This is a genomic window from Methylotenera sp., assembly GCF_029945535.1.
Classification (GTDB): Bacteria; Pseudomonadota; Gammaproteobacteria; order Burkholderiales; family Methylophilaceae; genus Methylotenera.
In genome coordinates this window covers 232207-289877 of the sequence record NZ_JAQSCU010000013.1, presented here as the reverse complement: position 1 = coordinate 289877, position 57671 = coordinate 232207, and the positions used below count along the sequence as shown (strand labels likewise).

The window sequence follows — 57671 nt, the reverse complement described above, 5'->3', positions numbered from 1 at the left end:
TGCTGAGGCTAGATTAAGCGCATTAGGCTTTGGTGCTACTCAACCTATCACTGAAAACAATACAGAGCTAGGACGCGCTAAAAATCGTCGTGTATCGATTATGATTCTTTACGATACCCCCAATCAAAAAGATGCCGCATTAGAAATCACCCCTAAAACCATCGCAAAATAAGACTATTCTGTTATCAATAATCTACCTATTTGCCTAGTCATTGAGATTTAAGCAGTACCTCAAATTGCTCGATAGGTACTGGTCTTCCAAAGAAATAACCTTGGTAGTGCGTACATCCATTGTTAAGCAGTAAGCCTTGTTGCTCTTCAGTTTCTACACCCTCAGCAATAACGTTCAAATTAAGCGTGTGCGCCATCGCAACAATTGTCCTTACAATCGCCTGATCACTACTATCCACGGCAATATCACGCACAAATGACTGGTCAATTTTCAGTTGATACAAAGGTAGGCGTTTAAGGTATTGCAGTGAAGAGTAGCCAGTACCAAAGTCATCTAAAGAGAAGCGAATACCGACCTCTTTCAACCGGTTCATGGTGGTCACAGTATCTTCAATATTGTCTAGCAACATGCTCTCTGTAAGCTCTAATTTGAGCAGCATGGGGTTAACATCGTAACGCTTAACAGCTTCTTGTACCTGATTAACGAAATCAGCTTGTCGGAACTGCTTAGCACTTACGTTTATGGACAAAGTAAGCGCGCGCGTCATCGCGTCTTTTTCCCACATTTTAAGCTGATGACATGAAGTTTCTAGCACCCACTGCCCTATGGGTAGAATCAAACCAGTCTCTTCAGCGAGCGGAATAAAATGGAATGGTGAAACCAAGCCATGCTCAGGATGCAGCCAGCGAATAAGTGCTTCCGCCCCCATCGGGCGCCCAGCAACATCTACCTGAATTTGGTAATACAAATGTAGCTGTTGCTTATCGATAGCTTTACGTAACTCGCGCTCTAGGTCTACCCGAGTATTAATCACTTCTTGCATTTTTGGATCAAAAAACCGTATGGTATTACGGCCTGCTTTTTTCGCCTGATACATGGCAATATCTGCATGTTTCAGCAACTCTTCTTGTGACTGATTATGATTACTGAATAATGCCACGCCTATACTCGGTGTGCAGTGATACTCATGTTGACCAAGTTGATAGGCTTGATTCAACGAGGCAAGAATTTTTTCACCGATAGCCTCAACCTGAGTCGCAGCTTCTGGAGCGTCTTCACTTAAGCCTTCCAGTAAAACCACATATTCATCACCGCCCAAACGAGCGACAGTATCGCCCTCTCGCACGCAACTGACCAAGCGCTCCGCAACCTGTTGTAGCAACAAGTCACCAACATCATGACCTAAAGAGTCATTCAATGTCTTGAAGTGGTCTAAGTCTAAGAACAATACCGCGCCATCTCTACCTGTACGTGCATTGAATACCAAAGCTTGGTTTAATCTATCCACCATCAAGCGTCTATTAGGCAAGCCTGTCAAAGAGTCATAGAAAGCCAGATGTTTAATTTCTTCGGCAGCGGCTTTATTCATGGTGATGTCAGTTAAAGTGGCCACATGGTTGGTCACAATACCGTAGGCATTCTTAACTACGGTAACCGTTAAATGTTGTGGAAAAACCTCACCATTTTTGCGGCGGTTATAAACCTCACCCGCCCAATGACCTGTCGCATGCACACATTCCCACATGGCATCATAAAAACCTTCACTGTGTTGGCTAGAACTTAACAAACGTGGCGTATGCCCAACCGCCTCTTCAGTGGTATAGCCGGTAATATCACAAAACGCCTGATTGACTTTCAAGATGATATTTTTTGCATCAGTCACCATCATGCCTTCTTGCGACTCAAAAGCAATTGAGGCGATGCGCAAATCATCTTCAGCATGCTTACGTTCAATGGCAATACTCGCTAGATTAGCTGACTGCTCAATCAAAGTAATATCTCGTGGGGTTGGGGTGTTAGGTTTACGATGATAGATTGCAAATGTACCTAGTATTTTTCCACTGGGAGCCGAAATAGGCTGCGACCAACAAGCTTCCAAGCCAGAATTAAACGCTAATTCTCGATAGCCCTCCCAATAAGGATGCGTTTCTATATCCTCAACTATAACAAGCTCCCCAGTGAAAGCTGACGTACCACAAGACCCAGCACCCAAGCCAATTTCAACACCATCGATTACAGAGTTATAAAATGTAGGTAAACTTGGCGCCGCAGCATTACCCAAACGCTTACCTTCTGCATCAAGCAGCAATATGCTACACAGCATTTCAGGGTTAAACTGCTCTACGCCAAGTACTATTGCCTCCAGAATATTTTGCAGTGTTAAATCGGCAATTAATAGCTCTAGTATATGGCTACGAAATTGTTCAAACATTTCAGCGTGTTTACGTTCATTTATATCACGTGCAAAACCAACAGTGCCAACTACATCACCATCAATCGTGACTGGTGACTTATAGATTTCATACCATTTTTTCTGACCATTTATTTCAACAATCTCTTCTGAAGCTTTTGGCACACCGTTTCTTAATACCGCAATATCATCTGAGCGATATTTTTTTGCTAGCTCCTTGGGCCATACATCAAGATCAGTTAAGCCCGGTAATAAATCTTCTGAGTCATAACCACTTGCTTGAGTAAAGGCTTGGTTAACCGCAAGGTAACGATGCTTTTTGTCTTTTAACCACACCATGAATGGGAAGTTGTCTAACAATGAGCGCTGGTAACTTTCGCGTAGTTGCATCACTTGTTCAGCTTGTTTTAGCTGAGTCACATCTTCAAGCGTTACGCGTAATATAGGCTGATCATCGTCATTATCCATGCGTAAGCAGTGAAGATTTGCGTTGAATATAGATCCATCTGCACTAGCAAGCTTAAGCGACAAGGTTAACTCTTCGCCGCCCTGCTGCTGTTTAATCATTGTGAACTGGCGACGCCAAAAACCTTTGTCGTCCTCTACGACAAACTCCTCAAATCGATGCTGATTAATATCTTTACGCTGTAAGCCTAACATCGCGGTCACCTTCCAGTTAACCTCGGTAATCATGCCGTGCTTGGTAATAGATAAATACCCAATAGGCGCAAATTCATACAAATCGACATAGCGCTCGTGAGATTCCAATAGCTCAAATTGCATCCGTTTTAGCTTTTCTTCAGCAAGTTTACGTTCTGTGATGTCAATTTGCGTTCCAATCATACGTAGAGGCCGACCGTCTTCACTACGACTGACCACTATGCCTCGACTCAACATCCATTTGTACTCGCCATCTTTACAGCGAATGCGATACTCCACCATATAAACTTCTGTTTCACCTTCAATATAAGCATTACCAGCCGCTAAAACGCGTGGCTTATCTTCAGGATGAATAAGTGCTCGCCACTCGTCACGGGTTGGCATAATTTCGCTTGGCTCATAGCCCAGCATTTCTGCCCAGCGTTTAGAGTAAGTCGCTTCATCAGTCTGAATATTCACATCCCAAACGCCATCGCCTGAACCCTCAATGGCAAATTTTGAACGATATTCGCTTTCAATTAAAGCTTCTTCAGTTTTCTTACGCTCAGTAATATCAAGCACCGTGCCCACATAATAGCTAACGAGGCCATGCACGTCCTTTACTGCAGTTAACGTGAGCTGACCAAGGTAGATGTCGCCATTTTTACGCTTATTCCAAGCCTCACCACTCCATGTGCCAACCTCATTAATTGTCTTCCACATGTCTTTATAAAAATTCGTATCATGTTTAGTTGATTTAAGTATGTCGATAGACTGGCCAATTATCTCTTCGGCAGAGTATCCGGCAATTTTAGTAAACTCAGCATTCACTCTCACAATCTTACGTTTAGCATCAGCGATAATGATACTCTGCTGAGATTCAAACGCAGTTGCGGCGATACTTAGTTCAATTTCAGCTTGCTTCCGCTTACTCACATCGGTACTTGTACCAATCATGCGTAATGGCTTACCGTGCTCATCTCGACTAACGACCATGCCACGACCAAGAATCCATTTATAGCTACCATCTTTGCACTTGAGTCGACACTCAACTCTATAAATGGAAGTTTTTCCATCCAGATATAAACGCATTTCTTCTTCCACGCGCGCTTTATCATCAGGATGAAATCGATTTTCCCAAGCTTCACCAGTTGGAAGCGAATCTAATGACGAATAACCAAGTATTTCTTTCCAGCGTGCACTGTGTTCTATCGTATTGGACTGAATATCCCAGTCCCAAACACCATCGCCAGAACCTTCAATCGCAAATTTCCAAAGATCATCTTTCGCTTTCAAGTCAACTTCCAGCTGTTTACGAAAGCTAAAGTCACTTGCAGTGCCGATCATGCGCAAGGCTTTGCCATCATGACCCCTACTTAGCACAATGCCACGGTCGTGTATCCACTTATAACTGCCATCTTTACATAACATTCTGTATTCGCACTCATAAGTAGGCGTGTTGCCGTCTAAGCAGCTTTGCAGCTTTGCAAGTGTGGACATTTTGTCGTCTGGGTGTATGCGCAACTCCCACTCATCAAGTCTATGACTAAGTTCATTTTCAGAATAACCAATCATGTCAAACCATGCTTTAGAGTAATTAATGGTCTGCGCGACTTCATCGGTATCCCACAAGCAATCGCCAAATCCTTCAATGGCAAATTTCCAGCGCGCATCACGCTCCATCAAGTCTTGTTGAATTCGCTTACGTTCGGTAATGTCAACGACGCTAATAAAGAAGCCATCAACCTGATTATTTTCATCCAAGTTAGGTGTGAAGTGCACTAGACCATACATTTCACCATAACCTAAAATATCAGCTCTAATTTCAAAGTTAACCGCTTCACCAGCTATTGCACGTCTGGCATAGGGTTCTTCCTGTGCAAATAAGTCTTCGCCGAGAATTTCTTGCATGGTATGCCCAACAATCTCTTCCATAGGCTTAGCAAAAATGACCGTATATTGGTGGCTTACAAAAATATAACGTAGGTTGTTGTCTACTCTAGAAGCCGTAACAGGGATATTGTTCATCACGAGACTCAGTTCACGCTCGTTGCTTTCAATGCGCTTAGCCATCGTATCGAACTCTTGCGAGGTTTTAGCGAGCTCGTCATTTCCCAGCAAATTTGCGCGGGCTTTCATATCACCCAAACCATACCTGCGCACAGCATCGGCTAAAGTTTGCAGGCGCTTAATAATGTTGCGCTGAACAGCCAAGTCAATCAAGAAGCCAATCAGCAAGCCAATAGCAAGCACTATGCCTACTAATGAGTAAAATAACTGACGCATAGGCGCCAAAATCTCATTCACAGGCACTAAGCGCACATAGCGCCAATCTAGGTAAGGCATAGGGGCATCTATAGCCAAATACTCACGACCATTAAATCTCACATGCTTATCATAAACATGTGTACTCAAACTTAATGCTTTATGTCCTAAGAGTTCAGCCAACTCAGGCTCTTGAGTTAAGTCTAATTTAAACGTATCTGGATGAGCCTCGAGCTGCTTTTGCCAAGGCCCTGCATCGATATAATTACCTTCTGCATCCATCAAAAAGAGCTGCTCACCGGCGTAGCGCTGACTTTTTTGCATTAAAGAAGGAAGTGCTTTAGTAATGCTAATATCGCGCCCTATTGTGCCTATCCAACGTCCATTAACGTCTAGCGGTAAAACCGCACTGATGATCCAACTGCTAGATACTGGGTCAAGCAGTGGCGGCGTCCAACGCACTTCACGCTTAGGGTTTGTGGCAGGATCGCCTAAAGTAAACCAAGCAGTTGAAGTGTAATCCGTATCAGCTTTCATTAACGCTGCAAATTCTGGATACAAATGATCGTAAATGACTTCCGTTTTATCTTTTGTTAGTAGCCATATATTGCCGTAAGCATTGGTAATTGAGGTGCCGTAAATATCTAACAAATGCTTACTTCGCAAATGCAGACTTTTTTGCTCCGCATCTAAAACTGCATCTGATGGTAAAAACATCCCTGCTTCAGTGCGTCCATCAAAACCTTCATGTCGATTGCGCCATGCCTGATCTGGGTAACGTTGTACTAATCGGTCAAAAGCTGCGGCTTCGCCCACTTTAGGCGGCTCAGCTAAGGTTTTTTCGAGCGTACTAGATAATGCTTTTAGGCTGAACTCGTAACCGAGTAGAGTTTGAGTGTTATTAGTAACAATAGTCTGAGTTTCATTGGTAAGCGTAGCCGCCTCAGTTGCAAGCAGACTTTGCTTTAAGTAAAGATAAATGCCTGCGGCGGCGGGGATGATGACTAGCAGAACACTAGCCACTACTATGAGCATTAACTTGCGACCTACATTCATAGCGAACAGTCGCGACTCAGAGAAAAAGGTGAGATAAACCTTGGTAAATAGTGCTGATATGAACAGCGTAATGGTCTATTTAAAATGACATGCTTAAAACTGAAGGGGCAAAAAAGATTGTTTAGAGGTGTTGTTGCTAGCAATATATATATGTGCCAAATCATCGTAACCAAGGCATGCAGCATACATACAAGAGGTAATAAGAATTTACTAATCACCATTTAATGGTACCAAAGCCATCAGGTACGCTCCTTTACACTTATTATTATTTTTGAATGAAAAGTAATCACGTTACTTTTTTAATGAAAGTAAGCAGAATTTACTAAGTCGAATTGCAAGTTACAGTGACTACTTTAAGTCCATTAAAGTGCCATAATTATAACAAGAAAAAATCATTAAGCAATTAAAGATGAGCGAGAGCCAGACTGTGATTTTGCTTGGCCATTTTTGCCGTAAACGCCACTATTATCTAAGCTACCTTGTAAGTGATTGAGCAGTTGTTGATTGCGATTGAAATGTTTATTGATGAGAACGCCATTGAGCCGATTCATTTCTTTGGCTTGGCTGATTGATTTCTGAAAACGTTCCCATGACTCGGTTAACGCAGGTTTGGTTTGGCTTTTAAGCCAAGCTGTCATACCAGATTCATTCGGTGCAAAACCACCTGCAGCAAGTGCAGCATAACGACTATTAGCTGTGAGACTAATGTTTTGCAATAACACAGACTTTTCTTCCATTACTGCTTCTATAGCGTCAATATCAGACAACACCAAGCTTGATTGCTCTCGCGTTAATACTTCTAGCAGACTGTTCACTAATTTCGCGTCTTGCTCGAAAGTAATCATCAGATTAGAAGCTGGCTTGTTCATGTTGTCCTCGTTATATTTAGTACATTATTTTGTCGCTATTTCTGCGTAGATAAGAAATCTTTCACAGAGCTAATCAAACCATCAGCGACTTTTTCTGAATCCACTTTAAATTGACCGTTCGCAATCGCCGATTTAATCGCTTCAACTTTTTCAGCATCGAATACACTACTAGCCGAGACTTTTTCTTCAAGTGATTTCAATTGTGCTGACAATGGCGATAGTGTGACACTTTCAGCAGATTTAGCATCAACTTGTGAAGCCTGTGCATTTTTATTATTAGCTGAGCCTAGTTTTCCAGCGACTGGTTTATCAATACCGAGGCCAGCTGTATTCTTGATAGAGTCATTAATTTTCATGGCTATTTATCCTTTTCGCTTAAATTACCTTGCGCTACTTTTAACTACAACTAACGCATTCATATTGCTTATATCGGCATAGTTTAAGCGAACTTTAATACTTTGTAAGCTTTTTATTCATTCTCTATAAATTAACGTTTTTAAATTATGAAGTTAGCTTTAAACTTCACGTCAAAATCCAACCTCTACTTGACCACCATTCCTTGCAATACCTGTCACTATTTGACCACTCGCGACCTTCACTTGCACAACCTGCCCTTCGTTAGCCTTTGCCATCGATAGACCTTCGGCTGAAACACTAAACCCATTACCCTTAGACGTCACCATCACGGTTTGCCCTATCTGTACTACAGGCGCAATTTTAAGTAACTCTTGTCTAAGTACCGCACCTGCATTCGTAGAGATATTCACGGTACGACCAATCGCTTGCGATTGCTCAGTAAATACACCTGCAGGCAACTGTGTTAAATCGCCAGTTTCAAACATCATATCTTGCTCAGTTACCGTTTGGCCTTGCGCCAATGGTGATGCAGCCACCAAATATTGCGCCATGACATTAACTGTTGCTTGCACATATATAGTCCAAACATTTGGAGCATTGCAACGCACGCCTACACTTGTTTTACCCCATGCCCTACTGCCTGTTGGCATAAAAACTTGCATATCAGGGCATTGCGCTAGCTTTAAGTTAGGGTCTATTGAACCAGCACGTACGCTCACCTTGCCAGGGTAGCCAATGGTCTGTGTTTCTAGAAATTCTGTAATTTTTGTTTTTATTAATGCCAAATTCTGCTTTGTCATTGGTGGCGCAACGGCAGTAACAGGCGTTGCAGACTCGGCAAAGCTACTTGCGGAGCTAATAAAACCACCGATTAAACTAAAGACTACTAAACCGGTAAGTACATTAAATTGATGGCGCTTGAACATATCGAATCCCATGGCAATGGTAAAAACTCAATATGTATTCTACGACGTTAGCCGCATAGCAAAATTAAGAAAAGGGCAAGTTTTACCCTTTTACTTTAACAATCAAAGTCACTCTTTTAATTCTAGACTTGCACGTAATACAAATTGTTTGCAAAAAGTGGTTTGCAACTAAGTTATCGGCAATCAATGACTTTTCTTTAAGAATGTTTAAAAAAAGTTTATGCCGTTATAAAAGGAATTCATCATGCTGAATAGATTAGACGAAGCTTTAAGTTTTCATCAAAACGCATTAAGAGTGCGCGGCCAGCGCCAAGAGCTGATTGCAGCGAATATTGCTAATGCTGACACCCCAAACTTTAAAGCGCGCGACATCGACTTTAAGGCCGCTATGCAAAGTGCGGTTGCTGGCATTAATAAAGATGCTTTTCAAACAGCAAAAACTTCGCCACTACATCTAGATGGCTCTCGTGCAAGCAACAGTAACACTAGCGCTGCGCCGGGCGAACCTTTATTTCGCCCAATTATTCAAGGCAGCGTAGATGGCAACACGGTTGATATGGACGTAGAACGCAACCAATTTGCCGACAATGGTATTCGTTATGAAGCAAGCTTAACGCTCATCAACGCTCAGTTAAAGCAAATGCTTGCAGCGTTGCAAAGTTCTTAATTTTTATTGGGATAGGATAAAAAATGTCTCTATTTAACGTATTCAATATTTCGGGTTCAGCCATGAGTGCGCAAGCACAGCGCTTAAACACGGTTGCCAGTAATCTTGCCAATGCCGATAGCGCCACTAGCGCCAACGGAACGCCATATAAGGCCAAACAAGTGGTATTTAGTGCAACGCCTACTGGCTCTCCAGACGCAAGTGGCGTGAAGGTGCTAAAGGTGATTGAAGATAACTCACCCGCCAAAGTGGTATACGACCCTAAGCATCCGCTGGCGAACGATAAAGGTTACGTCACCATGCCAAACGTCAATGTGACAGAAGAAATGGTGAATATGATTTCTGCCTCACGTGCGTACCAAAACAACGTCGAAACCATGAATGCCGCTAAAACCATGCTACTTAAAACACTGACGATCGGACAACAATAAAGAGCACAAGAATAGACCGACCTAATCAATAAAGTACAGCAAGTTAAATCATTTAAATTTTACATACAAAGGTAAATATTATGGCCTCCGTACAAAGTACTACCAACACTCCTTCCCAAGCATTACTAGATAGCGTAAATGGTACTAGTAGCTCCGCTAAAAGTAGCGTAGATACAGCTCAAGATAGATTTATGACTTTACTCATCACACAGATGAAGAATCAAGACCCATTAAACCCAATGGATAACGCACAAGTGACTAGCCAAATGGCGCAACTCTCTACTGTGACAGGCATCAACAAGCTAAATAGCACGGTGGAATCGCTGATGAGCAGCATGCAGTCTGGGCAATCTTATCAGGCCGCCAACATGATAGGCCATAACGTTTTGGTACCTGGTACGTCGGTGACCACTAGTGGCACTGGCGGCTACTTTGGCATAGATATACCAACAGGTGCAGATAAGCTTAGCGTGCTAATTAAAGACTCTGCAGGTTCAACTATCAGAACATTGAATCTAGGTGCGCAAGATGCTGGCACCTTGCCATTTAAATGGGATGGCTTTGCAGATGACGGTTCAGTAGCAAAAACTGGCAGTTATAAATTCGAAGTTACCGCCACCACTGCAGGCCAGAGCGTTACAGCTGATGCACTGAATTATGCCGAAGTGATGAGTGTTTCTACTGGCACAAGCGGTGTTAAATTGAATTTAAGCAATTTAGCTAGCGTAAGTACTACCGACGTAAAAGAAATTTTCTAATTTACACACCATATTGATAGCAACTATTAAATACACATAACAGGAGAACACCATGAGTTTTCAGCAAGGTTTAAGCGGCTTAAATGCAGCATCAAAACAGTTAGAAGTGATTGGCAATAACGTAGCCAATGCTAACACGGTAGGTTTTAAACAATCACGCGCAGAATTTGCGGATGTATTTGCCAACTCACTCACTGGCGGTGGCGGCACACAAATTGGTATTGGTACCAATCTATCTACCGTTGCGCAACAATTCACACAGGGAAACGTGACTAGCACTAACAACTCCTTAGACATTGCTATCAATGGCGGTGGGTTTTTCCGCATGACCAATAACGGCGCTGTGACTTATTCACGGAATGGCCAATTTAAAATGGATAAAGATGGCTTTATTGTAGATTCTGCAAGTAAGCATCTGACTGGCTATGCGGCGGATACCAATGGCGCTATACAAAAAGGCGCAACTGTAGACCTGAAAATTAACACCTCAGACTTACAGCCTAAAGCATCTGCGAAAATAGTTGGATTAGTGAATTTAGATTCGCGCAAAGCAACACCTGCTGTTACACCATTCGTCCCTACAGACCCAACTACTTATACCGATTCTACCGCTGTAACAGTATTTGATAGCTTAGGTAACTCTCATACCTTGCAAACCTACTTTGTTAAAGACCCTGCACCCAATGTTTGGAAAGTCTATACAACGGCAGATGGCATTTCCACCACCGTCTTACCTGCAGCAACGGCAACATTAACATTCCCAGCTACTGGCACTGGTCTTGGCCCTACCAGTTCACCTCCGAGCCCAACCCCAGTAACATTTGCACCATTAAAACCGCCAGTTCCACCTGCAACAACGCCAACCATTGCAACGGGTGCAGCGGCAATGGCACTTACTATAGATTACTCGGCTAGTACGCAGTTTGGTTCGGACTACAGCATTAATAGCCTAACGCAAGACGGCTACACTTCAGGACGCCTTGCAGGATTTAATACTGGCGCGGATGGCATCATCGTTGGACGCTACAGCAACGGTCAATCAAGAGCGCTTGGACAAGTCGTACTATCAAGCTTTGCTAATCCTAATGGCTTGCAGTCGCTCGGTGGCAATGCATGGAGTGAGAGTTCAACCTCTGGTACACCACTGACTGGCGTTCCTAATACAGGCACATTAGGTGTACTGCAATCCTCAGCCGTTGAAGACTCCAATACCGACCTAACGGCTGAATTAGTCAACATGATTACCGCACAGCGTTACTATCAAGCCAATGCGCAAACCATTAAAACGCAAGATCAGGTTTTACAAACTTTAGTTAACTTACGTTAGTAAATAAGTCTTAATAAATAAGCTATTTAAAGAATTAGGAGAGCCGCTATGGATCGCATGATTTACACCGCAATGACAGGCGCAAAACACATACTTGAACAACAGGCAACAACTGCCCATAACTTAGCCAATGTCACATCTACTGGCTTTAAGGCACAAGTTGATTCGTTCAGGGCCGTACCTGTGATCAGCGAAGGTTTAGCAACCCGTGCATTTGTAGTGGATTCTACCGTAGGCGCAGACTTTAACCCTGGCGCTATTCAATCGACTAGCCGTGATTTAGATGTGGCGATTCAAGGTAAGGGTTGGTTATCCATTCAGCGAGCTGATGGCTCTGAAGGCTATACGCGTAATGGCTCCCTCAAAGTCAGTGAAAATGGTGTGTTACAAACCGCTACTGGTTTAACGGTATTAGGCGATGGCGGCCCTATCAGTATTCCGCCTGATGTTGCAATTTCTATCGGCAAAGACGGAACGGTATCAACCGTTGCGAATGGTTCTAAACCAGGTGCGTCCAATGTATTAGGCCGCTTAAAACTAGTCAACCCACCTGAAGCAGACTTAGTACGCGCTGAAGATGGCTTGTTTGTAACCAGCAATGGTAACCCCGCAGAGGTCGATGCAAACGTGCATGTTGTTGGCGGTGCGCTGGAAAGCAGTAACGTTAATGTGATAGATGCGATGGTTTCTATGATTAGTTTAGCCAGACAGTTTGAAACTCAAATGAAGCTCATGCAAAGCGCTGAGAATAACGCTAATAAAGCCTCTCAACTCCTAAGTTTGGGTTGAGTCTAGTTGGGTTAAGATTGTTTCATAGCATTCTGATATATCAATCAGCATTGATTAGTTAATTACAAACATCTGCTGATTTTTGAGAGGAAATAAAATGATACGCTCACTATGGATTTCAAAAACTGGCCTAGATGCCCAACAAACACAAATGGACGTGATTGCCAATAACTTGGCAAACGTCAGCACTAATGGTTTTAAGCGCTCCCGTGCCGTGTTTGAAGACCTGCTCTATCAAAACATTCGCCAGCCTGGTGCACAAACCTCTCAACAAACACAATTGCCCTCAGGTTTACAACTAGGTACAGGGGTAAGGCCTGTGGCGACAGAGCGAATTTTCAGCCAAGGTAATTTACAACAAACTAGCAACGACAAAGATGTGGCTATTCAAGGCGCAGGCTTCTTTCAAGTGTTGATGCCAGATGGCACTACGGCTTACACCCGCGATGGTTCTTTTCAGGTAGATAGCCAAGGTCAATTAGTAACGTCTAGCGGCTTTCCTGTTCAACCAGCGATTACTGTTCCAGCCACGGCACAAAGCTTTACCGTAGGTCGCGATGGTACGGTTTCAGTCACGACTGCGGGTTCAACTGCCACCACACAAATTGGCACTTTGCAGCTGGCAACATTTATTAATCCAGCTGGTTTGCAAGGCAAAGGTGAAAACCTTTTTGTAGAAACAACGGCTTCCGGCAACCCTACAGCTAACACGCCTGGTGCTAATGGTGCGGGCCTATTGACACAAGGCTACGTTGAAACTTCTAACGTCAATGTGGTGGAAGAGTTAGTCAATATGATTCAAACCCAACGTGCGTACGAAATTAACAGCAAAGCCATTACCACATCCGATCAAATGTTACAAAAATTGACGCAGATGTAATGTTGACTCAATAAAAATTAAATGAAAATTAATTGAATCCAACTTAAGCAAAAAAAGAGTTAAATATGTTAAATACTCATTCTCGTAAAGTGTGTAATCTAGCCTTAAAAGGCATTGCGTTAGCATCATGCTTACTAGTAAACGCTTGCGCTTTTACTCCAGAAACCGTTGTAAAACAACCCATGACAGCAAAGCCAGCCGCTGTAGCTCCGGTTAAATCCAACAATGGTGCTATTTTTAATGTAGCGGCTTATCACCCTTTATTTGAAGACCGTCGCCCACGCTATGTGGGGGATACTGTCACGATTAACATTACAGAAAATACCAACACCACCAAAAATTCTGAAAGCAATGGTAGTAAAGACGGTAAAGCAGCTAATTCAATTACCAGTTTATTTGGCCATAATGTACCTGCAGCTAGCTTTGCAGGCAGCTCATCTAACTCAGTCAAAGAAAAAGATGATGCTAAATCCAGCAATGTATTCAATGGCTCGATTACCGTGACGGTGATTGATGTATTGCCAAACGGCAACTTATCAGTGAGCGGTGAAAAACAGATCTCATTCGATAGAGGCACTGAGTTCGTACGTTTCTCAGGTGTGGTAAGCCCAGACAGCATCACTGTTGGCAACTTTGTACCATCTAGTAAAGTAGCGGATGCACGTATTGAATATAGAACCAATACCAAAGTGGATGCCGCAAGTATTGCCGCTCTAGTGGCACGCTTTTTCTTAAGCATGGGTGCGCTTTAGTGAACATCATGACATATCAACACACAAAAAATAACTCTCATGTATGGCGCTACATCTGCTGCGTACTATTTTTCGTCAGCTTGATGTTTATTCAGTCTGCGCATGCCGAAAGATTAAAAGACTTAGCGACAATTCAAGGTGTGAGAAACAACCAGTTAATCGGCTACGGTCTTGTTGTGGGCTTGGATGGCACAGGTGACCAAACGCCCTACACTGTGCAAAGTATGATTAGTATGATGCAGCAAATGGGTGTGAATTTGCCTCCTGGCACTAGCGTACAAATGAAGAACGTGGCCTCTGTGATTATTACAGGTAGCTTGCCCGCCTTCGCTCAACCAGGTCAAACTTTAGACGTGACCGTTTCATCAATGGGTAGTGCAAAAAGTTTACGTGGCGGCACGCTTTTGATGACACCACTCAAAGGTGCTGACGGCCAGATTTACGCCATGGCGCAAGGTAACTTAGTGGTCGGCGGCGTAGGCGCTTCAGCTAATGGTAGCCAAACACAAATCAATCACCTCAGCGTCGGTAGAATTTCTGATGGTGCAACAGTAGAACGCTCAATTCCAAATACAATCAACCTAACGGATAACGTTAACTTAGAGCTTAAAGAATCAGACTTTTCAACTGCATCTTTAGTCGTAGATGCTATTAACAAACGTTTTGGTCAAAACACTGCGCTTGCACAAGATGGGCGTGTTATTCGCGTGCAAGCACCTGCGAACTCTAGCCGTGTAAGCTTTCTTGCCGATTTAGAAAAAATCAATGTTGCACCCGCCCCTACTACCGCAAGAATTATCATGAATGCTCGAACTGGTTCTGTGGTGATGAACCAAGCTGTCACATTGGAAAACTGCGCAGTATCGCACGGTAATTTATCTGTAGTCATCAACACAGACCCTGTTATTAGCCAACCTGGCGCACTATCAAGCGGACAAACCGTATCAACCGCACGCTCACAAATTGAAATCAACAAAGAACCGGGCAAGGTTTTAAAACTGAATAGCGGCGCTAATCTATCAGATGTAGTAAAAGCACTTAATGCGATTGGTGCAACACCACAAGACCTACTTGCCATTTTGCAAGCCATGAAAGCCGCTGGCTCATTGCACGCGGATTTAGAAGTGATTTAACATGACTTTCGTAGAGAATTTATCATGATTAGCGGTGCAGATTTATCTGGAGGAGTAGCCTTTGATGCCAATGGTCTAAATGGCTTAAAGAATGCTGCAAAAGAAAATTCACCAGAAGCCATTAAGGGCGTTGCTAAGCAGTTTGAGGCAATTTTCATGAACATGATGTTGAAAAGCATGCGTGAAGCCTCACCGCAAGATAATCCTTTTGATAACGAGCAAAGCCGTACATTCACTTCGATGCTGGATCAGCAACTAAGTAGCAACCTAGCCTCAAAAGGGTTAGGTCTTTCGGATGTACTTGTTAGGCAACTTAGTCAAGGTAGCAACCCCATCAATAACACCATGGAACAAGCAGTAACTGATACACCATCAGCGTCCGCCTCTGACGCAAAGTCTAATGCTATTATCAGTAACCCTTTATCACCAAGCAGTAACAAACCCACCAATAATCTACCAGACTCTAAAGCACTGATTGATTATAAAAGCTCGCCTACAGATACATCATTGATCAATAACAAGGTTGATGCTAAGTCATTAAGTGATGGCGCAGCTGAGTTCAAGAATCGTATGTCCAAACATGCAGAAGAAGCCAGTCGCACTACTGGCGTGCCTGCCCATCTGATGTTGGGTCAAGCCGCGCTTGAAAGTGGTTGGGGCAAACGCGAATTAAAAGGCGCAGATGGCACACCAAGTAATAACCTATTCGGCATTAAAGCTTCGGGCAATTGGGATGGCAAAGTGGTAGAAGCCACCACTACAGAATATATCCACGGCGTAAAACAAAAACGTATCGAAAAATTCCGCGCTTACGATAGCTACGCCGATTCCTTCAAAGACTTTGCCAATATGATGAATAACAATCCACGCTACAACAAAGTGATGGCAAATTTAGATAGCGTGAATGGTTATGCGCAAGCCATGCAGAATGCTGGATACGCGACTGACCCCAATTACGCAAGCAAACTGGCGAACGTGATACAGAAAGTGATCCCTTAACAATTACCACGTACTAACCGCAATATCACAATACGTAAGGTAAGCATTAAGGCCAAAATTAATTAAATCAAAATTAATTAAATTAAGATGAGTGGTCTAAAGTTTTCTATTTTCTGACCGTCATCATAGTTGTACACAGTTTTTCTAAAGAGTAAATATCATGGCTGACATACTAAGTATAGGAAAAAGCGCACTAGCAGCAGCTCAGGTTGGCCTCAGCACGACTGGTCACAATATCGCCAATGCATCTACACCTGGGTACTCAAGACAAGTCGTTGTACAAGCTGCAGCACAAGCTCAAAGCTCTGGAAGCGGCTATATTGGACAAGGTACAGAGGTCGCTAGTATCACTCGCGCCTTTAATGAAATACTAGCTAAACAAGTGATTAATAGCCAAGCTAGTAGCGCTAGTAGCGAAACTTATGCGGCTCAGCTTAGTAACATTAACAATATGCTGTCTGACGCTTCTGCAGGCTTAAATCCAGCCATTTCTAGCTTCTTTAGTAGTGTGACGGATCTATCGGCTAACCCTAGCGATATTCCGACCCGTCAATCAATGTTATCTTCTGCACAATCGCTGATAAACCGCCTACAAAGCACTAACAGTCGCCTGAATGAAGTTAGAAGTGACATCAATACCGCCCTCTCAGGGAGCGTTAATTTAGTCAACACCTATGCAAAACAAATTGCGTCACTCAACAATTCGATTGAAACCGCGATCAGCAGTAATGGTAATACCCCCAATGATTTGATGGATCAACGTGATCAATTGGTTACTGAATTAAGCAAACAAATTAAAACCACCGTAGTGCCGCAAGGACAAGGTAGTTACAACATATACGTAGGTAACGGCTTACCATTGGTCATTGGTAAAAGCGTGATGTCGCTGACCACCTCAAGCTCACCAACAGACCCGACAAGATTGGAAGTTGCATATCAATCATCTGGAAAATCCACCGTTTTAGGCACGAATAGCTTACCTGGCGGTGCGATTGGCGGCTTATTACAATTTAGAGCAGAATCACTAGACCCCATACAAAATCAAATAGGTCAAATTGCGCTTGTTCTGGGCGACACATTTAATACACAGCACCAACAAGGTGTAGATTTAAATGGCAATGCAGGTGGTAATTTATTTAACATTGCAACGCCAACGGTCAGTGCTAGTGGAAGCAATTCTGGCACCGCCATTGTGACTAGTCAGATTGTGGATGCTCGTGCCGTCACCACCAGCGACTATCGCTTACAATTTGACGGTACAAACTATAAGATTTCTCGTCTTTCGGATAATGTGGTCTTGTATAACGACCCTGCCGCACCTACGTCTGCAAGCTTACCGACGCCCCCAGCCACATCATTAGATGGTCTGAGCTTTAATGTGTCAGCAGGCATGGCTGCTAATGATGAATATGTCATCCGCCCTACAAGAGATGTAGCCACAACCATTAGCTTAGCTATTACTGACGCCAAAAAATTGGCTATTGGTAGCGCCACGCTAAGTTCGGTCGCGAATACAACCAATACTGGCACTGCAAGCATCAGTGTACCCCCAGCGGGTAGCACATTAACGGGTACTTTAGGTCTCACCTACTCAAGTGGCGTGCCTGGAACGCTATCCATGGCCCCATCAACACAACCCGTGACGGTGACGGTATCAGGTGTCCCTACAGTTTATCCAGCGGGCTCACCAATCACCTATACCAGTGGTGCAACCATTTCCGTTGGAGGACTAAGCTTCGCTATCACCGGCACACCTGCAAATGGTGATAAATTCACATTATCTGCAAGCGGCCCCAGCGATAATCGTAACGGCCTATTATTGGCAGGCTTGCAAAAACAGGGAACCATCAATAACAGCTCCACCACATATTCGAGCGCATTTGCTGAACTCGTGAATGGTGTGGGTAACAAAACGCGTGAGTTGAAAATCACCTCTGCTGCTGAGACTAAAGTATTAGAGCAAGCAAACACAGCAATGCAGTCAGAATCTGGCGTGAATTTAGATGAAGAAGCCACTAACCTGCTACGTTATCAGCAAGCTTATCAGGCAGCCGGAAAAATGATGCAAATCGCTTCTCAACTCTTCAGCACCCTATTACAACTGGGAGCATAAGCTTAGCTTAAGGAAAAATCATGCGTATAAGTACAAATAGCATCTACCAATCAGGCATTACTAGAATCGGCAACATACAGTCTGAACAAGCCAAATTACAAGAACAGATTTCTACTGGTCGTCGTATATCATCACCTTCAGATGATCCTGTTGCAGCTGCACGCGCGCTAGAGATTTCATCTGCTCAAAGTGCTAATACTAAATTTGCCGATACTCGCCAAACAGCGCAGCTTAAACTAAACACTTTAGAATCTAACCTAACCAGCGTGACTAATTTACTCGTTTCCACCCAATCCACCTTAGTTGGTGCAGGAAATGCCACGCTATCGGATACAGAAAGAGGTTTTATTGCCTCTGAATTAAAAGGCTCTCTTGACGCGCTGATTGGACTTGCCAATACACAAGATGCCTCTGGCAACTACCTGTATGCTGGTTTTAAATCTAGTACCACGCCGTTTGTTGCTAATGCCGCTGGGGCTACCTATGCGGGGGATAGTAATCAGCAACTATTACAGGTAGATTCACAACGCCAAATGGCAGTCAACGCGACTGGCGATAATGTGTTTCAAGGTAATGGTAACGATGTATTTGCTGCGTTAAGCAAGCTAGTCACGCTGCTTAATACACCCATTACTAATGCTGCCACACAAGCTGCCTATAACACTGGAATATCAACAGCAATTACTAGCTTAAAAGGCTCAGTCGATAACGTGTTAAATGTACGTGCTGACATAGGTGCAAAACTCAATGAAATTGACAATCTAGACACCGCAGGCTCTGACCGCGCATTGCAATACAGTAAATCGCTTTCAGACTTGCAAGATACCGACTATGCCAGCGCGCTTTCAGACTTCGCAAAACAGCAAACGATTATGGAAGCCGCTCAAAAGTCATTTGTGGAACTCAGTAGTTTATCGCTGTTTAAGTTAATCTAAACAAGCTAAGCACATCAAGTCTTAGAGTCTTTAGCTTACCCAGCTAGATTGACTAAGTCCTAACGTTTTACCCAAGTGTATCTCCATCTAAGCTAACATTTACAGCAGCTTGCCTTTACACAAACTGGCCGATTTCGCCTGCTTTAATCTAATCTCCTGTCACTAAAAGTTCATCTGAATACTCCTATTTAGGGGATATTTCATTCAATTATTTTGGTCTACTATTGATTTCGTAATATTTTTCAAATAAATATTCCACCACATTCAATATCTCATTTTATTAAATAGCTTAATTTCTCAAGGAGAGAATTAAATGACCAAGAAAATCGCAGGTTTAACATTTGCACTACTAGCAAGCGTATTTGCTGCAAATGCCAACGCTGGCTGCCAAGATGTTACATATAGTGCTCTACAAAAAGCTGCAAACACCGCACTTGCCTCTGCAAGTACAGGTGGCTTATCTTTAAATATGTGGGCTACATTTGTAGATGAAACCGGTAAAGTTTGTGCTGTAGTCAATACGGGGGCTAAAGGCTCTTTAGCAGGCAACTCTCAATGGCTCGGTAGCCGAGTAATTTCTGCGCAAAAAGCCAATACTGGCAATGCTTTCAGTTTAGATGGTCTAGCTATTTCTAGCGGTGCTTTATATGCGGCGGTTCAACCAGGCGGCAGTCTATATGGTTTACAAGAAAGTAACCCAGTAGATGCAGAAGGCGCATACAAAGGCTCACCAACTAACTTTGGTAAAACTAACGATCCATTAGTAGGTAAAAGGATTGGTGGCATTAACGTATTCGGTGGCGGTCTTCCACTTTACAAAAATGGTGTAAAAATTGGCGGCATTGGTGTCTCTGGTGACACCTCATGCACAGACCACGCATTTGTTTGGAAAATGCGTAATTTACTAGGGCTAGAGCCGTTAGCTTCTGTGACTCAAGTTGAGAAGTTAAAATTAACAGCTACTTTTGCCGCGCTTGGTGACCATCCAGCTTGTATTGGTGGAGCAATTGGCGATCAATCAGGCTTCGTAGCTTCAGCACCTTAGTTAAGATGGAAGCCAATAAGACTCCCTAGCCTTATGGGAGTTTTATTGGTGAAAAACTAACAATAAAAACAATTAAAACAAGCTAGTATAATCAATATTAGTTTGCTGTTAAAAGGCTCTCTTATGCGAAATGATCGCCAGTGGATTAAAGTTAACAAAGGCTTCACGCTACTTGAGCTTTTAGTCGTCATGGTGATTATTGGCTTATTAGTCAGCTATGTCGGGCCTCGCTATTTTGGGCAACTAAGTAAATCTGAAGTAAAAACAGCTAAAGCTCAAATTAACTCATTAAGAAAAGCGCTAGATGTCTACCGCCTAGATACTGGAAGCTATCCAGATCAACAAGCAGGCTTAGAGGCATTAATGACTGCACCACAAGGTAACAGCAAATGGCAAGGGCCATATTTGCAAAAAGCCATTCCAAATGATCCGTGGGATCATCCTTACATTTATCGTATTCCAGGTGAAAAATCTGAGTTTGACTTATTCTCCTATGGGGCAGACGGTCGAGCTGGTGGCACTAATGAAAATGCAGACATTAGCGATTAATAGGCTATCATCATGCAATATCAACTACGCGTTCTTCGTGAAGGTCAAGCCCCCTACCAATTTGAGCTTGATGCGAATTCTATTGAAGACGCTAGAGTCAAGGCAGAACAACAAGGTTTAATTGTTTTACAAGTTAAGACCTCAGTATCGTTAATTATTCAGCAAACACTCAACCAGAAAAAAAGCCAGTTTCCGCTGATGCTGTTTTGCCAAGAATTTAGAGTTTTGTTCGAAGCTGGCTTATCTGTCATGGATGTGCTGCAAACGCTCATCGATAAAGAAAATAACTCAGCAATTAAGCTTACATTGCAGCAGCTACTCATATCTGTGCAAGAAGGTAAAACCTTATCGCAAGCCATGTCGCTTAATGCTAACGCATTCCCCACCTTGTTTATTGCCACAATCAGCGCTGCTGAAACCACAGGCGACTTACCTGAAGCTTTGCTGCGTTATAGCCAGTATTTAGAAAATGTCGATTTACTCAAAAAACGTATTGTCAGCGCATCGGTTTACCCAGCCATCGTCACGAGTTTCGGCTTAATGGTATTGGCATTTCTAGTGGTTTTTGTCATACCGAAGTTTAGTAAGATTTACGCAACGCAAGTGACAAACATTTCCACTAGCACCAAATTTCTGCTGAAGATTGGCGATCTCTCACAGCACTACGGTTATATTATTTTAGGACTATTAGTCGCAATGATTGCCGCACTGATCATCATGATTTCTCGCCCGGAAATACGCGCCAAACTTTACGATGCCTTATGGAAGATTCCATTTTTTGGTAACAAGGTTCGGGTATATCACTTAGCACGATTTTATCGCACATTTTCTATGCTGCTCAAAAGCGGCATTCCCGTGATGAATGGCTTAGCCATGGTAGAAAGTTTGCTTGGCGCCGGCTTAAAAAACAATCTACAAAAAGCCAAAAAACTCATTACCGAAGGTCAACAGTTTTCCCAAGCGCTATCTGAGTCTGAACTCACCACGCCAGTCGCCATGCGCTTATTCAACGTAGGCGAAAAAACAGGCACTTTAGATAAAATGATGGAGCGCGCAGCAAGCTTTCATGAAGAAGAAATGATTCGCTGGGTAGACCGATTTACTAAGATATTTGAACCCACATTAATGGCACTTATTGGTATCTTAATTGGTGGCATTGTGTTGATGATGTATATGCCAATCTTTGAACTGGCGAGTGGTATCGAATGATTCAAAACAAACACAATTTAAACGAAATACTGCTGCAAGCTGCTCAAACTGCAAAAATTAGCGGGCAGCGAGCTATTGAAGTGCTGCAAGAAAATTGCCAACTATCAGCAGAAGCATTCACGCAACAATTAGCTAATACGCTTGCTTACCCCTACCTCACACTTACGCAAATGCTAGCACTACAACCAGCGTTTGACCGTATTTCATTCTCAGAATCTTTACAGAACGAATGCGTACTACTGCATGATGTTTCCTTGCATGGAAATAATGCTAACATTTTTGTCTTTGCTGACATTTACAACCAGCGCCTGCAAACTTGGGCTGCAGAACGAATTGGCGGTGCGTTTACGACGTACTTAGCACACCATGCAGATATTGCGGCTTATCTTGCTAAACAAGAAGAAGATACACGCACGGTACAAACGGCAATTGGCCATGTTACACTTACAAAAAATGAGGCGGATGCCACCGAGGAGTTGTCACTCAATATGATTGAGGGTGACGCCAGCCCCGTCATCAAATTAGTGCGCTCCACTCTTTACGATGCGCTCAAAGCAGAAGCCAGTGATATTCATTTAGAAACCGCGCCAACCGGCTTAGTGATTAAATATCGCCTTGATGGCGTGTTAAGCCAAGTAGGTGCAATCAGCGACCCTAAACTAGCAGAGCAAGTGATTTCACGCATTAAAGTAATATCTGAGCTAGATATTACCGAGCAACGCGTACCGCAAGATGGACGCTTCCGCTCTGTGTACCGTGGTCGTGATGTAGATTTCAGGGTGTCAGTCATGCCCAGCATTCATGGTGAAGATGTTGTTATTCGTGTGTTGGACAAGCAAACATTGGCTGATAAAGCCAGTGGACTAAGTCTTGACGTACTAGGCTTTGATGCCGCCAGCATGCAAACCATGCGCGAACAATTCACCCTACCCTATGGCATGGTATTGGTCACAGGCCCGACTGGCAGCGGAAAAACCACCACGCTGTACGCCGCCATTAGTGAAATAAACCATGGCGATGACAAAATCGTTACCATTGAAGACCCTGTTGAATACCAACTTGCAGGCGTTTTGCAGATTCCCGTCAACGAGAAAAAAGGCCTCACCTTTGCACGAGGCTTGCGCTCTATTTTGCGACACGACCCTGACCGTATTATGGTGGGCGAGATTCGCGATGCTGAGACCGCACAAATCGCCGTGCAATCTGCACTTACCGGGCATTTGGTATTTACCACCGTACATGCCAATAATGCTTTTGACGTCATTGGTCGCTTTTTAAATATGGGCGTTGATCCATATAGTTTTGTTTCAGCACTCAATATTGTCGTCGCACAAAGATTGTTACGCTCAGTTTGTCACCACTGTGCAGAACCAGTCAGCCCAGAAACTATCACTCTGCCGGCAAAAATGCAGAGTTTAACTATTCCAGCCCATGCAACCTTTAAACGTGGCAAAGGTTGTGGTGCATGCCGTGGCACAGGCTACAAAGGCCGTCGTGCTGTTGCCGAGATTTTACTGTTAGATGATGAGCTAAGAGAACTGATTGCTAACCGCGCATCCATCAGACAAATTAAAGAACTGGCTGTTAAGAAAGGGACGCGCTTTTTACACCATGCCGCCTTAGAAATGGCTTACCGAGGCGAGACCACATTAGAGGAGGTGCTACGTGTTGCTCCCATGGTCTAAACTAAGCACGTTAGCGATTAGCCATCAGGGCATTGCTTTTAAACAAGCTGATGGGCAATCTAAGCTACTCACAGACAATAAGTTAGCATGGACAAATGTTGCACAACTAGCTGAAATACTCAACGCGCATCAATCATTACTTAAGCACCAGCATGTGCGGATGCTACTTTCAAATACATTGATTCGTTACTTAGTATTACCCTGGCAAAACGAAGTGTTTACCAAACAAGATTGGCAGTCGATTGCGCAGCATGAGTTTCGCAAACAATATGGTGCAGCGGCTGACGCATGGAAAGTATCCGTGAATTTTGGTAACTATGGGCAAACAATGATCGCCGCCGCTATGGATGAAAGTCTTTTTGTACAGCTTGAAGCTAGCGCAAAGGCACTAAACTTCACAGTAACTTCTATTCAGCCACTGCTGATGACATTACTCAATAACGCAGCAGAACCTCAACGTGATTGGATATTAGTTGCAGAACCAGAACGCATTCTGTTATGCCGCACACATAACGAGGAGTGGCAGCAAGCTGTGATAGATTCGCCACCCTCAGGGCTTGAATATCAGCATGCAGAACAGTTAATCAATCGCAACTTATTGCAAATGGCAACCAACGAGCAGCCAAGCAAAGTGAACAGCTATGTTTCTGCAGCACTGCACAAAGTTTGGGAGAAAACTAGCAGCAAGCTACAAAAGATAGTGCTCAGAAGCAACTCAACTCAAGCCCACCCCTTATGGATGGCTGGTCTGCCTTGTCATAACAAGTCGCTAAAAATAAACTTGGATTTTGCTGAAAACACACAACTAAACAACACTTTGTGGACTTGGGGGATACTCGCCATCACTTTGCTGGCAATGACTTTGTTGTATACACAATACCAAGACACCAACAAAAAAATAAGCGATCAAATCAACTTAGCAGAAAACCGAGCACAGTCCAAAAGCAACGCTAAACCTAACTTAGCAGCGGCTCCAGCCATGCAAGATAAGTTAAGGCTAGCGCAACAAACACAACAGCAACTTGATTTACCGTGGATGCAAATGTTAAAAGCACTTGAAACTGTAAAACTTGCGAATCCTAACATTGCCATTTTGGGCATCAGTCCAAACAAAAGCCGCGCAGAAATCAAGCTTACAGGTCAAACTGCAGAGTTTTCTGACCTCACCAATTTCTTAGATGCGTTACGCAACAATAGCAACTTCACCGACGCAGTATTAGTCAGCCAACATTTGGAAGATGACCAAGCCAAACTGCTGTATGTGTTTGAGCTTAATCTAGGCTGGCGTATATGAACAACGCAACCATCATCATGCAAGCAAAATGGCGATTATTCAGGTCGTTAGAATCATTGAGCTTATTGGGTAAAGTCAGCCTGTTTTTCATACTCATGACTTTATTGGCTTATTTTTTCACCTACCTACCACTCACTCATAAACTGGCCAGCTTGCAGCAAGATTCAACTGAACAGTTGCATCCTAACCAACCTATAACCTCATCAGATGCAGAGGTTAACCGTTACATTGGCGCTTTCCCTAGCATCACCACACGCGCAAGCAAACTGAATGAGTTGGTTGCAATTGCAAAACAACAGCAATTACTGCTGAATGAAGTCACGTATAAAACAGAGAGCAATATTCAGCAGCCATTAAGCCGTTACCAAGTCGAACTTAGCGTGCTGGCATCGTATGCTGAAATTCATCTTTTTTTAAATACGGTACTCAAGAACATGCCTTTTGTCGCGATTGACTCACTCAATCTAAGTCGAACAAGCGCACTAGATGAAGCCGTGGAAGCGCGTATTCAATTAACGTTATTTTTTAAGCGAACATAAGTCATGTTAACGAAACGGAATCTTATTTTGATGACTGCCCTGCTTGCAACGCTTTGGCTTACATTGCAAAGCCGCAAACATGAGGAATCTATAGAAATATCACAGCCCACACGTGTTTTAAACACGTTGCAATTGAACGGCCAAAAATTGGCAAGCAACGATACTCCGCTCATATTAAAAACCAGAGACTTACCTGACAGCAATGAAAATCTATTTTCCATACCACCAGTAAAGGCACCGCCTCAAGCAAGAAATACTGTATTTATTGCGCCTAAACCAGTCGCTCCAGCACTGCCATTTAAGTATTTAGGGCGCATGCTTGTTGGCGCTGGTAGCGGCGTCATGTTGAATGTTCAGGGGGAAGTGACGCCTATCCAACAAGGCGATGTATTGCTAGGACAATACAAAGTGCAAGCCGTACACGAAAATGCAGGTGCGCTAGAAATTCAGTTTTTATATTTACCTTTAAATCAAACACAAACCTTAAGCGCACAAACAGGAAGTTAGGGAAGTCCATATGGAAAATCTAGCCATGAAAAATACAAAATTAAAAAAAATAGGCTTGTATTTACTGGTCTTGCAGTTCACTGCATGCCAAACACCTATACCTAAACTAGAACCAGATGCACACGTAGATAGCCGCTTACAAAGCCCTACTCACGCGGCGCAAGTGCCAGAGAAGTTAGCAAATATTGCTGAGCGTGAACAAAGAATCAATGCCTTACTGGCTGATGAAAATGAAGCTTGGCAACGTGACGATTACGATGCATTAACTAGAATTTATGAGACCTTAGCGCAATATGACCCTGGTAATTTACGCGCAACACAAGGCTTCACCATGATAGAAATCGCTAAAAAACATGATGCCATCATTGCTGAGGCTGCAAGTTTAATGAATCAAAATGAAGCTAATGATGAACTAGCAATGGCTAAGCTGCGACTTGTACTTTTAGAAAGTCCGCAGCACAAAAAAGCTTTACCTCTTTACAACAACTTACTTGCCAAGCAAGCTGAAATCACCAAAGCTAAAACAAGCAAAAAATTAAGTTTTAATCAGCCCATCACTATGGAATTTAGAGATGTAAATCTTAAAATGATTTTTGAATCACTATCTAAGACCACTAAAATCAATTTCATACTCGATAAAGATGTACCAAGCGACCAAAATGCCACCATATTTTTGAAAGCCGTGCCTTTTGGCGAAGCGCTAGATTTGTTGCTAGAAACCAATCAACTAGAGAAAAAAGTATTAAGTGAGAACTCCACCATTATTTACGTGAATGACATATTGCACCAGCGCGATTACAAAGATTTAAGTGTGCGAAGCTTTACGTTAGATTATGCCGATGCCAAACAAATGAGTACCATATTGCGAACCATGCTCAATATGCGCAGCATGGAAATTGACTCTAGACTAAATACCTTACTGATTAAAGATTCCCCTGAGATTTTAGCCCTTGCCGAGAAAATTATTTACGCACAAGACAAACCTGACCCTGAAGTCATGCTTGAGCTGCAAGTCATGGAAATTAAACGCAGTTATTTGCAAAACCTTGGTGTAGTTCCACCTACTGGCGTAAGCGTGCCAATACCCGACAGCAAGATTCTTACAGTAAGGGATTTACGCAACGTGACTGGAAACTCTTTGGTAGTGAATGGCTTGCCAGGCCTAGTGTTTAACGCAACTAACGGTGATGCTAACTTACTGGCTAATCCACGCATTCGCGTTAAAAACAAAGAAACTGCGAGAATTCACATTGGTGAAAAGGTGCCAGTATTTACGGCTAATGTGGCCTCTACGGGCGTTTCCTCACAAACCGTACAATATATTGATGCAGGTTTAAAACTAGAGGTTGAGCCAACGATTAGCGCTACGAATGATATTACGATCAAAGTAAATTTAAACGTAAGCTCTATTGGCGATAAAGTCACGGCTACTTCAAGCAGTAGCGAAAGTGTCGCCTTTCGTATTGGCACGCGTTTAGCCTCAACTGTATTACGTTTGCATGATGGTGAAACTCAAGTGCTAGCAGGTTTAATTGATGACCAAGACCGCAAAAACATGAGCGGGCTACCTGGCTTATCCAAAATTCCCTTGCTAGGTAAATTATTCTCAAATCAAACTGACGACAAAATTAAAACAGAAATCGTATTATCAATCACACCGCATATCATCCGCCAACGCACGCCACAACTAGCACACGAAGCCGACATTTGGACTGGCTCAGAAGGTCAAGTCGGCCGTCATTCTCCATCGCCAGCTTTTGTTGATGGTGTAGCGCCATTTATGGTGCCAAAACCACCAGCAGCCGCAGCGCCTGCAAGCCGTGATGATACGCCTAAGAATATCAACCTGCCTTTACCATCTGGGTTCTCGCTTGGCGGCGGATTAAACGCAGATCAAAAATCTGCACCCATCACTAAGCCCGCGGAATAAGTTAGAAATGAACAGCGTGACTAAAAAAACAAGTACAGTTAAAAAGGAATACGGTTTCTCTTACGTAGAACTGGTATTTGTCATTGCGATACTTGCTTTGCTTGCAGCTGTAGCAACACCCTATCTTGAAAAAAACATTCAGCGAAAGAAAGAGCTAGAGCTAAAGCAGAGTTTGCGTGAAATACGCATTGCAATCGATGAATATAAGGCCGCCTCTGACCAAGGTAAAATCAAAAAATCTATAGGGGACAGCGGCTACCCACATCATTTAGAAAATTTAGTCATAGGAGTAGAGGATGTCACCGACCCTCAAAAGAAGAAGTTACGCTTTTTAAGAAGGCTGCCAATTGACCCGATGTATCCAAAAAATCAGCATCTATCATCCAATGATGAGATTAATCCTGCAGACACTTGGGGTAAACGCAGCTACGCCAGCGATGCTGAAAACCCACGCGAAGGAGATGATGTTTACGATGTTTACTCACTGAGCAGCGATGTCGGCTTGAATGGAGTCGCGTATGTGCAGTGGTAAACCATCCATTAAAAGTAATAACAAAGGCTTTACATTTATCGAGCTAATGGTGGTAATGGCGATTATTGCCAGTATTATCTCGATTGCCATGCCGCGTTATTTTGATGGCTTAGAGCGTAGTAAAGAAACTGCATTAAAACAAAATCTAAAAGAAATGCGTGAGGCAATAGACCACTATCATTCAGACAAAGGTGACTACCCCGCTAACTTACAAACTCTAGTATCAGAACGTTATTTGCGATTCATTCCAGTTGACCCCATTACCGAGACAAGCGACACCTGGCAAGTGACCTCGCCACCCGACAACAGCAATAGAGTTTATGATGTTGCAAGCGGTGCAAGTACAAGTGCTCGCAATGGCGAGGCATACAACACATGGTAAACACTACTCATCATGACGGATTTGCTTATATAGGCGTGCTTTTTTTAGTGGTGGCGATATCAGTAAGCATGGCAGTGGTCGCGCAAAATGAAGATACTTTGGTTAAAAGAGAAAAAGAACAAGACTGGCTATTTATTGGCAATCAATACCAACGTGCTATAGAAAGTTATTACAACCAATCGCCCAATGGCATCAAGTCTCTCCCAACTAAATTAGAGGATTTGCTATTAGACAGCCGCTTTATTATGCCGGTACGGCATTTACGAAAATTATATGGTGACCCTTTAAATCATCAACAAAACTGGAGCATCATCAAAAATCCAAATGCCCAGATTATTGGCGTTTACAGTCAATCGCAAGAGGCATTATTATCAAAAAAAAATATTCCAGCGGTAGCAGAAAACCTTGATCTAGAAAACTTTGATGCTGAGAACCCAAGATACGTAGATATTCAATTTGTGTTTCAGCCAAAACAGGTAACTGGTGACACCAATACAGAATCAACAGAAGATAATAACAATGAAAATCTAAAAGCTAATGACATGGAGTAACTAATATGACGCTCACTAATCAGTCAGTCGCAGTCTTAGAAAAAAGTTGGCATAGCAAAATTTTAGAACAAGGTTTTGATCAGATCGGGCAAGCCGTGATTATTGTCTCTAGCCGCAGCGAGGTATTGTTTGCTTCTAAAGCCGCTGAAATGCTACTAGAAAATAATAACGGATTAAGTGTAGTCGATAACAGTTTGTTAGCCGATTTAGTACCAGATAATTTAAGGCTGCAAAAAGCCATTCAAACTGCAATTGACGCGCAACTGACCCAAGATACCTCAGTTGGCTTATACATACATCGCAATCAACAACCTAAGCCTTATTATTTATCTATAAGCCGATTAAAAAAACAATTAGATGAAAGACGCGAAGGCCATAGCGCCTTGATTATCATCAAAGATTTAGAACTTAACTATGAGCGTTGGGCGGAACGCTTAAAAAAAGGATTCAATATGTCGCCCAGAGAAATCCAATGCGTAGTCCTACTCACTGAACGCAGAAGCGTGCAAGAAGTGGCTGAAGTCATGGAAATTTGCACCGAAACTGTCAGACAATATTTAAAAAGTGTATTTAAAAAAATGGATGTGCGCAAACTGCATGAATTAGTCAGCTTGGCTTTGGAGTACCGTAGGAATAGATAACAGATACCCAGCACAATATCCGACTTTAAGGCTTTACGAGCTATTGATTTTTAATTAAATTTGGTCGGGACAGCAAGATTCGAACTTGCGACCCCATGCCCCCCAGGCATGTACGCTACCAGGCTGCGCTATGCCCCGAACCGATGTTGTAATGATTTTCACAACAAGGTGTCATTATATCGTAAAAGGCTGGTCGCAATAAAAGGCGTTCAGAAATAAATCGGTGTGTATTTAAGCTGGTACTGTTACTGGACGAAGTAAACTAAGAATCTCTAATAGCTCAGTTTTAACTGAAGTGAAATCAAATTCTTTATTATTAGCAGATAGTGAAGAGTTTAAGCTCAAATCTGATTGTGTAGGTACCTGCACTGCATCGGCTTTAATCTCAGCTTCATCTGGTCCATCAAGGCGGTTACGTGCACCGCTAATAGTAAAGCCTTGTTCGTATAACAACTCGCGAATGCGACGAATAAGCAGTACTTCGTGATGTTGATAATAGCGACGATTACCGCGACGTTTAACAGGCTTGAGTTGAGTAAACTCTTGCTCCCAATATCTGAGCACATGGGGCTTTACACCGCAGAGCTCACTGACTTCACCAATGGTAAAGTAGCGCTTTGCTGGTATCGGCGGTAACTGCACTTTTATATTGTGTTCACTCATACTGTTAAATTTGTTTAATCATTCACTTAGTTAAGGTAATTTGCTTCAACTTTACTTTTTAACTTTTGGCTCGCATGAAAAGTCACTACACGACGGGCTGTAATTGGTATTTCTTCGCCAGTTTTAGGGTTACGGCCTGGACGCTCCGATTTCTTGCGTAATTCAAAATTACCAAATCCTGATAACTTCACACTATCACCAGCTTCTAACGCAATACGCACCTCTTCAAAAAATGCTTCAACCATATCTTTGGCTTCACGTTTATTTAACCCAACTTGCTCATAGAGTAAATCAGCAAGTTCAGCTTTTGTTAATGTCATACCTACTCCCATTTCATTTCTAGCTTTTGAGCTTATTTTTAATATACAGATTATTATTTTAAAAAGTTAAATTTACAACGTCACAAATTAAAACAGTGCTAAATAATTAAAATCAAGTCACATAGTTTTGTGATCTAATTTCTAAGTGTTGCAGCAAATTTATTTTGTAATAATTCTAGCAGAATAGTAATGGTTGTGTCGGCATCACTATCAGTTAATGTTTTTTGAGTATCGTGCATAAGTACTGATAATGCAAGGCTTTTTTTATTTTCAGCGACCCCTTGACCTTGGTATAAATCAAATAATGCCACGTCAATTATCAATGGAATGTCGGCTTTTTTAATCGAATTTAAGACCTCACCAACGGCAATATTTTCATCCAAAACAACTGCCAAATCGCGACGAATTGGTAGTAGTTTAGAAACTTCTTGGTAAGTTGGTATTGGATGACTAGTTATTGCTTCTAAATCTAGCTCAAATAAATAGCTAGCTTTCGTTAAGCTATATTGTTGTTGCCATTTTGGATGCAATTTACCTAGCCAACCAATAGCTTTGCCATCAAGTAAAATTCGCGACGTTTGTCCAGGATGCAAAGCATTGTGTTCTGCCTTCTCATAAGTCACTTTAGCGCCTACTAACCTATCAACATGCGCTTTAATATCAAAAAAGTCCACATCATCACTATTTGCAGCCCATTGCTCAGGCTTTGCGCTGCCATATGCAAGACCAGAAACACGTGCAGTCTCAATAAAGCTATTAGCTTGTTTAAAATAAACAGCGCCAATTTCAAACAAGAATGCACGGTCCTGTTTACGGTTCAGGTTATAAGTTAAGGTGTCTAGCAAGCCACCCCACAAACTAGTACGCATCACACTTAAATTGCTTGCAATAGGGTTCTGAAGTTTGATGGGCGTGGCATTGCCAAGCAAATCCCGCTCCCAACTCTCATCTACAAAGCTGTAATTCACAACTTCTTGGTAACCTACTGCAACTAAGCTATCGCGCAGTTTGTTTTGATGAAGTCTTGCTTCAGGCGCAGGTAACATAAGCAAATTAGCGACTGGCGCAGTTGCTGGAATATGGTCGTAACCATGCAAACGCGCGATTTCTTCGATTAAATCCTCTTCAATGCTGATGTCGAATCTATAGCTTGGTGGCGTAACAGTAAATATTCCATCCACTTTCGCGAATTGAAAACCAAGCTGCGTAAGCAATTGTGCGACTTTAGCCTCTTCAAAGGCAATGCCTAATACTGATACCAAGCGTGCTATTCTTAATTTAACAGGCTGACGAACTGGCAAGCTGCCAACAATTTCTGTCACTTCACCTGCTTGGCCGCCACAGATTTGCAAAATCAGTTTAGTGGCATATTCAAGTGCATTTCTTGCGTTACCAAAATCCACACCACGTTCAAAACGGTAAGAAGAATCCGTACTTAAGCCCAGTCTACGCGCTTTACCTGCCATGACTGAAGGCGTAAAAAAAGCACTTTCTAAGAAAATTTCAGTTGTGGCATCATCAACTGAAGTCGGCTTACCTCCCATAATGCCTGCAAGCGCAACAGCGCCGCTTGCATCAGCAATGACTAAATCATCAGTTTTTAGCTGCACAGTTTGATCGTTAAGTAAACTTAGTGATTCATTGGCACTTGCAAAACGAACTGTAATATCACCATTGAGCTTGCTTGCATCAAAAGCATGCATAGGCTGACCTAACTCAAGTAACACGTAATTCGTGACATCTACTAATGCGCTAATACTGCGTAAACCACTACGTTCAATACGCTTAACCATCCAATCAGGTGTATTTGCCTTCGCATTAACACCGCTGATTAATCGACCACAATAGCGTGGGCAAACGGCTTGCTCAGTCACAATCACATTTTTACTTGCTGTCACCATTGCAGGCACCGCTACAATAGCTTCAAAACGTGTTTCTGCGCCTGTAATAGCAGCAACATCACGTGCTATACCGGTGATACTTAAGCAATCACTACGATTAGGCGTTAACTTTAATGTGAGTAGATTGTCGTCTAAATCTAAATGCTCACGAATGCTTTGACCAACAACTGCATTGCTATCTAACTCTAGTAAACCTGTCGCTTCAGCGCTAATACCAAGCTCTTTAGATGAACACATCATGCCAAAAGACTCTATGCCACGCACTTTAGCTTGTTTGATTGAGATGCCAGGCAACTCAGCACCCACCATCGCACAAGGAGCAAGCAAACCCGCACGTGCATTGGCTGCACCGCACACAATTTGTAAAGGCTCAGCTAAGCCGACATCGACTTTGCATACTTGTAAGCGATCTGCATCTGGATGCTTTTCAGCAGAAAGTATTTTAGCTACAACCACTTTGCTAAATGCCGCGGCAACGGGCTGCATCTCTTCAACCTCAAGCCCAGCCATAGTGAGAGCGTGACTCAGAGCCTGACTATCTAATTCAGTATTTACTAGGCTACGTAACCAATTTTCTGAAAACTGCATAATGCTTTTGTGACCTTAAATTTAGTTTTATTATTTAAATTGGCTTAGAAAGCGCAAGTCATTGTTAAAGAAGTGGCGTAAGTCATTAACACCATACCGCAACATGGTCAAGCGCTCTACACCTAGACCAAAGGCAAAGCCACGGTATTTTTCACTATCGAGATTGACATGTTTAAACACTTCAGGATGAACCATACCGCAGCCACCAATCTCCAACCAACCACCATTCCAGCTCATATCCATCTCTGCTGAAGGCTCTGTAAATGGGAAGAATGATGGTCTGAAACGTACGGTCAAATCATCGCGTTCAAAGAATTTTTGCAAGAAGTCTTGCACTACGCCCTTTAAGTTCGCAAAACTAATATCCTCATCAACCCATAAGCCTTCTACCTGATGGAACATAGGCGAATGCGTTGCATCAGAATCCACGCGGTACACACGGCCTGGCGCAATAATTTTAAGCGGCGGCGTTTTGTTGGTTTTTAATGCGTTTTCCATGTAGCGAATTTGTACCGGCGATGTATGTGTACGCAACACATTAGCTTCATCGATATAAAACGTATCATGCATGGCACGCGCCGGATGATCTTCAGGAATATTCAGCGCAGTGAAATTATAAAAATCCGTTTCAATTTCTGGCCCAGTAGCCACTTCAAAACCAATGGAATGAAATAGCTCTTCAACGCGTCTTAAAGTAAGCGTCACTGGATGCAAACCACCTTGTGGCTGAGTACGTGCTGGCAAGGTTACATCTATTGACTCTTGCGCAAGCTGTTTAGCCTGTTCTGCATTTAGAATAGCTTCTCGGCGTGCAGTTAAAGCGGCTTCAACGCCCTGCTTAACCACATTTATAGCGGCACCAGCAGCTGGACGCTCCTCATTGCTAAGTTTACCCAAACCTTTTAAAGCATCGGTCAGTAGACCTGTTTTACCTAGATATTTAGCTTTTGCTACTTCCAAGTCATTCATTGTTGCGCTATTTGCGAAATCCGCCTGCGCTTCTGAAATTAAATGCGTTAAATAGGCCATATATTTTTTGATCTTTAAATGAACTTCTGATTAGAGCTATATTTTACAATGCATTGATTTTACAGTAAAAAAAAGAGGCCGAGGCCTCTTTTTACTCAAACTTGATAATTTAAATTTGAAATTTCAAACTATACAAATTAAGCAGCTAAAGCTGTTTTTGCCATTTCAACAAATTTGGCAAATGCTGCTTTATCAAATACTGCTAAGTCAGCAAGTACTTTACGATCCACTTCAATTGATGCAATTTTCAAACCATTCATGAAACGGCTGTAAGTTAAGCCTAATTCACGAGCACCGGCATTGATACGTGCAATCCACAATGTGCGGAATTGACGTTTTTTCTGACGACGGTCACGGTAAGCATATTGACCAGCTTTCATTACCGCTTGCTTAGCAACGCGGTAAACGTTTTTACGACGACCGCGATAACCCTTAGCGGCTTTTAATACTTTCTTGTGTCTTGCGCGAGCGATGACACCACGTTTTACTCTAGGCATATCGGTCTCCTTATCGTGTTGGCATCATTGCGCGAACGCGTTTGACGTCTGTTGGTGAGATGATCGCCGTGCCGCGTAGTTTACGCTTTTGCTTGGTGGTCTTTTTAGTGAGGATATGGCGTAAGTGAGAGTGAGTACGTTTCACTTTACCATTACCCAAGAATTTGAAGCGCTTTTTAGCACCGCTCTTGGTTTTCATTTTTGGCATTTTGTTCTCCTTGAACTTAAGTTATGAATGCTTAGGCATGCCGTTTAGCCGTATCACTCCAGGGGTTACTACAATTTTTACAACTTAACTACTTAATTTTTTTATGTGGGCCAAGCACCATCACCATTTGGCGACCTTCCATTTTTGGAAACTGCTCAACAAGCGCCACTTCTTTTGTATCTGCCTCTACACGTCTAAGTAAGGCTAAACCAAACTCTTGATGCGTAATTTCACGACCTCTAAAACGCAAGGTAATCTTTGCTTTATCACCATCTTCAATGAAGCGAATAATATTACGCACTTTAATTGCGTAATCGCCATCATCAGTACCAGGGCGGAACTTAATTTCTTTTACTTGCACTTGTTTTTGCTTGAGCTTAACTTCGTGCTGCTTCTTGCTTTCGGCATATTTAAATTTGCCGTAATCCATCAATCTGCACACTGGTGGCACCGCATTCGGTGCAATTTCCACTAGGTCAATATCAGCTTCTTCAGCTTTCGCAAAAGCCTCAGCTAACGTTACTATGCCCAAAGGCTCACCTTCTATGCCCACCAAACGAATTTGCGACCCTGTAATGTCGCCATTAATTCGTGTTTCTTTGTCCTGTGCTATATCAAATTCTCCAAATAGTTAAGCCGCGCATTTTCAGAAATACACTAAAAACCAACTTCAATGTGGCTTTCAGCAAGCTTAAGCCTTAGTTTCAATCTCTGCTTTTAAGCGCTCAATTAGCACTTCAATCGGCATAGAACCTAAGTCTTCGCCTTTTCTGGTACGCACGGCTACATGTCCCGTTTGCATCTCACGCTCACCTGCAACTAGCAAGTAAGGCATTTTTTGCATACTATGTTCGCGTATTTTATAGGTTATCTTCTCATTTCTCAAGTCAAATTCGCATCTAATGCCATTTTTCTTTAGCATTTCAACTACTTGGCGCACGTAATCTGCTTGATTTTCAGAAATATTGAGTACCATCACTTGCACAGGCGCCAACCAAAGTGGCATAGCACCTGCATAGTTTTCAATCAGAATACCAATGAAGCGCTCCATAGAGCCAACAATAGCGCGATGCAACATCACAGGATGTTTACGGCTATTATCTTCAGCCACATATTCAGCACCTAATCGTTCTGGCAAGTTAGGGTCTAATTGAATAGTACCGCACTGCCATAAGCGACTTAGAGAATCCTTGAGGGTGAATTCAATCTTAGGGCCATAGAATGCGCCCTCTCCTGGCTGATATTCAAAATCAAGGTTATTTAATTTAAGTGCATTTGCAAGCGAGGTTTCTGCTTTATCCCAGTCAGCATCAGTACCGATGCGTTTTTCAGGGCGAGTTGATAACTTCACCAACACATCATTAAAGCCAAAGTCACCATAAGCTTTGTAAAGCATCTTAATAAAATCGGCAACCTCTGCTTCAACCTGCTCTTCGGTACAAAATATATGGGCGTCATCTTGCGTAAAACCACGAACGCGCATTAAGCCATGTAGCGAGCCTGACGGCTCGTTACGATGACATGAGCCAAATTCTGCGAGACGCAAAGGCAAGTCGCGATAGCTATGCAAACTGCTATTGAAAATCTGCACATGACCGGGGCAATTCATAGGTTTGACTGCGTAATCACGGCTTTCTGACGAGGTCACGAACATACCTTCACGGTAGTTTTGCCAATGTCCTGACTTCTCCCACAGAGTCCTATCCATGATGGTAGGTGTGCGCACTTCTTGATAGTTGTAATCACGAAACATTTTGCGCATGTATTGCTCAACTTCTTGCCAGATGCTCCAACCACGCGGATGCCAGAACACCATACCTGGCGCATCGTCTTGCATATGGAAGTAATCAAGCTGCTTACCCAATTTACGATGGTCGCGCTTTTCGGCTTCTTCAAGTTGGAACAAATAGGCTTCTAGCTCTTCTTTATTGCGCCATGCAGTACCATACACGCGCTGCAACATCTCGTTATTGCTATCGCCACGCCAATAAGCACCCGCTAACTTCATCAATTTAAAGGCTTTTAACTTACCTGTGTTCGGCACGTGAGGACCGCGGCAAAGATCAGTAAAATTGCCTTCGGTATACAGTGATACATCTTCACCTGCTGGAATGCTGGCAATAATCTCAGCTTTGTAATGCTCGCCTATCGATTTGAAATAGCTCACAGCCTCATCGCGCGGCAATACTTTACGTGTCACTTGCTCATCTTTTTTAGCAAGTTCAGCCATTTTCTTTTCAATGGCGATTAAATCTTCGGGTGTAAAAGCACGTTTGTATGAAAAGTCGTAGAAAAAACCATTTTCAATGACTGGACCAATCGTCACTTGCGCATCTGGGAAAAGTTCTTTCACTGCGTAAGCTAACAAATGGGCAGCTGAGTGGCGAATAATATCTACGCCTTCAGGATTTTTATCGGTGATGATAGCAAGTTCTGCATCTTGGCTAATCAAATATGAGGTGTCGACTAATACACCGTTCACTTTACCTGCCAGCGCAGCTTTTGCTAGACCTGCGCCAATATTCATAGCGACATCCGCTACGGTTACAGGTGCATCGAAACTACGTTCTGAGCCATCAGGCAAGCGAATTACAGGCATATTATTTCCTATTAAATAATAAAAGCCGTTAAATTAACGGCTTTAGCTTTAATTTTCAGTACCTTAAAAATCAGTACTTTAGAATTTGGTAGGCAGTAGCAGACTCGAACTGCTGACCTCTTGGATGTCGACCAAGCGCTCTAACCAACTGAGCTAACCGCCTATATTTTAATCAACTGCTTGAATACATTCTGTGTAATTTCAAGCAGAGCGCGATTTTAGCTGATTGTCGTGTTTGGCGCAAATAACAAACGTGAGTTATATGCATATATTCGCGATTGCGTTTGTTATTGCGCAGTTTTTAAATAGTTAAAAACATTCGGGCTAGCATAGCCATCTGCTGGTAAACGTTGCGCTAGCTGAAAAGCCCTTACCGCATCTTGCGTACGCACGCCTGGAAAGCCATCTGGTTCACCAGCATCATAGCCATGGTTATTTAGCTCAATTTGCAAGGCCTTCATTTGCAGAAATGACAAAGCACCAAGTTCTGCAAACTGACCTCCTAATATATGCGGCTCGCCATTAAGACGCTTTGCTAATTGCATAACTGAGAGTGCATAATTGATTGAGCGATTCCAATCCATGACTGCATCGAAATTATCAAACACCATAAAAGCTGGACCACGCCAACCTTGTGGCAAGATAATAGCCGCTTGTCCTGACACGTTAGGAAGCGCAGATTTAGTAGCATCTAAAATCTGAGTACTAGCAAATGCAGTCGTAGAGTTTTTTATTTTAAAATTAATCTGATGTATGTTTGTTTTGTGCTTTTTGGTTTTTATCTTTTTATTTGCACTATGTACCTGCGTCAATCCACCTGCAGCAGTTAGATTGCTTGCCTGCATCGTGTTTACACCTAGCTTGCGCCATTCACCTACTGGTTTTCTTAAAGTGTACTGAGCCATTTGCCATTCAAAATCCGCGGGCAGTTGCACTTCCACCATCGCGGGCTGACCTTTTTGCCAACCGACTTGGGATAAATAATTGGCTGCAGATGCGAACGCGTCGGCTTGAGAGTTGATAACATCTATTTTCTTATCCCCGTCACCATCAACAGCATAAGTAATAAAAGTAGTTGGCATAAACTGCATATTGCCAAATGCGCCCGCCCACGACCCAACAAACTGCTCGGTGTTGGCATTGCCTGCATCTACCATACGCATTGCATCTAAAAGTTGGTTGCGGAAAAAGCTGGCGCGTCGCCCATCGTAGGCTAAGGTTGCCAAGGCAGATAAGGTATCAATATTGCCTTGATAACGGCCGTAATTAGACTCCATTCCCCAAAACGCTACTAACAAGGCTTTAGGTACGCCGTATTGCACCTCGATTTTATCCAGCAACTCAGCATGTTGAACAAGGAGCTTACGGCCTTCAGTGATTTTGAGTGTATTGACTCTTCGTTGATAATAATCAAGAAACGGGCTAACAAACTCAGGTTGTGCGCGATCTAATTCAATAACATTAGGTAATATTTCCACATGATTAACGATAGCACTGGCAGTTTTTTCGGTAATGCCTACGCTTATAGCTTCTTGTCTCAACTCACTTAGCCAAATATTGAAGTCTTCATGTGCAAATGCTGGGCTTGCAAATAAGCCGCAGAAAAATACACTAAAAATACCGATAAACCTCATACCAGACCAGAAGCTGTGGCTACTGTAGTAGCCAATAAGGCTCGATAACCAGAGATAAAATCAGGATATTGCAATTGAAAACCAGTGCTTAACATGAACTGGTTACTCAAGCGCTTACCACCTTCTATTGCTGGCATTGTAACGTCACTATTTATCTGCATTTGATTGGCAATCCAGCTTAATACCTCATATTGAGTACTTGGTTTAGAATCAGTGACGATGTAACAAGCTCCAATAGGCTTACTCGCCAACACCTGCAGCACCAAAAACACCATAAAAGCTGCTGCATCATCCTTATGAATTCGATTAGACCAACTATTTTGCGCAGGCCAATTCTGCGGTGATTTTGCTAAATTAATCATACGCAAACGACCCGCGCCATAAATGCCAGAAAGCCTTAATACCGTGGTATTACATGTGAGCTTATTTAATAGCGCTTCTGCTTCTAGCAAGCGCTCACCGCCGAAGTCCGCGGCTATCGCTGGCGTAGACTCGTCTAAAAACGCATCGGTTTTTTGCCCGTATACGCGCGTGCTAGACACAAAAAATACATGCTTCAGATTTGTATTTTCTGACTGTGTAGCGAGTAAATTGCGAAGTCCATCAACGTAATTTGCTTTGTACTGCTCATCTGTTTGACCATTCGCAGCAACACAATAGATAATAATGTCGGGCTGGATTGGCTTAAGCACCTCTATACTAGAGACTTCGGTAATGTCGGCTTGAATAATATGCACACCACTAATGGCTACATCACTGCGCCTCACACCCGTTACTTGAATGTTAGCAGCTGACAATTGCGCAGCAACGGTGCCACCTAAATCACCACATCCAACGATAAGAACTTTTGCCATGATTTAATTACTTAGATTGAAGTAAATCAGGATGAAGCGCCAAATACTTTTCGGTAAGAAACAAAGCAATAATTGTTTTTCCATCGGTAATTTCACCGCTTTTTATCATCTCTAAACAGTTAGCGAGGCTATCTTCATAAACAATTAAAGATTCATCATCATCACGAAAATGTGCGCCAGCAATCAAGCCATAAGCTAAGTAAGTATGTATCACCTCATTAGAGTAGCCTATACATGGATGCTGATACCCTAAACTCACCCAATGACTCGCTGTGTAGCCAGTCTCTTCTTCAAGCTCCCGCTTGCCAGTGACTAATGTATCTTCGCCTGCATCGATTTTTCCGGCTGGTAGTTCGATAAACACCTGATGTAAGGGATAACGAAACTGTTTTTCAAGCACAATGTTGCCATTCGGCAGAATCGGCACAACCAGCACTGCGCCTGGATGTGTCACATATTCACGCTGACTAGTATGCCCATTCGGCAAGCGAACTTGATCGCGCTTAACAGTAAGCATCCCTCCCGTTGCAATGGTTTGTGAATCGATGCAATGTTCTGTTAAATCATGATCTAGCATTTGCATTAAAATACTCTGTTGTGAATTGCTACTATTAAACTGCTAGTGAACTAAACGGATGCCGAACTAAAAGTATCACATTTTTTAATATCGCCAGTGCTTAAACCTTGATTAAACCAGTGTGTACGTTGCGCAGATGTGCCATGTGTAAAGCTATCTGGTACTGCATAACCTTGCGCTTGTTTTTGCAAGGCATCATCACCAATCGCAGCCGCTGCGGTCAGCGCTTCCTCCACATCACCGGCTTCTAATATACGATCTGCACCATCCGCACGATTTGCCCAAACGCCTGCATAGCAATCGGCTTGCAACTCCAACCTTACTGAGTACTGATTGGATTGAGCCTCGCTATGCGCACTTCGGCGAGCTTGCTGTACCTTATCTGAAATGCCAGTGATGTTTTGAATGTGATGCCCGACTTCATGCGCAATTACATAGGCTTGAGCAAAGTCACCTGGTGCATGAAAACGTGTTTTCATTTCATTATAGAAGGCTAAATCAATATAGACTTTTTGGTCACCCGGACAATAAAACGGTCCCATCGCAGCCTGACCAGAACCGCAAGCCGTGGGAGTTTGACCACTGAACAACACTAGTTTCGGTGCAGGATATTGTTGACCAGACGCCTCAAAAATTTTGCCCCACGTGTCTTCCGTGCTAGCAAGTACTTTAGCTACAAACTTCGCCATTGGGTCATCGGCTGGAATTGCTTGGGCTTCAGTTGGCGCCTGTTGCTGCAAGCCTTGACCGATATTGAGTACTACAGAAGGATCAACGCCAAAATACATAGCCACTAAGGCAATTGCGATAGTGCCGAGACCGATGCTTTTGCCGCCTATAGGTATGCCACCACCACTGCCGCGTCTATCTTCTACGTTACTGCTTTCACGTTCGTCATCTAAGCGCATATGAGCCTTTGAATACTAAGTTTTAATTGAGTTTAATCTGTTTGTATTTTGAATGACAAGCAAAAATATACAAGTACTTTTTGTATATTTTTGCTATGAAGAGCGCTGGCCTAATGAGTTAAGCCTGATAGGAGATAGATTTTTTACGATTGTTTACAAAGCAACTATAAACTGCGGATGAAATTCGACTGATTGAAATTTAACTTAAGCTTCTTGTAATAGCGTAAATACAAAGCTCCATCAATTTCTCTGGCATTAAACCAATCACTAATAAAGCCAGTGAGTTGATGCCCAACACAATACGCATGTCCATTGGCGCTTCGATTGGATTGCGATCTACAGGGTCATCGAAATACATCATTTTAATCACACGTAAATAGTAGAACGCACCAATCACCGCCATTAATACCGCAAATACAACTAACCATAAGTAGCCGGCTTGTAACGCAGCTTGTAGCACAGAAAATTTAGCATAAAAACCTAAAGTTGGCGGTACACCAGCCATACTAAACATCACAATCAACATTAAAAATGCATGCCATGGGCTGCGTTGATTTAGCCCTTTGAGGTCATCTAACTTATCTGCTTCAAAACCCTTGCGTGATAGCAGCAATATCATACCAAAACCCGCAAGCGTCATTAATACATAACTCACGATGTAGAACATTGCATACACAAAACCGTTAGTACTAGCACTCATCAAGCCGTACATCATAAAGCCGACATGTGAAATTGTTGAGTAGGCCAACATACGTTTTAAATTGGTTTGCGCGATGGCCGTGATGTTACCGATTATGATGGACAAGACCGCCATGAACATGAGCATTTGCTGCCAATCGATGGCTAATGACGGCAATGCTTGTACTAACAGACGAATCACGAATGCAAAAGCGGCTAGTTTAGGTACGGAGCTAATCAGCATTGTCATTGCTGTTGGCGAACCTTCATAAACATCTGGCACCCACATTTGGAATGGCACTGCGCCCAGCTTGAAAGCTAAACCTGAAACAATAAACACCAAACCTAAAATCAACACAGAATGTAATTTATCAGCACCAACTAATGCGCCGCTAATTTCAGCAATATTCAGGCTACCTGTCATGCCATAAATCATGCTCATGCCGTATAGCAACATGCCTGATGCTAATGCGCCAAGAACAAAGTACTTCATGGCAGCTTCGGTTGCTTTTGCGTTATCACGGTCAAGCGCTACTAATGCGTATAAACTCAACGATAATAGCTCTAGGCCTATATACAGCGTTAGCATGCTTTGGCCTGACACCATAATCATCATACCCACGACTGAAAATAGCGTTAAAGCATAAAATTCACCACGATACATATCACGTTGCTGTAAATATTGGCGGCTATAAACAAAGATTAATGAAGTACCCAAATAAATCATCAATTTCAATACGTCTGACATCGCATCATCAACAAAGGTGTTGGTAAACGCATAGCTAACGCTTGGTACATGTGTAGTAAACGTGATGTAAGCCGCAACCAATAATGTGACCTGTGCTAGCAAATAAATAGCGATGCGATTGGCAGGTTTAAGAAATAAATCTGCCAACAAAATAAACATCGCCATACATACGATGACAATTTCAGGTAAGGCTGTTATGAGGTCGTAACGAATATTTTCCATGACTTATAGACCTGACGGCAAACCTACAGGTAGCTTGCTTTGCATTAAATGTGAAAGAAGTTGTGTAACTGTTGCGTTTGTCATATCAGTAAGTGGCTGCGGGTATATACCTAAAGCCAATACCAAAACAGCTAATATCGCCAATATCAAGAATTCACGTTGGCATAGATCTTTAAGTGCAGCTACTTTTGCGTTAGCAATTTCGCCATAAAACACACGCTTCACCATCCATAAGGTGTAAGCTGCGCCAAAAATCAATGTAAATGAAGCTAAGAACGCGTACCAAAAGTTTTCTTGAATAGCACCTAAAATCACCATGAACTCCCCTACGAAGCCTGATGTGCCAGGCAAACCACTATTAGCCATGGCAAACAATACTGCAAATGCTGCGAAAATAGGCATGGTATTGGCTACGCCACCATAGGACTTGATTTCACGGCTGTGGACACGGTCATACAAAACGCCCACGCATAGGAACATAGCCGCAGAAATAAAGCCGTGGGATACCATTTGAACAATCGCACCTTCAAGACCTAGGTTATTAAATATGAAAAAGCCTAATGTAACAAAACCCATGTGTGAAATAGATGAATAAGCAATGAGCTTTTTCATGTCTTTTTGTACCAAAGCTACCAGCGCGATATAAACAATGGCTATCAATGACAAGGTAATCATAAAACCTGATAAATAATGTGCGGCATCAGGTGCGATTGGCATTGCAAAGCGTAAGAAGCTATATCCGCCAAGCTTAAGCGCAATTGCAGCCAATACTACAGAACCGCCAGTTGGCGCCTCCACGTGAGCATCGGGCAACCAAGTATGCACTGGCCACATTGGAATCTTTACTGCAAATGCTGCAAAAAATGCCAAGAAAATCAAAACTTGCACATTAAGCGGCATTTGATAGTTATAGAAATCTATGATTTCAAAGCTATTGGTGTTCATGTATAAATAAATGAATGCCACCAACATTAATAGCGAGCCTAGCAATGTGTACAAGAAGAACTTAATAGTTGCATAAACGCGGTTTGGGCCGCCCCAGATACCAATGATTAGGAACATTGGGATCAACATCGCTTCCCAGAATACGTAGTACAAAATAGCATCTAAGGCACTGAATACGCCTATCATCAAGCCACTCATAATAAGGAAACTTGCCATGTATTGCGCAACGCGTTTCTCAATCACTTCCCATGCGGAGATGATGACTATGACCGTAGTAAAACTTGTTAGCAGAATCAGTGGAATAGCAATGCCATCAGCACCTAAATGGTAGTTAATATGGAAGGCTGGAATCCAGTTAAAACCTTCTTGAAACTGAAAACCACCATCAGCAAAATTAAAGTGTGTATAAAGTGGAATGGTGACCAAAAAGGCTGCTAGACCACCAATAAGTGCCACCCACCGAGTAGTGTCTGGCTTGTTATCATTAGAGGTGAACAATACCGCGATACCAGCTAATACTGGCACCCAAATTGAGAAGCTTAAAATATGACTAAAGAAGTAGTCGGAGCTAAAGTAATTCAACATTTTTATACTTTATTAAAGAATGTGAGCATCAAAAATACACCAATAATCATGGCAAATGCATAGTGATAAATAAGACCTGTTTGCAACTTGCGTACTACACCTGAAAGCTTGCCTATCAAGTTGGCTGTGCCATTGACTATGGCGCCGTCGATGATTTTCACATCACCAATTTGCCAAAGCTTATTACCAATAAAGACTGAGCCTGCGGCAAATACGCGTTCATTAAAGCTATCGAAGCCATATTTATTCTCAAGTATTTTATTGATAGTAGAAAATCTAGCTTGGATACTTGCTGGAATATCTGGACGCTTCATATAGAAGAACCACGCTACCGCAACACCTGAAGTTGCAAGCAATAGTGGCAATGACATCAAACTATGCAAAGCCATACCTGCAGCGTTATGCATGACTTCATGCCATTCATGGGTAAGTTCATGCATGGCTGGATGCGTTGCAGAATCAACAAATATGACGCCCTTAAAGAAACTACCGTATAGCATTGGCTCGATTGCGAAATAACCAATCGCTAATGACGGTATTGCCAATAAAATTAACGGCAACTTAATCACCCAACCTGGTTCGTGTGGGTCATCAGTAGGTGATAAGCCATGATGGTGATCATGGTCGTCATGCGCACCATGTTCATCATCGTAGTGTGCGTCATGTTTTACAGCACGCCATTTCTCAGTACCGTGGAATACCAAGAAGTACATTCGGAAACTATAGAAAGCCGTGACAAATACACCCGCTAATACTGCAAAATAAGCAAAGCCGCTACCAGTAATCGTTGACGCTTTTGCAGCTTCAATGATGCTATCTTTCGAGTAGAAGCCTGATAAAAATGGTGTACCGATTAAAGCTAGTGAACCAATTAGTGAAGTAATCCAAGTCACTGGCATGTATTTTTTCAAGTTACCCATGTTGCGAATATCTTGGTCATGATGCATACCCATTATCACAGAACCTGCACCTAAAAATAGCAAGGCTTTAAAGAACGCATGCGTCATTAAGTGGAATATCGCCACCGAGTAAGCTGAAGCACCTAACGCAACCGTCATATAGCCAAGTTGCGACAAAGTTGAGTATGCAACTACACGTTTGATGTCATTTTGGATAATGCCCAAAAAGCCCATAAACAGCGCTGTAATGCTACCAATAATCATCACAAAAGATAGTGCTGTTGAAGACAGCTCAAACAGAGGTGACATCCGTGCCACCATGAAAATACCAGCCGTCACCATGGTTGCTGCATGAATCAATGCTGAAATCGGCGTAGGGCCTTCCATAGAGTCAGGCAACCATACGTGCAAGGGCACTTGTGCAGATTTACCCATTGCGCCGATGAACAGCAAGATACAGGTCACAGTCATCAATGACCACTGCGCATTACCTATGAGGTTAATCTGTACATCCGCCATTTGCGGCGCGACTGAGAATACCGCGGCGTAATCTAAGCTGCCGAAATGGAACAATACCAAGCCTATACCTAGCAAAAATCCAAAGTCACCAACACGGTTCACCAAGAAGGCTTTTAAATTTGCGTAAATAGCCGTTGGGCGTGTATACCAGAAGCCAATCAATAGATAAGAAACCAAGCCAACGGCTTCCCAACCGAAGAACAACTGCATGAAGTTGTTGCTCATTACTAGCATCAGCATTGAGAAGGTAAAGAGAGATATGTAGCTGAAAAAGCGTGCGTAGCCTTTATCTTCATGCATATAGCCGATAGTGTAGATATGGACCATCAGCGAAACAAAAGTCACAACTACCATCATCATGGCGGAAAGTCTGTCGATTAAGAAGCCAATTTCAAAAGTGAAATTACCACTTTTTAGCCATGAGTAGACTGTTGCATTATAGGGTGCACTTGTCATTGCATCATTCAGCACATAAACCGACAGAGCAAATGAAGCACCTACGCCCAATATCGTGACTACATGAGCTGCGGCACGCGGCAATTGCTTACCAAACAAGCCGACTATGATTGCAGCTAATAGCGGTAATAGAGGAATAGCGAGATAAATTTGTTGCATTGTCATTCTTTTCGCTACCCTTTTAAACTATCTAAATCATCTACGTTAATAGTGCGTAGATTTCTGAACAACACCACCAAAATTGCTAGACCAATTGCAGATTCTGCAGCCGCCACAGTCAGGATAAAGAACACGAAAACTTGACCTGCAATATCGTGTAAATAATGTGAGAACGCAATAAAGTTAAGATTTACAGCAAGTAGCATTAGCTCAATTGCCATCAATAAAATAATTACATTTTTACGATTTAAAAATATGCCAATCACGCTAACAGCAAACAACAGCGCACCTAAAATTAGGTAGTGAGATAAACCAACCATTATTTAGTCTCCTGCGTATTCGTTGCATCTTCAGTTTTTTCAACGACCGCGTCCATTTTCAATATACGAAGACGATCAGCTTTTTTTACCAGTACCTGTTTAGATGGGTCTACAGATTTGCTTTCTTTTCTATCTCTTAAGGTCAACGCTATCGCCGCAACAATCGCTACCAACAACACAACTGAAGCTAATTCAAATGGCAATAAATAATCTGTGTAAAGCACGCGACCTAACTCTGCGGTGTTGCTGTAATCCGCTGGATGCGCTGCTGGAGCAATGACTTTATCAACACCAAAGTTGCGCACACCAACAATCATCACCATTTCTACTGCCATTAAGCCGCCAACAGGCAATGCAACAGGTAATGCATTCCAAAAGCCCTCGCGCAACTTATCAAGATTAATATCCAGCATCATCACCACGAATAAGAACAGCACCATGACCGCACCCACATAAACTAATACGAGTGCAATCGCTAAAAACTCGGCTTCTAATAACAACCAAATTCCAGCTGCAGTAAAGAACGCTAATACCAAGTACAAGGCAGCATACACAGGGTTACGGGTAGTGATCACGCTGATAGCCGCGTACAGCAATACAGCTGCTAGCGTATAAAAAACGATGTCTTGAAAATGTAAGCCAAAAAAGGTCATATCGATTCGGTTCTACCTAAACTCTTATATTTATCTAAATTCTTTTGCTATCTAAATGCTTTAACTATCTAAATTCTTTATCTTGCGCACGATCAGCAGCAATCTGTTTCTCATGCTTATCACCAACTGCCAGCAACATCTCTTTAGTGTAGAGTAAGTCACCTCGTTGCTCACCGTGATAGTCAAACACCCGTGTTTCAACAATAGAGTCCACTGGACATGATTCTTCGCACATGCCGCAAAAAATGCATTTAGTGAGGTCAATATCGTAACGTGTTGTGCGACGCGTATTATCTTCGCGCTGCTCAGATTCAATTGTAATGGCCATCGCTGGACATACCGCCTCGCATAACTTACAAGCAATACAACGCTCTTCACCGTTTGGATAACGGCGTAACGCATGCAAACCACGAAAACGGTTTGATTGTGGTGTCACTTCTTCAGGATATTGCACCGTGATTTTAGGCGCAAAAAAGTAGCGGCCTGTTAACGCCATCCCTTTTAGTAGCTCGACTAGCATTAAGCTAGAAAGCGTTGATTTAATTTTTGCGATCATAAATTTTTAAGTCAATATCAAAGTAGTCAAATTAGTGGAACAAGTAAGCATATGGCGTTTGCATCATACCGCCAACAAACACAATCCAAACAATGGTAATCGGAATAAACACCTTCCAACCTAAACGCATGATCTGATCATATCTGTACCTTGGGAAAGTCGCTCTGAACCATAAGAATAGGAACAACAAGAAAGCTACTTTAGCTAAAAGCCATAAGAAACTATCTGGAATAAACGGCACAGGTGACAACCAGCCGCCTAAGAACATGATTGCAGCGAGCATAGACACTAGAATCATGTTGGCATATTCAGCTAAGAAGAACACTGCAAACGCCATACCTGAGTATTCCACATGGAAACCAGCAACGATTTCTGACTCACCTTCAGCCACATCGAATGGTGCACGGTTAGTTTCAGCGACAGCACTAATAAAGTAAACGATGAACAAAGGAAATAGTGGTAAGAAATACCAGTGCCAGAAGCCACCCTCTTGAGCCATTACAATTTTGCCTAGATTCAATGTATTAGCGCACATTAACACGCCGACTAGTGCAAAACCCATGGCAATTTCATAAGACACGATTTGTGCCGCTGAACGCAACGCCCCTAAAAATGCGTATTTAGAATTTGACGCCCAACCTGCAATAATCACACCATAAACTGCGACTGAGGTCATTGCTAAAATATAAAGCAAACCAGCATCAACATTAGCCAGCACTAGAGTAGCATCGAAAGGCACTACCGCCCATGCCGCAAAGGCAGGCGCAATTGCTAATACTGGACCTAATAAAAACAAGGTTTTATTTGAAGCAGTAGGAATAACAATTTCTTTAAATAAAAGTTTTAAACCATCGGCGATTGGCTGTAATAAACCAAAATAACCCACGCGATTAGGACCAATGCGCACTTGCATATAGCCAATGACTTTACGTTCAGCTAGCGTGAGGTAAGCAACTGCCCCCATTAATGGCGCAACAATGGCAACAATTTTAATCAAAGTCCAAACAGTCAGTTGCACTGCTGGCCAGTAGCTACCAAATAGGTTGGAGCATAGCCCTAAGAAGGATGCGATCATGCTCGCGCCTCCGCAGTTGCATCAGCTTTGAGTTGCTCAGGTGATAGTTTTTCAACAGTAATATCGCCCATCAAATCACCCAAACCTATCGTATCTTCATGTGCGGCTGCTACACGTACACAACCTTTAGCTACGTGTTCATCCAATTTAACAGTGAGCACGGCACTACCCTTGTCTTGTTTCACTGAAACAAGGTCACCGTCAATCAGACCTAACTCAGCCAGTTGACTCGCGCACATGCGCGCCATTGGTTTGATGTTATATTTAGTTTTTTGTAACGGAGTTGAGCGACGCACAATTGGATCAGATTCATATTGTGGCACTTCACCGATGCGCTGCAAGCCTTCATGCTTAATGTTAATTTGAATTTCAACTAACTCTTTCAAGTTATTATTCAAACTACGCCAAACAACAGCAGATGGCTTTTCACCAGCAAATGCCGCCTCTTTAACTTGCTCACTAGTTTCATAGTCAAAACCTTGCAAACCTAAAGTGTTTGCTAATACTCGTAGCACTTTCCATGCTGGACGACATTCACCTAGTGGTCTAGTCACGGCAGTAAAGCTTTGTACGCGACCTTCCATGCTCATAAATGTGCCTGAAGTTTCAGTAAATGGCGCTATTGGCAACAATACGTCGGCATTTTCTAAAGCTTGAGATTTAAATGCAGTGAGTGCAACAACACATTCGGCTTTTTCCATCGCTGCTTTAGCTAAAGCAGCATGCTGACAATCAAGTTCAGGTTCAATGTTCACTAGTAAATATGCCTTACGTGGCACTTCTAGCATTGCACGTGCGTGCATACCAGTACCGTTTGGCATCACGCCTAGCATATGCATACCAGTGCTGTTCGCTGCGGCTGGCAAAATACCGCCTTTAGCGCCTGAAATACCGCCGATAGCTTCAGCCATACTATACATTTCAGTAAATCTAGGATCGCTTAACGCCATATTTCCTAAGAAAATACCGACTTTTGGTGAAATCAAATCGTACGTCTCACCATGTCCAGCCATGCTTTCAGCAATCGCTTGAGTATTTGGGCGTACTTTAATATCTGACAGCAATTGCGTAAGTGTTGGCGGCAAGCATAGTGACAATTTTTGCAAACCAGACATTGCCTTAAGCACTTGGCCAAGCACGTTGACCATATCATTCGGACGCACGATGACTTTATGCGCGACATCCATCAAAGGATTGTTATCCAGCGGACTGATGATAGATAGCTTAGCGCCATTCGCTACCGCTTTACGGAAGCGTTGCGCTAATAACGGATGCTCATTACGCAGATTTGAACCAATCACTAATATACGATCTAGCTCTTCAATCTCTTGTATATTACAGCCCATCCATGGCGTACCTAAACGCTTGCCATCTAACCTAAAATCAGTTTGGCGCAGACGATAATCCACGTTGCCACAACCTAAGCCGTCAGCCAATTTCTTAGCTAGATAGCCCTCTTCCATCGTGCTATTTGGTGAAACAAGCACGCCTAGTGATTCTGCGCCATGCTCATTAGTAATATCTTTGATTTGACCTGCAGCAAACTCTAGTGCTGTTTTCCAATCAGTTTCCACCCAATTGCCGTTATGTTTAATCATCGGCACTTTAAGGCGGTCTGGGCTGTTTAATCCTTCGTAAGAGAAGCGATCACGGTCTGACAACCAGCACTCGTTAATACTATCTTTTTCACGCGGCAATACGCGCATGACTTTATTGTCTTTTACATGCACTTCGATGTGCGAACCTAAGCCATCATGCGGCGCGATACTTGGGCGACGTGTCAGCTCCCAGCTACGGGCTGAATATCGGTAGGGTTTGCTAGTCAACGCACCAACTGGGCACAAATCGATGATATTACCTGACAGCTCTGAATTCACGCTCTTATCGACATAAGCAGTAATTTCAGCATGCTCACCACGACCGACCATACCAAGCTCCATCATACCGCCGACTTCTTTTAAGAAGCGTACGCAACGGGTACATTGAATACAACGTGTCATATCAGTGCTGACTAGCGGACCAATATTTTTATTAAAAACAACACGTTTTTCTTCAGTGTAACGTGAGCCACTGGTGCCATAAGCTACAGCAATATCTTGCAAGTCACACTCACCACCTTGATCGCAAATCGGGCAATCAAGCGGATGATTAATTAATAAAAACTCCATCACACTCTTCTGCGCTTCAATCGCAGATTTAGAACGTGTGAAAATCTTCATACCATCGGCTACTGGCGTTGCACAAGCTGGTAATGGCTTGTTGAATTTCTCAACCTGCACCAAGCACATACGGCAGTTAGCCGCTACGGATAATTTAGGGTGATAACAAAAACGTGGTATGGCAATGCCAGCCTTATCCGCAGCATCAATAATCGTGCTGCCGTGTTCGACTTCTAACTCTTTGCCATCTATTTCAATATTTAACATTATTGACTTTCCACCATACTCTTACCATGCTGAATATAGTATTCAAACTCTGGTCTAAAATGTTTAATGAAGCTTAACACTGGCGTTGCCGCAGCTTCGCCTAACGCACAAATAGTGCGACCTGCGATGTTGTTGCTTACATCTGTTAGCAAATCTAAATCTTCCATTTTGCCTTTACCGTTAACGATGCGGTCTATCACACGATAAACCCAACCGGTGCCTTCGCGGCATGGCGTACATTGACCGCAACTTTCTTCATAGAAGAAATAAGATAAACGATGCAAGGCTTTCACCATACAAGTAGTTTCATCCATCACGATCATTGAACCAGCACCTAAACTAGAGCGCGCTTTACTTAAGCCTTCATAGTCCATCGTCGCAGCCATAATCGCTTCTGCTGGCATCACTGGCGTTGATGGCCCGCCTGGAATCACCGCTTTAAGCTTACGACCTTTCCAAACGCCACCTGCAAGCTCTAATAGCTCATTAAATGGCGTACCCATTTTAACTTCGTAGTTACCTGGCTTTTCAACATGCCCAGACACTGAGAATAGTTTTGTACCGCCCGAATTAGGTACACCTAAGTCAGCAAAAGCTTGTCCACCATGCTCTAATATCCAAGGAATAGAAGTGTAACTTTCCGTATTGTTGACGTTGGTAGGCTTACCAAATACACCATAACTTGCTGGAAACGGCGGTTTAAAACGTGGCTGACCTTTTTTACCTTCAATTGATTCAATCAATGCAGTTTCTTCACCACAGATGTATGCGCCGTACCCATGCACTGCATATAAATCAAAATTAAAGTTGCTACCTAAAATGTTTTCACCTAAGTAACCAGCTGCTTTTGCTTCGTGCAAAGCCGCTTCAAATATCTCGTAATCTTGCCAGATTTCACCGTGAATATAGTTATAGCCTACGCGCGCCCCCAATGTATAAGCGGCAATTGCCATACCTTCAATCAACTGATGCGGATTGTAGCGAATAATATCGCGGTCTTTGAATGTGCCAGGCTCCCCTTCATCGGAGTTACAAACCAAGTACTTTACGCCATCAAAGTAGCGCGGCATAAAGCTCCACTTAAGACCTGTTGGGAAGCCTGCACCACCGCGACCACGTAAGCCGGAAGTTTTCACCTCGGTAATAATATCGGTCGCTTTAGTTTTCTCAGTCACGATGCGTTTTAACGCTGAGTAACCACCGAGTTTAATGTATGTCTCTAACGATGCTGGATTTTCTTCTGTGAGCGTGCGTAAGGTCACTAAAGTTTGACCTTTTAAATCAGTCATCACGACTGGCTTATGAAGTGCCGTTTTATCAACCGCGGATTTACTAGTTGCCATTATTTAAGCTCCTCAATAATCGCATCTACTTTTTCAACCGTCAGAAACTCATGCATATCAGTATTGTTTACATGCATCAAAGGCGCGCCACCACAACAGCCCATGCACTCACCCTCTTTTAGGCAAAATTTACCGTCGGGCGTCACTTCATTAAATCCAACACCCAATTTAGCTTTTAAATGATTAACAATCTCATCACTATCGCGCAACATGCATGAAATATTAGTACATATTGTGATTTTGTATTTTCCAACCGGAGACAAATCATACATATTGTAAAAACTTGCCACTTCCATCGCGGCGATTTCAGGCATACGCAAATATTGTGCTATTTCAGTAATGCTTTCCTTCGACAACCAGCCGCGCTCTGTTTGCACAATACGCAAGGCGCTCATCACCGCCGCTTGGCGTTGGTCAGCTGGATATTTTGTCAGCTCGTAATCTATTTTCTCTATGGCTTGTGGACTTAACATTTTTTATCTATCAGACCTAATTATCTATCTATTTCGCCAAATACAATATCTTGCGTACCAATAATCGCAACCAAGTCAGCAATCATGTGGCCGCGTGTCATTTCATCTAAAGCCGCTAAATGGGCAAAACCTGGCGCACGTATTTTTAGGCGGTACGGCTTATTAGCGCCATCAGACACCATATAAATACCAAACTCACCTTTTGGATGTTCAACTGCAGCATAAGCTTCACCTGCTGGCACGTGGAAACCTTCGGTAAATAGCTTGAAGTGGTGAATCATGTCTTCCATGTTGCTTTTCATACCTTCACGGCCTGGCGGTGCAACTTTATTATCACTGGAAATCACTGGGCCTGGATTTTTACGCAACCAATCAACACATTGTTTAATGATGCGGTTTGATTGCCTAAACTCTTCCATGCGCACCAAGTAGCGATCGTAACAATCACCATTCACGCCAACAGGAATATCAAAATCCATATTTGCGTATACTTCATAAGGCTGTGTTTTACGTAGATCCCAAGCAATACCGGAGCCACGTAGCATTGGGCCCGTCATCCCTAACTGTAAAGCACGCTCTGGGGTGACGATACCTACATCGACAGTACGTTGTTTCCAGATACGGTTATCAGTGAGCAAAGTTTCATATTCATCAACATATTTAGGAAAACGATTGACGAAATCTTCAATGAAATCTAGCAATGAACCTTGGCGGTTTTCATTCTGACTTTTAACGGTTTTAGCATTACGCAAAGGCGAAACTTGATATTGCGGCATTTGCGTTGGTAAATCGCGATACACACCACCTGGACGATAATACGCAGCATGCATGCGCGCACCAGAAACGGCTTCATAACAATCAAACAAATCTTCACGTTCGCGGAAAGCGTACAAAAACACCGTCATTGCGCCCACGTCTAAAGCATGTGCGCCAAGCCATAACAGGTGATTTAGCACGCGAGTAATTTCGTCGAACATTACACGTATGTATTGCGCGCGGATGGGCACATCGATACCCATCATTTTTTCAATCGCCATCACATACGCATGTTCGTTCGACATCATCGACACATAATCAAGCCTGTCCATATAGGGTACAGATTGTAGATATGTACGGTTTTCAGCTAACTTTTCAGTACCACGATGTAGCAAGCCAATATGCGGGTCTGCACGCTGAATTACTTCACCATCTAACTCCAACACCAAGCGCAAAACGCCGTGCGCTGCAGGGTGCTGCGGACCAAAGTTCATGGTGTAATTACGAATCTCAGCCACGATGCGCTCCTTCATCACGAATCACGCGCGGCACATTATTGCGCTCATCAATGGTCACAGGCTGATAAATCACGCGCTGCTGCTCTGGGTCGTAACGCATTTCAACATTACCAATCATAGGAAAATCTTTACGGAATGGATGGCCAACAAAGCCATAGTCTGTCAGAAGGCGACGTAAATCTGGGTGATTTTCAAACATGATACCGAACATATCAAACGCTTCACGCTCATACCAGTTCGCAACTGACCATACGTCGACCAAAGTCGGCAAAATTGGAAAGTCTTCATCTTGAGCAAATACACGTAAACGCACACGATGATTGAGTGACACAGAAAGCAAGTGACAAACCACTGCATAGCGCATGCCATCATAAGCACCGTCGCCATAAGTTTGATAATCTACACCGCTCAAATCGATTAGCTGCTCAAACTTCAAAGTCGCTGCATCGCGCAATATTTGGCAAACCGCTAAATAATCTGCAGCTTTACATTCAATGGTGATTTCATCTAGCGCTACAACATGCTTAGTGATTTTGTCGCCTAGCGAAGCTTGCAAATCACTTAATAATTGATCTAATTTAGCTGACATATTTTTCTTTTAGCTCGCACTATCTCGCGATGGTGTTAGTACGTTTGATTTTATTTTGTAGCTGAATAATACCGTAGAGTAATGCCTCTGCGGTTGGCGGGCAACCCGGCACGTAGACATCAACCGGAACGATGCGATCACATCCACGCACGACAGCATAAGAGTAATGATAATATCCGCCACCATTAGCGCATGAACCCATTGAAATTACCCAACGTGGCTCCGCCATTTGGTCATACACTTTACGTAGCGCTGGCGCCATTTTGTTGACAAGTGTGCCAGCCACAATCATTACATCTGACTGACGAGGACTTCCGCGAAATACGATGCCGAAACGATCCAGATCATAACGTGAAGCGCCTGCATGCATCATTTCTACCGCGCAACACGCCAAACCAAAAGTCATCGGCCACATCGAACCAGTACGGGTGTAATTAATCACCGTATCTAGCGTAGTGGTGACGAACCCTTTTTCTAAAATACCTTCAATACTCATGGCTTACTTAGTCCCGCTCTGAGGTTTAATCCCATTCCAAGGCACCTTTCATCCACTCGTAAATAAAGCCGATCACCAGTACGCCCAAAAAAATCATCATGGCAATAAAGCCAAACAAACCAATTTCTTGCAACACAACCGCCCAAGGAAATAGAAAGGCAATTTCCAAGTCAAATAAAATAAATAGGATAGCTACGAGGTAATAACGCACGTCAAATCGCATACGGGCGTCTTCAAACGCTTCAAAACCGCATTCGTATGGAGAATTTTTTGCAGCATCCGGCTTATGTGGTGAAACCAATAAACCCAATACCAGAGGCCCAACGCCGACCGCTAAGCCCACGAGAATAAACATCAATATCGGAAAGTAATTTTCTAACACTTACTAGCCCCAAACTCAATTTCTGAAAACTAAACTTTTTGGAAAATTAAGCAGCAAGAAATCTAAAGCTACTCGAATCAAACATATAAATATTTTTACATGTCACTTATGACACTATTACTACAAACACATTCCAAATAACCCCTTAATTTAAACATTAAAACATTTTATTTTTAAAGTTATTATGAAGAATTTGTGGCCACTTTTAAATCTAACACCTCAAGCTTTAAATTAAAACTTCAACAGCTAGCTCAGACAAGCCGTAATTGTAACCCATTAAGCATGAGCCTTGCTATAAGCTTAAAACAAAATTAACGAGTAAATTGACTTTATAGCAGATTTATAGGATTCTAAGCTCAAAGCCCTTGCTTGTTTAATTGCAAGGCAGAACATAAATTCCAAAACGCATTTAATTATGATATTTTATGTTCCTCAAGCAACTATCTGCGAAACAATATTAAGAGATGTTAAATTGAACGTAAAGTTACAGAATTGTGCGCAAAAAGCATGAAAATAAAATCACACAATTTAATAAGCTGTGCGTTTTTAAGCATATTTATTTGTAGTTGCACTACTGTAAAGCAGAATAACTTCAAGCCAACTTACCCTGCAGCAGAGTGGATTGAACCATTACCTGCGACACAACCTCACAATGGCACAGTAACTAACCTTAAACACTGGTGGCAGCAATTCAATGATCCAGTTCTTGTAGAGTTAATTGAAGCCGCTCAGAAAGTTAGCCCAGATATTGAAAGCGCTAAAGCTAGAGTAACGGGATCTCAAACTGCTGTTACGGTAGCTAACTCTCAGTTACTACCAAATGTTACCGCTGACGCTAGCATCAGCAGAAGTAGGTCAGGTTCAGCATTCCCATCCACCAATGGCAGCACAGTATTTCCGACCAGCACGACTGCTTCAGTTGGTGCGAATGCAAGTTGGGAGCTTGATGTTTGGGGTAGAAATAAAGCAAGT

General features: G+C 42.8%; 55 protein-coding genes and 2 tRNA genes (2 of these 57 only partly in view). 25 read left to right on the top strand and 32 right to left on the bottom strand.

Annotated elements, in window-relative coordinates; translation table 11 throughout:
- Positions 1-172, top strand: the 3' portion of a protein-coding gene (gene motD / locus PSU72_RS09215; protein ID WP_300432068.1) for a flagellar motor protein MotD. Its footprint begins 647 nt before the window's first position; the window shows 172 of its 819 coding nt (coding positions 648-819); its start codon lies off the left edge, out of view; it ends in the stop codon at positions 170-172.
- A 37-nt stretch (positions 173-209) separates the two neighbouring features.
- On the opposite strand, the gene PSU72_RS09210 is transcribed toward motD, so the two are convergent.
- The 4 genes from PSU72_RS09210 to flgA all read right to left on the bottom strand — a co-directional run bounded on the left by PSU72_RS09210 (position 210) and on the right by flgA (position 8475).
- Positions 210-6302, bottom strand: a complete 6093-nt coding sequence (locus tag PSU72_RS09210; RefSeq protein ID WP_300432067.1) for a PAS domain S-box protein — start codon at positions 6300-6302, stop codon at positions 210-212.
- Positions 6303-6718: 416 nt separating this feature from the next.
- On the bottom strand, positions 6719-7192 hold the full coding sequence (locus PSU72_RS09205) for a flagellar protein FlgN (protein WP_300432065.1): 474 nt from the start codon (positions 7190-7192) through the stop codon (positions 6719-6721).
- Between the two features lie 35 nt (positions 7193-7227).
- Positions 7228-7548 carry a flagellar biosynthesis anti-sigma factor FlgM gene (flgM, locus tag PSU72_RS09200; RefSeq protein ID WP_300432064.1) on the bottom strand — a complete coding sequence of 107 codons (321 nt, stop codon included), beginning with the start codon at positions 7546-7548 and terminating at the stop codon, positions 7228-7230.
- A gap of 171 nt (positions 7549-7719) precedes the next feature.
- A complete protein-coding gene (flgA, locus tag PSU72_RS09195; RefSeq protein ID WP_300432063.1) occupies positions 7720-8475 on the bottom strand; it encodes a flagellar basal body P-ring formation chaperone FlgA in 756 nt (251 codons plus the stop codon).
- 244 nt (positions 8476-8719) lie between these two features.
- Between flgA and flgB the strand changes: the two genes are divergently transcribed.
- The 23 genes from flgB to PSU72_RS09080 all read left to right on the top strand — a co-directional run bounded on the left by flgB (position 8720) and on the right by PSU72_RS09080 (position 30123).
- Positions 8720-9142, top strand: coding sequence for a flagellar basal body rod protein FlgB (gene flgB / locus PSU72_RS09190; protein ID WP_013148397.1), 423 nt, complete (start codon positions 8720-8722; stop codon positions 9140-9142).
- 23 nt (positions 9143-9165) lie between these two features.
- The gene (gene flgC, locus PSU72_RS09185; RefSeq protein WP_013148398.1) at positions 9166-9573 is read left to right on the top strand and encodes a flagellar basal body rod protein FlgC; all 408 of its coding nucleotides are present in this window, start codon (positions 9166-9168) and stop codon (positions 9571-9573) included.
- Positions 9574-9653: 80 nt separating this feature from the next.
- On the top strand, positions 9654-10331 hold the full coding sequence (gene flgD / locus PSU72_RS09180) for a flagellar hook assembly protein FlgD (RefSeq protein WP_300432061.1): 678 nt from the start codon (positions 9654-9656) through the stop codon (positions 10329-10331).
- 52 nt (positions 10332-10383) lie between these two features.
- On the top strand, positions 10384-11658 hold the full coding sequence (gene flgE / locus PSU72_RS09175) for a flagellar hook protein FlgE (RefSeq protein ID WP_300432059.1): 1275 nt from the start codon (positions 10384-10386) through the stop codon (positions 11656-11658).
- A 48-nt stretch (positions 11659-11706) separates the two neighbouring features.
- Complete coding sequence (flgF, locus tag PSU72_RS09170; protein ID WP_300432058.1) at positions 11707-12447, top strand: flagellar basal-body rod protein FlgF; 741 nt, start codon at positions 11707-11709, stop codon at positions 12445-12447.
- 97 nt (positions 12448-12544) lie between these two features.
- Positions 12545-13327 carry a flagellar basal-body rod protein FlgG gene (gene flgG, locus PSU72_RS09165; protein ID WP_300432056.1) on the top strand — a complete coding sequence of 261 codons (783 nt, stop codon included), beginning with the start codon at positions 12545-12547 and terminating at the stop codon, positions 13325-13327.
- Positions 13328-13392: 65 nt separating this feature from the next.
- A complete protein-coding gene (locus PSU72_RS09160; protein WP_300432055.1) occupies positions 13393-14079 on the top strand; it encodes a flagellar basal body L-ring protein FlgH in 687 nt (228 codons plus the stop codon).
- A gap of 83 nt (positions 14080-14162) precedes the next feature.
- Positions 14163-15212, top strand: a complete 1050-nt coding sequence (locus PSU72_RS09155; RefSeq protein ID WP_300432513.1) for a flagellar basal body P-ring protein FlgI — start codon at positions 14163-14165, stop codon at positions 15210-15212.
- Between the two features lie 24 nt (positions 15213-15236).
- On the top strand, positions 15237-16211 hold the full coding sequence (flgJ, locus tag PSU72_RS09150) for a flagellar assembly peptidoglycan hydrolase FlgJ (protein ID WP_300432054.1): 975 nt from the start codon (positions 15237-15239) through the stop codon (positions 16209-16211).
- A 160-nt stretch (positions 16212-16371) separates the two neighbouring features.
- The gene (gene flgK / locus PSU72_RS09145) at positions 16372-18324 is read left to right on the top strand and encodes a flagellar hook-associated protein FlgK (RefSeq protein ID WP_300432053.1); all 1953 of its coding nucleotides are present in this window, start codon (positions 16372-16374) and stop codon (positions 18322-18324) included.
- Positions 18325-18344: 20 nt separating this feature from the next.
- Positions 18345-19259 carry a flagellar hook-associated protein FlgL gene (gene flgL / locus PSU72_RS09140; protein ID WP_300432052.1) on the top strand — a complete coding sequence of 305 codons (915 nt, stop codon included), beginning with the start codon at positions 18345-18347 and terminating at the stop codon, positions 19257-19259.
- A 313-nt stretch (positions 19260-19572) separates the two neighbouring features.
- The gene (locus tag PSU72_RS09135) at positions 19573-20304 is read left to right on the top strand and encodes a heme-binding protein (RefSeq protein WP_300432050.1); all 732 of its coding nucleotides are present in this window, start codon (positions 19573-19575) and stop codon (positions 20302-20304) included.
- Between the two features lie 123 nt (positions 20305-20427).
- Positions 20428-20853 carry a type II secretion system major pseudopilin GspG gene (gspG, locus tag PSU72_RS09130; RefSeq protein WP_300432048.1) on the top strand — a complete coding sequence of 142 codons (426 nt, stop codon included), beginning with the start codon at positions 20428-20430 and terminating at the stop codon, positions 20851-20853.
- Positions 20854-20865: 12 nt separating this feature from the next.
- Positions 20866-22062, top strand: coding sequence for a type II secretion system F family protein (locus tag PSU72_RS09125; protein WP_300432046.1), 1197 nt, complete (start codon positions 20866-20868; stop codon positions 22060-22062).
- Complete coding sequence (locus PSU72_RS09120) at positions 22059-23747, top strand: GspE/PulE family protein (RefSeq protein ID WP_300432044.1); 1689 nt, start codon at positions 22059-22061, stop codon at positions 23745-23747. The genes PSU72_RS09125 and PSU72_RS09120 overlap by 4 nt, the downstream gene beginning before the upstream one ends.
- On the top strand, positions 23728-25041 hold the full coding sequence (locus PSU72_RS09115; RefSeq protein ID WP_300432042.1) for a PilN domain-containing protein: 1314 nt from the start codon (positions 23728-23730) through the stop codon (positions 25039-25041). Before PSU72_RS09120 ends, PSU72_RS09115 begins: the two co-directional genes overlap by 20 nt.
- The gene (locus PSU72_RS09110) at positions 25038-25580 is read left to right on the top strand and encodes a hypothetical protein (RefSeq protein WP_300432040.1); all 543 of its coding nucleotides are present in this window, start codon (positions 25038-25040) and stop codon (positions 25578-25580) included. The genes PSU72_RS09115 and PSU72_RS09110 overlap by 4 nt, the downstream gene beginning before the upstream one ends.
- Before the next feature lie 27 nt (positions 25581-25607).
- On the top strand, positions 25608-26087 hold the full coding sequence (locus PSU72_RS09105) for a hypothetical protein (protein WP_300432038.1): 480 nt from the start codon (positions 25608-25610) through the stop codon (positions 26085-26087).
- Positions 26088-26112: 25 nt separating this feature from the next.
- Positions 26113-28017 carry a secretin N-terminal domain-containing protein gene (locus PSU72_RS09100; protein WP_300432036.1) on the top strand — a complete coding sequence of 635 codons (1905 nt, stop codon included), beginning with the start codon at positions 26113-26115 and terminating at the stop codon, positions 28015-28017.
- A gap of 7 nt (positions 28018-28024) precedes the next feature.
- Positions 28025-28549 carry a type II secretion system protein gene (locus PSU72_RS09095; RefSeq protein ID WP_300432035.1) on the top strand — a complete coding sequence of 175 codons (525 nt, stop codon included), beginning with the start codon at positions 28025-28027 and terminating at the stop codon, positions 28547-28549.
- Positions 28536-28931, top strand: coding sequence for a type II secretion system protein (locus PSU72_RS09090; protein WP_300432034.1), 396 nt, complete (start codon positions 28536-28538; stop codon positions 28929-28931). Before PSU72_RS09095 ends, PSU72_RS09090 begins: the two co-directional genes overlap by 14 nt.
- Positions 28925-29482, top strand: coding sequence for a hypothetical protein (locus PSU72_RS09085; RefSeq protein ID WP_300432033.1), 558 nt, complete (start codon positions 28925-28927; stop codon positions 29480-29482). Before PSU72_RS09090 ends, PSU72_RS09085 begins: the two co-directional genes overlap by 7 nt.
- Before the next feature lie 5 nt (positions 29483-29487).
- Positions 29488-30123, top strand: a complete 636-nt coding sequence (locus PSU72_RS09080) for a helix-turn-helix transcriptional regulator (RefSeq protein WP_300432032.1) — start codon at positions 29488-29490, stop codon at positions 30121-30123.
- A gap of 61 nt (positions 30124-30184) precedes the next feature.
- Here the strand turns inward: PSU72_RS09080 and PSU72_RS09075 are convergent.
- The 28 genes from PSU72_RS09075 to PSU72_RS08940 form a co-directional block, all read right to left on the bottom strand.
- A tRNA-Pro gene (locus tag PSU72_RS09075) sits at positions 30185-30261 on the bottom strand.
- A 93-nt stretch (positions 30262-30354) separates the two neighbouring features.
- Positions 30355-30786, bottom strand: a complete 432-nt coding sequence (locus PSU72_RS09070) for a MerR family transcriptional regulator (RefSeq protein ID WP_300432030.1) — start codon at positions 30784-30786, stop codon at positions 30355-30357.
- A 26-nt stretch (positions 30787-30812) separates the two neighbouring features.
- On the bottom strand, positions 30813-31106 hold the full coding sequence (locus tag PSU72_RS09065; protein WP_013148436.1) for an integration host factor subunit alpha: 294 nt from the start codon (positions 31104-31106) through the stop codon (positions 30813-30815).
- Between the two features lie 134 nt (positions 31107-31240).
- Positions 31241-33595, bottom strand: a complete 2355-nt coding sequence (gene pheT / locus PSU72_RS09060) for a phenylalanine--tRNA ligase subunit beta (RefSeq protein ID WP_300432029.1) — start codon at positions 33593-33595, stop codon at positions 31241-31243.
- Between the two features lie 30 nt (positions 33596-33625).
- On the bottom strand, positions 33626-34624 hold the full coding sequence (gene pheS, locus PSU72_RS09055; RefSeq protein ID WP_300432027.1) for a phenylalanine--tRNA ligase subunit alpha: 999 nt from the start codon (positions 34622-34624) through the stop codon (positions 33626-33628).
- Positions 34625-34761: 137 nt separating this feature from the next.
- Positions 34762-35121, bottom strand: coding sequence for a 50S ribosomal protein L20 (rplT, locus tag PSU72_RS09050; RefSeq protein ID WP_300432026.1), 360 nt, complete (start codon positions 35119-35121; stop codon positions 34762-34764).
- A gap of 10 nt (positions 35122-35131) precedes the next feature.
- Positions 35132-35329, bottom strand: a complete 198-nt coding sequence (rpmI, locus tag PSU72_RS09045) for a 50S ribosomal protein L35 (protein WP_013148440.1) — start codon at positions 35327-35329, stop codon at positions 35132-35134.
- 88 nt (positions 35330-35417) lie between these two features.
- The gene (gene infC / locus PSU72_RS09040) at positions 35418-35942 is read right to left on the bottom strand and encodes a translation initiation factor IF-3 (RefSeq protein WP_300432512.1); all 525 of its coding nucleotides are present in this window, start codon (positions 35940-35942) and stop codon (positions 35418-35420) included.
- Between the two features lie 78 nt (positions 35943-36020).
- Complete coding sequence (gene thrS / locus PSU72_RS09035; protein ID WP_300432025.1) at positions 36021-37928, bottom strand: threonine--tRNA ligase; 1908 nt, start codon at positions 37926-37928, stop codon at positions 36021-36023.
- 86 nt (positions 37929-38014) lie between these two features.
- A tRNA-Val gene (locus PSU72_RS09030) sits at positions 38015-38091 on the bottom strand.
- Between the two features lie 124 nt (positions 38092-38215).
- Complete coding sequence (locus PSU72_RS09025) at positions 38216-39562, bottom strand: lytic murein transglycosylase (RefSeq protein WP_300432024.1); 1347 nt, start codon at positions 39560-39562, stop codon at positions 38216-38218.
- On the bottom strand, positions 39559-40416 hold the full coding sequence (locus PSU72_RS09020; protein WP_300432022.1) for an NAD-dependent epimerase/dehydratase family protein: 858 nt from the start codon (positions 40414-40416) through the stop codon (positions 39559-39561). The genes PSU72_RS09025 and PSU72_RS09020 overlap by 4 nt, the downstream gene beginning before the upstream one ends.
- A gap of 7 nt (positions 40417-40423) precedes the next feature.
- Complete coding sequence (locus tag PSU72_RS09015; protein WP_300432020.1) at positions 40424-40999, bottom strand: NUDIX hydrolase; 576 nt, start codon at positions 40997-40999, stop codon at positions 40424-40426.
- Between the two features lie 44 nt (positions 41000-41043).
- Positions 41044-41901, bottom strand: coding sequence for a neutral zinc metallopeptidase (locus PSU72_RS09010; RefSeq protein ID WP_300432018.1), 858 nt, complete (start codon positions 41899-41901; stop codon positions 41044-41046).
- 199 nt (positions 41902-42100) lie between these two features.
- Positions 42101-43549, bottom strand: coding sequence for an NADH-quinone oxidoreductase subunit NuoN (gene nuoN, locus PSU72_RS09005; protein WP_300432016.1), 1449 nt, complete (start codon positions 43547-43549; stop codon positions 42101-42103).
- A 3-nt stretch (positions 43550-43552) separates the two neighbouring features.
- The gene (locus tag PSU72_RS09000; protein ID WP_300432014.1) at positions 43553-45079 is read right to left on the bottom strand and encodes an NADH-quinone oxidoreductase subunit M; all 1527 of its coding nucleotides are present in this window, start codon (positions 45077-45079) and stop codon (positions 43553-43555) included.
- Positions 45080-45081: 2 nt separating this feature from the next.
- Positions 45082-47118 (bottom strand): NADH-quinone oxidoreductase subunit L, encoded by a 2037-nt coding sequence (gene nuoL, locus PSU72_RS08995; protein ID WP_300432013.1) that lies wholly within the window; start codon positions 47116-47118, stop codon positions 45082-45084.
- Between the two features lie 8 nt (positions 47119-47126).
- Entirely contained in the window at positions 47127-47432 is a 306-nt protein-coding gene (nuoK, locus tag PSU72_RS08990) for an NADH-quinone oxidoreductase subunit NuoK (protein WP_300432012.1), read from the bottom strand.
- Positions 47432-48085 (bottom strand): NADH-quinone oxidoreductase subunit J, encoded by a 654-nt coding sequence (locus tag PSU72_RS08985; RefSeq protein ID WP_300432011.1) that lies wholly within the window; start codon positions 48083-48085, stop codon positions 47432-47434. The genes nuoK and PSU72_RS08985 overlap by 1 nt, the downstream gene beginning before the upstream one ends.
- Positions 48086-48149: 64 nt before the next feature.
- A complete protein-coding gene (gene nuoI / locus PSU72_RS08980) occupies positions 48150-48641 on the bottom strand; it encodes an NADH-quinone oxidoreductase subunit NuoI (RefSeq protein ID WP_013148452.1) in 492 nt (163 codons plus the stop codon).
- Positions 48642-48672: 31 nt separating this feature from the next.
- Complete coding sequence (gene nuoH / locus PSU72_RS08975; protein WP_300432010.1) at positions 48673-49716, bottom strand: NADH-quinone oxidoreductase subunit NuoH; 1044 nt, start codon at positions 49714-49716, stop codon at positions 48673-48675.
- Entirely contained in the window at positions 49713-52142 is a 2430-nt protein-coding gene (gene nuoG / locus PSU72_RS08970; RefSeq protein WP_300432008.1) for an NADH-quinone oxidoreductase subunit NuoG, read from the bottom strand. Before nuoG ends, nuoH begins: the two co-directional genes overlap by 4 nt.
- Positions 52142-53431: an NADH-quinone oxidoreductase subunit NuoF gene (nuoF, locus tag PSU72_RS08965; protein WP_367186090.1), complete on the bottom strand. Its 1290-nt coding sequence runs from the start codon at positions 53429-53431 to the stop codon at positions 52142-52144. Before nuoF ends, nuoG begins: the two co-directional genes overlap by 1 nt.
- Before the next feature lie 53 nt (positions 53432-53484).
- On the bottom strand, positions 53485-53958 hold the full coding sequence (nuoE, locus tag PSU72_RS08960) for an NADH-quinone oxidoreductase subunit NuoE (RefSeq protein ID WP_300432005.1): 474 nt from the start codon (positions 53956-53958) through the stop codon (positions 53485-53487).
- Positions 53959-53978: 20 nt separating this feature from the next.
- Positions 53979-55232: an NADH-quinone oxidoreductase subunit D gene (locus tag PSU72_RS08955; RefSeq protein WP_300432003.1), complete on the bottom strand. Its 1254-nt coding sequence runs from the start codon at positions 55230-55232 to the stop codon at positions 53979-53981.
- On the bottom strand, positions 55225-55821 hold the full coding sequence (locus PSU72_RS08950; RefSeq protein ID WP_300432001.1) for an NADH-quinone oxidoreductase subunit C: 597 nt from the start codon (positions 55819-55821) through the stop codon (positions 55225-55227). The genes PSU72_RS08955 and PSU72_RS08950 overlap by 8 nt, the downstream gene beginning before the upstream one ends.
- A 19-nt stretch (positions 55822-55840) precedes the next feature.
- Positions 55841-56317, bottom strand: coding sequence for an NADH-quinone oxidoreductase subunit B family protein (locus PSU72_RS08945; RefSeq protein WP_013148459.1), 477 nt, complete (start codon positions 56315-56317; stop codon positions 55841-55843).
- 25 nt (positions 56318-56342) lie between these two features.
- Complete coding sequence (locus PSU72_RS08940) at positions 56343-56699, bottom strand: NADH-quinone oxidoreductase subunit A (protein WP_300387206.1); 357 nt, start codon at positions 56697-56699, stop codon at positions 56343-56345.
- Between the two features lie 507 nt (positions 56700-57206).
- Between PSU72_RS08940 and PSU72_RS08935 the strand changes: the two genes are divergently transcribed.
- Positions 57207-57671, top strand: the 5' portion of a protein-coding gene (locus tag PSU72_RS08935; RefSeq protein WP_300431999.1) for an efflux transporter outer membrane subunit. The gene runs 1086 nt beyond the window's last position; only the first 465 of its 1551 coding nucleotides appear in the window; the start codon lies at positions 57207-57209; its stop codon lies beyond the right edge, outside the window.

Bases quoted from the DNA above. Each gene is read 5' to 3' on its own strand.
- PSU72_RS09210 (WP_300432067.1), bottom strand. From the start codon at position 6,302: ATGCTCATAGTAGTGGCTAGTGTTCTGCTAGTCATCATCCCCGCCGCC.
- PSU72_RS09205 (WP_300432065.1), bottom strand. From the start codon at position 7,192: ATGAACAAGCCAGCTTCTAATCTGATGATTACTTTCGAGCAAGACGCG.
- flgM (WP_300432064.1), bottom strand. From the start codon at position 7,548: ATGAAAATTAATGACTCTATCAAGAATACAGCTGGCCTCGGTATTGAT.
- flgA (WP_300432063.1), bottom strand. From the start codon at position 8,475: ATGTTCAAGCGCCATCAATTTAATGTACTTACCGGTTTAGTAGTCTTT.
- flgB (WP_013148397.1), top strand. From the start codon at position 8,720: ATGCTGAATAGATTAGACGAAGCTTTAAGTTTTCATCAAAACGCATTA.
- flgC (WP_013148398.1), top strand. From the start codon at position 9,166: ATGTCTCTATTTAACGTATTCAATATTTCGGGTTCAGCCATGAGTGCG.
- flgD (WP_300432061.1), top strand. From the start codon at position 9,654: ATGGCCTCCGTACAAAGTACTACCAACACTCCTTCCCAAGCATTACTA.
- flgE (WP_300432059.1), top strand. From the start codon at position 10,384: ATGAGTTTTCAGCAAGGTTTAAGCGGCTTAAATGCAGCATCAAAACAG.
- flgF (WP_300432058.1), top strand. From the start codon at position 11,707: ATGGATCGCATGATTTACACCGCAATGACAGGCGCAAAACACATACTT.
- flgG (WP_300432056.1), top strand. From the start codon at position 12,545: ATGATACGCTCACTATGGATTTCAAAAACTGGCCTAGATGCCCAACAA.
- PSU72_RS09160 (WP_300432055.1), top strand. From the start codon at position 13,393: ATGTTAAATACTCATTCTCGTAAAGTGTGTAATCTAGCCTTAAAAGGC.
- PSU72_RS09155 (WP_300432513.1), top strand. From the start codon at position 14,163: ATGTTTATTCAGTCTGCGCATGCCGAAAGATTAAAAGACTTAGCGACA.
- flgJ (WP_300432054.1), top strand. From the start codon at position 15,237: ATGATTAGCGGTGCAGATTTATCTGGAGGAGTAGCCTTTGATGCCAAT.
- flgK (WP_300432053.1), top strand. From the start codon at position 16,372: ATGGCTGACATACTAAGTATAGGAAAAAGCGCACTAGCAGCAGCTCAG.
- flgL (WP_300432052.1), top strand. From the start codon at position 18,345: ATGCGTATAAGTACAAATAGCATCTACCAATCAGGCATTACTAGAATC.
- PSU72_RS09135 (WP_300432050.1), top strand. From the start codon at position 19,573: ATGACCAAGAAAATCGCAGGTTTAACATTTGCACTACTAGCAAGCGTA.
- gspG (WP_300432048.1), top strand. From the start codon at position 20,428: ATGCGAAATGATCGCCAGTGGATTAAAGTTAACAAAGGCTTCACGCTA.
- PSU72_RS09125 (WP_300432046.1), top strand. From the start codon at position 20,866: ATGCAATATCAACTACGCGTTCTTCGTGAAGGTCAAGCCCCCTACCAA.
- PSU72_RS09120 (WP_300432044.1), top strand. From the start codon at position 22,059: ATGATTCAAAACAAACACAATTTAAACGAAATACTGCTGCAAGCTGCT.
- PSU72_RS09110 (WP_300432040.1), top strand. From the start codon at position 25,038: ATGAACAACGCAACCATCATCATGCAAGCAAAATGGCGATTATTCAGG.
- PSU72_RS09100 (WP_300432036.1), top strand. From the start codon at position 26,113: ATGAAAAATACAAAATTAAAAAAAATAGGCTTGTATTTACTGGTCTTG.
- PSU72_RS09095 (WP_300432035.1), top strand. From the start codon at position 28,025: ATGAACAGCGTGACTAAAAAAACAAGTACAGTTAAAAAGGAATACGGT.
- PSU72_RS09090 (WP_300432034.1), top strand. From the start codon at position 28,536: ATGTGCAGTGGTAAACCATCCATTAAAAGTAATAACAAAGGCTTTACA.
- PSU72_RS09085 (WP_300432033.1), top strand. From the start codon at position 28,925: ATGGTAAACACTACTCATCATGACGGATTTGCTTATATAGGCGTGCTT.
- PSU72_RS09080 (WP_300432032.1), top strand. From the start codon at position 29,488: ATGACGCTCACTAATCAGTCAGTCGCAGTCTTAGAAAAAAGTTGGCAT.
- PSU72_RS09070 (WP_300432030.1), bottom strand. From the start codon at position 30,786: ATGAGTGAACACAATATAAAAGTGCAGTTACCGCCGATACCAGCAAAG.
- PSU72_RS09065 (WP_013148436.1), bottom strand. From the start codon at position 31,106: ATGACATTAACAAAAGCTGAACTTGCTGATTTACTCTATGAGCAAGTT.
- pheT (WP_300432029.1), bottom strand. From the start codon at position 33,595: ATGCAGTTTTCAGAAAATTGGTTACGTAGCCTAGTAAATACTGAATTA.
- pheS (WP_300432027.1), bottom strand. From the start codon at position 34,624: ATGGCCTATTTAACGCATTTAATTTCAGAAGCGCAGGCGGATTTCGCA.
- rplT (WP_300432026.1), bottom strand. From the start codon at position 35,121: ATGCCTAGAGTAAAACGTGGTGTCATCGCTCGCGCAAGACACAAGAAA.
- rpmI (WP_013148440.1), bottom strand. From the start codon at position 35,329: ATGCCAAAAATGAAAACCAAGAGCGGTGCTAAAAAGCGCTTCAAATTC.
- thrS (WP_300432025.1), bottom strand. From the start codon at position 37,928: ATGCCTGTAATTCGCTTGCCTGATGGCTCAGAACGTAGTTTCGATGCA.
- PSU72_RS09025 (WP_300432024.1), bottom strand. From the start codon at position 39,562: ATGAGGTTTATCGGTATTTTTAGTGTATTTTTCTGCGGCTTATTTGCA.
- PSU72_RS09020 (WP_300432022.1), bottom strand. From the start codon at position 40,416: ATGGCAAAAGTTCTTATCGTTGGATGTGGTGATTTAGGTGGCACCGTT.
- PSU72_RS09015 (WP_300432020.1), bottom strand. From the start codon at position 40,999: ATGCAAATGCTAGATCATGATTTAACAGAACATTGCATCGATTCACAA.
- PSU72_RS09010 (WP_300432018.1), bottom strand. From the start codon at position 41,901: ATGCGCTTAGATGACGAACGTGAAAGCAGTAACGTAGAAGATAGACGC.
- nuoN (WP_300432016.1), bottom strand. From the start codon at position 43,549: ATGGAAAATATTCGTTACGACCTCATAACAGCCTTACCTGAAATTGTC.
- PSU72_RS09000 (WP_300432014.1), bottom strand. From the start codon at position 45,079: ATGTTGAATTACTTTAGCTCCGACTACTTCTTTAGTCATATTTTAAGC.
- nuoL (WP_300432013.1), bottom strand. From the start codon at position 47,118: ATGACAATGCAACAAATTTATCTCGCTATTCCTCTATTACCGCTATTA.
- nuoK (WP_300432012.1), bottom strand. From the start codon at position 47,432: ATGGTTGGTTTATCTCACTACCTAATTTTAGGTGCGCTGTTGTTTGCT.
- PSU72_RS08985 (WP_300432011.1), bottom strand. From the start codon at position 48,085: ATGACCTTTTTTGGCTTACATTTTCAAGACATCGTTTTTTATACGCTA.
- nuoI (WP_013148452.1), bottom strand. From the start codon at position 48,641: ATGATCGCAAAAATTAAATCAACGCTTTCTAGCTTAATGCTAGTCGAG.
- nuoH (WP_300432010.1), bottom strand. From the start codon at position 49,716: ATGATCGCATCCTTCTTAGGGCTATGCTCCAACCTATTTGGTAGCTAC.
- nuoG (WP_300432008.1), bottom strand. From the start codon at position 52,142: ATGTTAAATATTGAAATAGATGGCAAAGAGTTAGAAGTCGAACACGGC.
- nuoF (WP_367186090.1), bottom strand. From the start codon at position 53,431: ATGACTGATTTAAAAGGTCAAACTTTAGTGACCTTACGCACGCTCACA.
- nuoE (WP_300432005.1), bottom strand. From the start codon at position 53,958: ATGTTAAGTCCACAAGCCATAGAGAAAATAGATTACGAGCTGACAAAA.
- PSU72_RS08950 (WP_300432001.1), bottom strand. From the start codon at position 55,821: ATGTCAGCTAAATTAGATCAATTATTAAGTGATTTGCAAGCTTCGCTA.
- PSU72_RS08945 (WP_013148459.1), bottom strand. From the start codon at position 56,317: ATGAGTATTGAAGGTATTTTAGAAAAAGGGTTCGTCACCACTACGCTA.